Here is a 54,842-nt window from a genome sequence, read left to right as displayed (position 1 = left end):
GCGGGATAACATCAACTCAAATTTTTGACGGCACCATCGCTACGGCGGACATCGCAGACAATAACGTGACACCTGCAAAAATAGCGGTGGGAGCTGACGGACAGGTCCTGACAACCAGTGGAACTAATGTAGTTTGGGCAGCACCAACGGCTGGCCAAAATCTTTTTGATGCTAATTTTACTTTGGTATCAAACCGAACACATAATCTTGGAGGAAATGATTTCATTTTAGGCGGCTCAGGAAATGTTGCAATAGGTACGCTACCTGGCGCACCAACTAGTAAATTAGATGTTGACGGAACAATTAGCGCTAGAAATGGATTTGCTGCAAATATTGGCTCTGTAGGTAATCCAGGTTATGGATTCTATACAGAAACTAATATGGGAATGTATAGAGCCGGTGCTTCTCAATTAGCATTCTCGACAGGTGGGACAGAAGCCTTGCGAATAGATGCCTCTCAAAATGTAGGAATTGGAGAGACCAATCCGACAAGAAAACTTCATGTAGGAGGTGATTTACAAGTGGATACAGAAGTTTGGGTAGGAGCCACACTAGTGCACCCAGATTATGTCTTCGAGAAATACTTTTTAGGCAACTCTAGTCTTAAAAAAGATTATGAATTCTCTACACTAGAGAAGGTAGCGCAATTTGTAGAAAAACACCACCATCTGCCTGGAATTAAATCCGCAGAAGAAGTCAAAAAAGATGGCTTTTGGAATTTAAGTGAGTCCAACTTACAAAACCTCGAAAAAATCGAGGAACTGTTCCTGCATACCATAGAGCAAGAAAAGAAAATACAGAATCTTAAATATGAAAATGAAGTATTGTCCCAAGAATTAAAATCCCTAAGGAAGGACTTGGAAGGAATTAAAGCGTTGATAAAAAAAGAATAGAACCTGCAATCGCTAAAAAAAATGTATCAAGGCTGCTTTTTTCATCATTTGGAGATCCTTGATTTGTCCGATAATTTTAATCCCCAAAAATAAAATGTCGTAAGAATGAAGCAAGAGGCTAATTTTCAACCAGTAGTATTAACAACCATTCAACGAAAAGGTTTTCGTATTATCCCTTAAAAATTAGTTTAATATCCGTAAAATATTATTTTTGTTGCTTACAACTTTTTCAGGATAACCCCCATATCTTATGAATTACAAACATTTTTTTGTTTTTTCTTTTCTTCTATTAAGCTCAATAACCTATAGTCAAATTAAAATTGGAGATAATCCACAAAATATAAGTGCTTCCTCCGTTTTGGAACTGGAAAGTACGTCTAGGGCATTTGTACTCACAAGGGTTAACAACACCCAAATGAATGCCATAACCCCTTTACAAGGTGCATTAATTTACAACACAGACTCCAAATGCGTCCATTATTACGATGGCACCCAGTGGTTGAATCTCTGTGATGCCTTGACCAATTCCGGGAATATAAGCCTAGTGGACAACGGGGATGGCACGTACACTTTTAGTGATGCCAATAGTAACATCACCGAAATCAACAACCTTAACGAAAGTTTAGTGGTAGAAGATGGTAATCTAACCCTAACAGATTCAGCCGGTAACACCGTCAGTGTTGAACTGCAAGATTTAAATTCCCAAACTTTTACTACAGATCCCATCATCAATACGTTCCCAACCATCTTTATCACCCAGGATGCCAGTGGCACCAATTTTAATTTTGAGGTCGGCATCATCGATGGGGAAAATATACAGGACGGCTCCATTAAGCAGGCAGATTTGGCAGGATCTTCAGTAGGATCTGCACAATTGAGGGATAATTCCGTTCGTAACGTGGCCATGGCAGATAATGCTATAGGATCACCAGAAATCATCAATGGCTCTATCCAACCTATTGATATAGGGCCAGGTACAACTAATCAGATCCTTACGACCAATGGTGCCGGCGCTGTGCAATGGATAGATAAAACAGGTCTTGTTGCTGCTGATGACGTGAGTTACGACAATGCCAGCTCCAGTTTATCGGCCACGAATGTCCAAGATGCCTTGGACGAGGTCAATGCTGCCAACGGAACAATCAATTTGGTTGACAATTTAGATGGCACCTATACCTTCACCAAATCTGATGGGACTACAATCACTATTACCGACACGTCCATTTCCACCCTTACTGATAATGGTGATGGCACGTATACCTATACAGATGAAACAGGAGCAGTACAGACCATAGATACCAATGGAATTACCATAACCAATCTTATTTCAGGAAACCGAATTGGAACGATTAGTAAAGCCGACGGTACTTCTTCCGACATTAATGAAACCATAACAACGGTCACAGGAACCGCAGCAACCGGAAAAGCGATAGCTACCTATAGCAATGAGAGCGGAACAGCAGTCATTATCAATGAGACTATAACCAATTTGACCGACACCAATGATGGTTTCATCACCTTTACCAATGAGAATGGAACGGTACAAAAGGTCAGCAAGTCGAACATAATTGATAATGGCAACGGCACATACACCTTTACCAATAATGATGGTAGTGATGTGACCATTGATACCAATGGGGTTACTATCACCGATGTAATTGCAGGGAATTTGATCGCAACGGTAACGGATGCAGCGGGAACTGTAACTGAAATAGATGAAACCATAACCACGGTAACGGGAACAGCAGCAACCGGTAAAGCAATAGCCACTTATAGCAATGAGAACGGAACCGCTGTCATAATCAACGAAACGGTGACCAATTTGACCGACACCAATGATGGATTCATCACCTATACCAATGAGAACGGAACGGTACAAAAGGTCAACAAGTCAGACATAATTGATAATGGCAACGGCACCTACACCTTTACCAATAATGATGGCAGTGATGTGACCATTGATACCAATGGGATTGCTATCACCAATGTAATTGCCGGGAATTTGATCGCAACGGTAACGGATGCAGCGGGAACTGCAACCGAAATAGACGAAACCATAACTACGGTAACTGGAACTGCTGCAACCGGAAAGGCGATAGCCACCTATAGCAATGAGAGTGGCACTTCAGTCATTATCAATGAGACAGTGACCAATTTGACCGATACCAATGATGGATTCATCACCTTTAGCAATGAGAACGGAACGGTACAAAAGGTCAACAAGTCAGACATAATTGATAATGGCAACGGCACCTACACCTTTACCAATAATGATGGCAGCGATGTGACGATTGACACCAATGGGGTTGCTATCACCGATGTAATTGCAGGGAATTTAATCGCAACGGTAACGGATGCAGCGGGAACCGTAACCGAAATAGACGAAACTATAACCACTGTAACGGGAACAGCAGCAACTGGTAAAGCAATAGCCACCTATAGCAATGAGAATGGCACTTCAGTTATCATCAATGAGACAGTGACTAATCTGACCGACACCAATGATGGGTTCATCACCTTTACCAACGAGAACGGAACAGTACAAAAGGTCAACAAGTCGGACTTAATTGATAATGGCAACGGCACATATAACTTTACCAATAATGATGGTAGTGATGTGACCATTGATACAAGGGCTGTTTCTAATCCATTTACATCTTCTTCGGGACTCACCTCTTTAAATGTTCAAGGGGCCATTGACGAGATTAATACGAACCTAAATACCCTGTCCATTGGTAATGTTCTAACCCAGGGCAATGATGCCCAAGCGCAATTAATTAGAAATGTTTTGGATCCGTCTGCCCCCCAGGATGTGGCCACTATGAATTATGTGGACACTAAGGTAGGTGAATTGAGCACCTTGGATGATGGAAAAATATACGTAGGCGACGGCTCCAATAATGCCCAGGATGTATTTATTACTGGAGATGTTTTAATGAATAATAGCGGCTTGGTAACAATTCAACCAAACGTAATTAACTCTAATAAGATTCTAAATGAAACAATCCTATCCGAGGACATTGCAAATGGAACAATAGCAACAGTTGATATTGCAAATGACGCCATTGATAATTCTAAACTTGCTGATGATGCTGTTCAGATTGAGAATATATTGAATGGCGCAGCGAATCAAATATTGAGAACCAACTCAGCTGGGAACGCGGTGGAATGGGGTGCTCAAATAAGTACTGATGCTGGGAACGTCATTACAGCTGGAACCGATGGAGGGGCCTTTTACGATGATTCAACTATACAGTCGAACATTGCCACCAATACAACCAACATCACTTCAAACGATACAGACATTGCGAACAACACCACGGCCATAGCGACCAAAGAGGATGCGGCCAACAAATCTAGCGACGATACCTTCGCCACTGCGGACAATGTCAACTTCCCGACACAGCTTGCCGTGAAAACTTATGTAGACACCCAAGTGGCCACCGTCAACACGGATGACGATATTACTGCTGTCAATTTTGACGGAACCAGCCTGACAGTCGAAGAGGGCACCACTTCTTTCAGTGCAGACCTATCTGCACTTGAAGAGTCGGCGGACATCGCGGCCGTGCAGGCGGATGTGGATGCCAACGAAACAGCGGCCAACAATGCCATTGCGATCGTTCAGGCAGATGTTGACCAGAACGAGGCCGATGCCGACACGGCGATAGCCTTGAAAGAGGATGCGGCCAACAAATCTAGCGACGATACCTTCGTCACTGCGGACAATGTCAACTTCCCGACACAGCTTGCCGTAAAGACTTATGTAGACACCCAAGTGGCCACCGTCAACACGGATGACGATATTACTGCTGTCAATTTTGACGGAACCAGCCTGACAGTCGAAGAGGGCACCACTTCTTTCAGTGCAGACCTATCTGCACTTGAAGAGTCGGCGGACATCGCGGCCGTGCAGGCGGATGTGGATGCCAACGAAACAGCGGCCAACAATGCCATTGCGATCGTGCAGGCAGATGTGGACCAGAACGAGGCCGATGCGGACGCGGCGATAGCCTTGAAAGAGGACGCGGCCAACAAATCAAGTGACGACACCTTCGCCGCTGCCGATAATATCAACTTCCCGACACAGCTTGCCGTAAAGACCTATGTGGACAACCAAGTGGCCACCATCACCACGGATGACGATATCACAGCTGTCTCCTTTGACGGAACCAGCCTGACAGTCGAAGAGGGCACCACTACGTTCAGTGCAGACCTATCGGCACTTGAAGAGTCGGCGGACATCGCGGCCGTGCAGGCAGATGTGGACCAGAACGAGGCCGATGCCGACACGGCAATTGCATTGAAAGAGGACGCGGCCAACAAATCAAGTGACGACACCTTCGCCACTGCGGACAATGTCAACTTCCCGACACAGCTTGCCGTAAAGACCTATGTGGACAATGAAATCACCGCCTCCAACCAGACCATTGTCAGCGGGGATGCGGGCAACGACATCTCCGCAAGCATCACCGATGGAGGGGCATTCTACGATGATAGCGATGCCGATCCTCTCAACGAAATTCAAAATATTAATGAAGTGCTAGCTGATGGTAATAATGCAGGCGGATTACTCATCAAAAACATTGGAACTCCGGTAGATGGCACCGATGCTGTCAATAAGGATTATGTAGACAATGCAATAACAGCATCTAATCCAGTAAAAGCCTATGGTTATATTAATTTCACCATAGCTACTCCAGAAGCATACGGGGCTGGTTATACCCAAGTATTACGGACAGCTTTGGGTAGATACACTATTACTTTTGGAGCTGGAAATGAAAAAAACTCAACGAAATATATTATACAACTAACTCATTTCGGATCTGGATTTGAGAACGTAGATATTTTTGTGAGTAATCAGACAACAACGACTTTCGATATAAATATCACCCAATCTGGTGGTTATGTAGATAGAATTTTCTATTTTACTGTATTAGATTTTTAGTCTATGAAAAATATTTTTTTCATATCGTTTCTATTTATATGCCTGGTTGCCCAAGCCCAAACCGCCTTGTACAATAGCGGGAATATCCGGATCCATGAAGAGGGACAGATTGGCTTTCATACTAACCTCATCAATGATGCCTCCTTTGATCAAAATGTTGGGTTGGCGGGGTTTTATGGCAATTTGCCCATCAGCGTTTCCGGGGCCTTTATGCCCATTTTTTACGACATAGAATTCTTTAACGACAATGGGGTATTTCTGAATACCTCTATGGCCCTCACCAATGATGCCAACTTTGTGAGCGGGGATGTAATCACTCCACGAAACTTAGAGGATATCTACCTTAATTTCATTCAAAATGGGGACTACTTTAGCGTTTCTGACGTCACCAAAGTAGATGGATATGCTGCCATTACCGACAAACAGTTTTTCAGTTTTCCAGTAGGTAGTTCAGAGCAACTCAGGCCTCTGATCCTCAATTCGAACGCCGTGAATTCGCTGGCTAAATGTGCGTATTTTATGGAGGACCCCAATAATCCCAGTGCCTTTGCCACAAGTTTTAATACTTCCCGAAAAACCAGGGATGTGGACGTGGTTAGCACCACTGAATTTTGGCATTTAACTGGAAATGTTCCTTCTACGATCACCATCAGTTGGAACCAGGACAGCAATATCTCTGGCCTTTCCGATGCAGCCTATAAAGTTGGTATTGCAGGATGGTCCAAAGTAGGAAACCAATGGGTAGATCTGGGGAGTGTGGCTCAAGGCGGTGATCTTACCAATGGTTTTGTTTCCTCCAACGAATTTGTCCCGGATGACTATGCCGCCATTACCTTTGCCAGTTTGGCAATTGCAACAGAAGTGGTCAACTTGGACAACTATTACCTTACCCCCAATAATGACGGACTCAACGATGCCCTTGTCATTCCTGAATTGGAACAATCGCCCAACAACCATCTACAGATTTACGACCGCTTTGGGCTAAAAGTGTTCGACAAGGTGAATTACACCAATGAATTCAGAGGATTTTCCAACGTTGGCAATGTAGTGGTCGGTGAGAAAAATGGGTTACCTGCCGGAGTCTACTTCTATCTGGTTACCTTGAATGATTTGGGAACGGAATATCAGGGTTTTCTGTACCTACGTCGGTAAATTTTCAATTCCGTATTACCGTTGAACAGTCAATTTATCGGTTGATTTTCAATTGGATTTGTTTTCACAACATGTTCCATCAGGTACACAACATTTACTTACTAATCCATAGGACTTGCTTTAATTTTATGTGCAATAATTGCGCGCGTCTAAATTTTAGCCCAAAATGGATTTTAAAAAAATATTTTTCCTTCTCTTCATTCTAGGAATTCACTTTACCTCTGCCCAAGTTAAAATTGGAGCAAATCCAAATAGCATTGACGCTGCTTCCATTTTGGAAATGGAGAGCACCACCAAAGCCTTTGTACTTACCAGGGTTACTACCCCACAAATGCAAAACATTGCACCGCTTAGAGGGGCATTGGTCTATAATACAGACACGGAATGCGTGTATTACTACGATGGAAAAAAATGGAGCAATCTATGTTCTTCCTCTGGAAAATCCGATTCTGTGGGTATTGTTTCTACAGTTGACAACCAAAACGGCACATTTACCTTCAATTATTCAGATGGCACAAAATTTACCACTTCCAACTTAACAGGACCAAAGGGTGAAACTGGGGCTCAAGGACCAAAAGGAGACCAAGGAGCCGTTGGGGAGAAAGGAGTAATGGGCGATAAGGGCGCTACTGGAGACAAGGGAGTAACCGGGGACAAAGGTATTCAGGGTGACAAAGGTGCAACAGGTGATAAAGGCTCACAAGGCGACCAAGGAATTCAAGGTGTTCAGGGTGATAAAGGATTAACCGGTGAACAAGGTCCTGAAGGTGACAAAGGCGCAACCGGAGATAAAGGAGCACAAGGCGACAAGGGGGCACAAGGTGATCAAGGAGACAAAGGTCCTGATGGCAACAAAGGAGTTGTTGGTGATAAAGGTATTGACGGAGATAAAGGTCTTGAAGGAGATAAAGGCCCAATAGGCGACCAAGGAATTCAAGGTGAAAAAGGACTTGCCGGAGACCAAGGAGCAACTGGAGATAAAGGTGCCACAGGTGACCAAGGGTTAAAAGGTGAAACAGGTGACAAAGGATTAACTGGAGACAAAGGTGCAATCGGAGATCAAGGTCCTGATGGAAACAAAGGAATTGACGGTGACAAAGGTCCTGAAGGAGACAAAGGAGCATCTGGTGACAAAGGAGCACAAGGCGACCAAGGATTAAAAGGTCTTGATGGTGATAAAGGATTAACTGGCGATCAAGGACCTCAGGGTGACAAAGGTGCCACGGGCGACCAAGGTCCTGACGGCGATAAAGGCCCACAAGGCGACCAAGGAATTCAAGGTGTTCAGGGTGACAAAGGATTAACTGGTGACCAAGGAGCAACTGGAGATAAAGGTGCCACAGGGGACCAAGGGTTAAAAGGTGAAACCGGTGACAAAGGATTAACTGGAGACAAAGGTGCAATCGGAGATCAAGGTCCTGATGGCAACAAAGGAGTTGTTGGTGATAAAGGTATTGACGGAGATAAAGGTGCCACAGGTGACCAAGGGTTAAAAGGTGAAACAGGTGACAAAGGAGCAACCGGAGATCAAGGTCCACAGGGTGATAAAGGTCAAGCTGGTGATAAAGGAGTTGACGGAGATAAAGGACCTGAAGGAGACAAAGGTGCAACCGGTGATCAGGGAATTCAAGGTGTTCAGGGAGATAAAGGTCTTGAAGGAGATAAAGGTGCCACAGGTGACCAAGGGTTAAAAGGTGAAACAGGTGACAAAGGAGCAACCGGTGACCAAGGATTAAAAGGTGAAACCGGTGGCAAAGGATTAACCGGTGATCAGGGTCCTGACGGGAACAAAGGTCCAACAGGTGATCAAGGTTTAAAAGGTCTTGACGGTGACAAAGGTGCACAAGGTGAACAAGGAGATAAAGGAGCAACAGGAGATCAAGGTCCTGATGGAAACAAAGGAATTGACGGAGATAAAGGAGTCAAGGGAGATAAGGGTGAAATCGGTTACAAGGGACCAGATGGAGAAAAAGGTGTTGACGGTGACAAAGGAGCATCAGGTGATAAAGGCCCAACAGGTGACCAAGGATTAAAAGGTGAAACCGGTGGCAAAGGATTAACTGGTGTTCAAGGTCCTCAGGGAGATAAAGGTCAAGCTGGTGACAAAGGTCCTGACGGAAACAAAGGAATTGATGGTGATAAAGGTGCAACAGGAGACAAAGGTGCACAAGGTGACCAAGGTTTAAAAGGTGATACCGGTGACAAAGGTCCTGATGGCAACAAAGGGGCAACAGGAGATAAAGGCCCAACTGGAGACCAGGGAATTCAAGGTGAAAAAGGACTTACCGGAGACCAAGGAGCAACTGGAGATAAGGGTGCCGCAGGTGTCCAAGGGTTAAAAGGTGAAACCGGTGACAAAGGATTAACTGGTGATCAAGGTCCACAGGGTGATAAAGGTATTGAAGGAGATAAAGGCCCACAAGGTGACCAAGGAATACAAGGTGTTCAGGGAGACAAAGGACTTACTGGAGATCAAGGTCCACAGGGTGACAAAGGTCAAGCTGGTGATAAAGGATTAACTGGTGAAAAAGGTCCTCAGGGCGATAAAGGCATTGACGGCAATAAAGGTGCTACAGGCGACCAAGGGTTAAAAGGTGAAACTGGTGACAAAGGTCTAGCTGGAGATAAAGGTCCTCAGGGTGATAAAGGTATTGACGGCAACAAAGGAGTTGATGGTGACAAAGGTCTAACAGGAGATCAGGGATTGCAAGGTCCAGACGGAAACAAAGGTGCAACCGGAGATAAAGGGCCACTAGGCGACCCAGGAATACAAGGTCCTGATGGGAACAAAGGAATAACAGGCGACAAAGGCCCTACTGGTGACCAAGGATTAAAAGGCGAAACCGGTGACAAAGGATTAACTGGTGATAAAGGTCCTCAGGGTGATAAAGGGCCAATTGGAGACCAGGGAATTCAAGGTCCTGATGGTAACCCAGGTAACGCTGGAATCAATTGTTGGGATACCAATGGCAATCGAATAAATGATCCTAGCGAGGATATAAACGGTGATGGTAATTTTGACAGCTTAGATTGTAAAGGAGCCAAAGGAGATCAGGGCGCACAAGGACTAGCAGGAACAAATGGAAATAACGGAGCTGATGGGGCTAAAGGTGACACAGGAGCTACAGGACCAATAGGTGCAACCGGAGCAGCAGGACCCCAAGGCCCCAAAGGAGATAAGGGAGATACTGGCGCCACAGGTGCAACAGGACCGACTGGACCACAAGGAGCCAAAGGTGATACAGGCGCTACAGGACCTGCAGGTCCACAAGGTGCTACCGGTGCTACTGGAGCAACCGGACCTCAAGGCGCTAAAGGGGATATTGGTGCCACTGGACCAATTGGTGCAACCGGAGCAGCAGGACCCCAAGGTCCCAAAGGAGATAAGGGAGATACTGGCGCCACAGGTGCAACAGGACCGCAAGGACCGGTAGGTCCACAAGGTCCAGATAAGGTTACCAACCTTAGTCAGAGTGTAACTACTGGGGTAATTTCCTATGTCAACGAAAGCAGTACCACCCAAACAGCAAGAGTTGTTTCCGCCAATACCAATAATGCAATTAAGGTAGGTACTGACGGGGGAGCTTATTTAAATTTCTATGAAAAAATAGTCATCTGGGCGGAACTGGATGGTACTGTCGATTTAAAAAACGAAGAGAAATGGTCCTTTGGTGCGGGAAGTAGTGGTCAAATAGGAATAACACTACCAGAAGCTTGGGAAGCATATGCTGTGAGTTTAAATGCTGAGGAGAGCTCTATTATATCAGTAGTGGAAATAGCGGTAAAAAATGCCAACACAGGTACCAATCTGTTTTCTATAATCGCACCCTCTGGTGGTAAAACCAGTAATATGGCATACTCTTCTGTGCTACCATTGCCCGTTGCTATTCCTGCCGGTGCCACTATCGGTTTTAAAACAATTCAAGAAGGAGATAAAAAAATTAAAAATGCCAGGATTGCCATCTTTTTAAGACGTAGACCCTAATAAAACAGTGTTCCCATAGAATATGAAGATTCTAAAATACATATTGGTTTGTTCTATGCTCCTTTCCTGCACCTTTGGTATTGGACAGGACGCTGTGCACAACTATGGCAACATCCAAGTCCATGGCGATGCCATGTTAGGCTTCCATATGGATGTGATCAATGATGGGACCTTCGACCAAAATAAGGGCTTGGTCGGTTTTTATAATGAAACTGCTCCGATTAAGGTTTCAGGAGCCTTCCCTCCTATTTTTTACGATACCGAAATTGCGGTCGACAATGGGCTATATATAGAAACCCCAATAGCGGTGACCAATAACAGTAATTTTATTTCTGGCGATCTCTTTACACCCAGGGATCAAACCGATGTGTATTTGAAGTATATGGAAGATGCCTTTTACACAGGGGAAAGTGCCGCATCAAAAATAGATGGATATAGTACCATAGAAAAAAAGCAATCCTTTACCTTTCCTATCGGGGACGACAACAGATTGCGGCCCTTGACCATCACCTCCATTTCCGTGAACACCTTGGCCAAATGCGCCTACTTTTATGAAGATCCCAATTCCCCATCAACCTTTAACAATAGCTTTAATACGGACATCATGGGCAACGGAATTCTCAGTGTGAGTTATGAAGAATTTTGGAGATTGGAAGGCTCGGTGCCTTCCAAAGTGACCCTTACCTGGGACGAGCGCAGTAATGTGGGACTATTAGGGGAACTGTTACGCGACCTAAAAGTTGTTGGATGGAGCAAAGAGGAACAACAATGGGTTAATTTGGGAAATTCCAATGTCCGAGGAGAAATGATACGAGGAGAAATCACTTCCAATAATTTTGTACCCAACGACTATGAGATCTTGACCATAGGTGGAAATACAGATATTTATGAGACGTATAGTGTCCGAGAATTGGACAATTATTACCTAACTCCAAATGGGGATGGAAAAAATGACTATTTGGTTATTGATGGCATGGATGCTTCCCCTAACAATACCTTGGAGATTTTTGATAGAAATGGCATATTGGTCTATTACAAAGCCAACTATACCAATGAGTTTAATGGGATCGCCAATACAAAAAGAGTCATTAAGCTTAACAACGGTTTGCCTACTGGAATTTACTTTTACTTGGCAACCCTCAATGACAAGCAGCAAAAACATCAGGGATATCTCTATATCAACAATTAAAAGTCCATTACCACCTTACCTATTTTCCTTCCAATCCAATAGCAGTTAAATCTTACAATTTGTTATCTCCGTATTTTAAATGGTAGTGAATAGTTTCAAAATACTTCTTAACTTTGAAACAAACGGGGTGCATTCAAATTATTGGCACTTCTATATTGGAGCAAATAATATTTGGCAGCCTTTTTGATATAAGGCACAAAGGAACCAGAAGGTTTCGGACGTTTAATTAGACCCACAGTATGCAAAGAAGATCATTTATAAAAAAAAGTAGTGCTTCAGGTTTGGCTTTGGCCGTAATGCCCACCCTAATGATTACACAGGAAGTAGAGTATTCTATCCTTGAACTTATGGGCAAAGTGGAAATCCCTCTTTATGGGAAAGGCATCAACCTGAGAAAAGAGGCACATGATGCTTTTTTGGAAATGAAAAAAGCTGCATATAGTGAAGGGGTAGATATCAAAGTAGTATCCAGCTACCGTAGTTTTGACAGGCAAACAGCTATTTGGGAACGTAAGTTTCTTCAATATACGGAAGAAGATGGTCTAAAACCCTTGAACGCTATTGATAAGATCATTGAATACTCTACTATTCCGGGAACCAGCAGGCATCATTGGGGAACGGATATTGATATTGTTGATGGGCAACCAAAGGTAGAAGGGGATGTTCTTGTCCCTGAAAAATTTGGAGTTGGTGGTCCGTACGAAAATTTCAAAGCTTGGATGGATGCCAATGCCAACAAATTTGGCTTTTATCTGGTATATACGGACAACCCAAAAAGGAAGGGCTTTAAATATGAGCCTTGGCACTATAGCTATGCCCCTATTTCCATTCCCATGTTAGAAACTTTTAGGCGAAAAAATATCATGCAATTATTGCAAAGAGAAGATTTTTTAGGAGCCGAACATTTTACTTCAGGTTTTGTACGCACGTATATTTTGGATAATATTTTGGACATCAATCCAGAGCTATTGTAAAAAAATCCTACTAGGGTTCTTCAAAATTAATCTAGACTCAAACCTCTAGTTTATGAAAAGGGTGAGTTGGAAAGTGACGGCCTTGTGGGTTTGTTCATGATCCAAGCTGACTATAATCCCATGGAAATGATCAAGGTAATGGAACTATTAAAAGCGGCCGGAGGAACAAACAGGGTTCCAGAATTCCAGAGCATCCATCCAGATCCAGAAAATAGGATTGAAAAGATAAAAGAGACCATTGCTAAACACAAAGGCCAGAAATAGTGTTAATTCCTGAAAAATATAGCTCGTTATAATTCCATTTTATTATATTTGAGTCCTCATCAAATCTTTTTGACGCCTCAGATTTAACCCTTATAGCTTTGATTTATAATCATTTAAACGAGACTATATGGGAACACTATTACATTTTAAAAGTATTTACTTAGAAGCATTCGAGAATTGTAAACCAGAGTTTGTAGTAATTCTCTTAAAGGTTTATTCAGTTTTTTGTGTAATCATGCTTTTTATGGCGCTATATGCATTTACGTATAGAGCCTTTACAGGATTTAAATTTTAAGAAAACTATAGTTTAGTTGCCCTTTTACCTGAACACTATATGGAGCAGATAAACTAAAACAAACAACCCCATGGAAAATTATCCATGGGGTTGTTTAGTATTTAATATGTCACTTTTTAAAATCTAAATTATATCTGTGCGCTATTAACTTGGCAAACTGTAAATTAATAGAAGGTGTCAGATCAAAGATTATTGAAATAAATTTATCATAAACTTAATCTGCATACAAAAGCCACTTTCCCCCCAGATACATGGCCCAGTATAATTAAAATGACACCTTCTTATCAATTACTATTTAATTTTTAAATTTTTCTTCTTTAAACTTAATAATGTAGGTGTCTGTTTCAAATCCGGAACCCTATTGGCTTCCATTTTGAAGTTTGGTAAGAAATGGTGGGATACTTAAATAGACTCGGTAAAGCCGAAATTGTTTCATCAATTTCCATTAAATAACATAATTTTAACAGTTTCGCCCTTAAAAGGTTGCAACCACAACAAGCATCGCCAGGAATGTGAAATTTTTGAAAAAGCTCCCCTATTGCTAGTTATCCATTTGAAATCAGCTTATTTTTGGAATAAGAATAAATAAAAAGCCAATGAACAAGAAAGTAATTTTAATGATTTTAGATGGTTGGGGAAAATCCCCGGACCCTAAGATCTCCGCCATAGAAAATGCAAATACCCCTTTTATAGACTCCCTATATAAAAATTACCCAAATGCCAATCTCCTTACCGATGGTATGAATGTTGGCCTTCCAGAAGGACAAATGGGAAACAGTGAGGTTGGACATATGAACCTGGGAGCTGGAAGAATCGTATATCAAGATCTGGCTAAAATCAATCTTGCCGTAAAGGAAAATACATTAAAGGATGAAAAGGTTTTAAAGGATGCCTTTTTACATGCAAAGGAACACAACAAACCCGTACATTTCCTAGGACTTTTGAGCGATGGAGGGGTACATTCCCACATTACCCACTTAAAGGGACTAATACAAGCTGGAGAAGATCTTGGTGTCAACAATATGTTTGTACATGCATTTACGGATGGCAGGGATGTTGATCCAAAAAGTGGAAAAGGATTTTTAGAGGACCTTTATCGGTTTTGTGAAGGGAAGCACGCTAAAATAGCTTCCGTAATTGGTAGGTATTACGCCATGGATCGAGACAAGCGCTGGGAAAGGGTTAAATTGGCCTATGACCTTTTGGTGCATAACGTAGGTAAAAAATCAGATAATATCCTTAGCGATATGCAGGATAGCTATTATGACGGGATCACGGATGAATTCATCAATCCAATAGTGGCCACCAATGCAGAAGGCACGGCAGTAGCAAAAATAAATGACGGGGATGTTGTCATCTTCTTCAACTTCAGGACAGACCGTGGGAGGGAACTTACACAAATGCTGACCCAGGAGGATTTCCATGAGCAGAATACCCATAAGTTAGACCTGTATTATGTCACCATGACCAATTATGATGATTCCTTTTCAGGGATGAAAGTGGTATATGACAAGGATAATTTAGAGCAGACCTTGGGAGAGACCCTGTCCAAGGCCCATAAAAAACAGATTCGGATCGCAGAAACAGAGAAATATCCGCATGTTACCTTCTTCTTTAATGGAGGTAGGGAAGTGCCTTTTGATGGGGAACAGCGTCTTCTCTGTCCGTCACCAAAAGTGGCCACTTACGATCTGCAACCGGAAATGAGCGCCTTTGATATTAGGGATGCCATTATCCCGGAATTGCAGAAAGGAGAGGTAGATTTTGTATGCCTTAATTTTGCCAACCCAGATATGGTTGGTCATACCGGAGATATGAATGCTGCGATCAAGGCATGCGAAGTGGTGGACTCATGTGCCAATTCCGTAATTACGGCCGGACTCGAGAATGGGTATACCACCATAGTCATAGCTGACCATGGAAATTGCGAGACCATGATCAATCCCGATGGCAGTCCAAACACGGCGCATACCACAAATCCTGTTCCATTGATTTTGGTGGACAAGGATGTAAAAACTATACAAGATGGCGTATTAGGGGATATAGCACCTACCATCTTAAAATTAATGGGTGTTCCACAACCGGCTTTAATGACTCAAAAACCATTGGTTTAAGATCCCTAAGAACAATAAATACCTAGACCTCCATTTATGGGGGTCTTTTTTTGCGTTGGCCTAAATAGCTTTACTGCACCCAATTACCCACTTTTAAGGCCCAATAACACAAATTATAAAGTAAAGTTTTACCTTTGCATCCTATGATAAAGATTAAAACAGCAGAAGAAATAGAATTAATGCGCGAAAGTGCATTGATAGTTTCCAAAACGTTAGGGGTATTGGCAGGAGAAGTTAAACCTGGTGTTACCACATTACATTTAGATAAAATTGCCGAAGAATGCATTAGGGACCACGGAGCAATTCCTGGATTCCTTGGTTTATACGATTTCCCAAACACACTTTGCATGAGTCCCAATGCCCAGGTGGTACATGGGATTCCCAATGATACTCCTTTGCAGGAGGGCGATATCATTTCCATAGATTGCGGGGCACTTAAAAATGATTTTTACGGTGACCATGCCTATACTTTTGAAGTTGGGGAGGTTTCACCTGAGATCAAAAAATTATTAGAGGTTACCAAAGAATCCCTTTATGTAGGTATCCGAGAATTCAAATTGGGCAACCGTGTAGGTGACGTAGGTTATGCCATCCAGAAATTCACAGAAGACCATGGTTATGGTGTTGTACGTGAACTGGTAGGTCACGGCCTTGGACGTAAAATGCACGAGGACCCGGAAATGCCCAACTATGGTAAAAGAGGTAGGGGCAAAAAATTTGTAAACGGGATGGTTGTTGCCATAGAGCCTATGACCAATATGGGAACCCACAAAATAAAACAACTAAAGGATGGTTGGACCATTCTTACCGGCGACGGGCTACCAAGTGCACACTTTGAGCACGACGTTGCCCTAATTAATGGAAAACCGGAATTATTGTCCACCTTCAAATACGTTAATGAGGCCTTAGGCATCATTACCAATGAAGAGGATGAGTTTAGGCAGAAAAAACTTCAATTGTAGTTCTTAGTTATCAAGCCTGGGAGTTACAAGCCGATGAAAAATATCTTTAAATATATTCTGAACACCGTTCCCAGACCTCTTTTGATTCAATTGAGTTATTTGGCGAGGCCTTTATTGGCCCTAACCTTAAGGGGAAATAAGTACCAAGACCCTATTGACGGCAAGAGTTTCAGAAAATTTCTTCCTTATGGATATGAGAATCCCAGGGAAAATGTGCTCTCCCCCTCTACCCTTTCTTTGGAAAGGCATAGGTTGTTGTGGCTGTATTTAAAAAATGAGACCAACTTCTTTACAAGTAGGCACAAAGTCCTACATTTTGCGCCAGAACAGGCATTCTACAAGCGTTTTCGTCAATTAGACAACTTAGACTATACAACAACGGATCTTAATTCGCCCTTGGCCGATATAAAGGCGGATATTTGCAGCCTTCCCTTTACGGACAATTCGTTTGATATTATTTTATGTAATCACGTACTTGAGCATATTCCCGATGATACCAAGGCCATGGAGGAATTGTTCAGGATATTAAAACCTGGAGGGTGGGGCGTTCTTCAAATACCCCAAGATTTAAATAGGGAAACCACTTTTGAGGATAACTCCATTACCGACAAACAGGAGCGCGCCAAAATATTTGGTCAGTACGACCATGTACGTATCTATGGCAAGGATTTTTTTGCCAAGCTACGGCACATAGGTTTTGAGGTGGAAGAGGTTGATTACACGTCTTCCCTAGAACCAGAAGCTGTGGAAACCTACAGATTGGCACAAGGGGAAATTATACCTTTGGTCCGCAAAACTATTCCAAAAGCCTAGCTTTAAATCCTTTGGTCACATAACTTTGGGTCTTGCCCTGATTGTCCAGAAAGATGATATAAGCCTCTAAATTAGGATCATTTTCCAGTACTTTTTTTGAAGCTTCAAGATCCATTGCCATAAGCCCAGTGGCATAACCATCAGCTTTTGCGCATGAATTGGCAATAACACTTGCTGCCAGGATATTGGAATTTTTGGTATACCCGGTTTTGGGATCTATAGTGTGTACAAATTTGTTTCCCGTAATGGAATCTATCCTAAATTTTCTATAATTACCCGAAGAAGCCAAAGCTGTATTTTTTAAATTGATCAGGATTTTTGGTTGGTCATCCCCTGCTGGATTATCAATTCCGACCACCCATTCCTTTTCCTTTACTTTATTAACTCCCTTCGCCACAATCTCTCCCCCAACTTCAACCAAATAATCGGTGATATCATGTTTTTCTAGCATTAGCGCCAATCTGTCAATGGCATAACCCTTTGCTATGGCATTAAAATCAAAATAGATATTCGCATCAGCCTTATTGATCCGGTTATTGACAGTAATCCCCACTTTATCGAAACCTACATATTGCAATATGCTGTCCACTTTTAGGGAGTCGAGCTGCACTTGCTTGCCTGGACCAAAACCCCATGCATTTACCAAGGAACCTACCGTAGGATCAAAATACCCGTTGGTCCTAGCATGAATTTCTTTTGAGAGTTCAAATACGTCCCTGAACATATGATCTACCACTACGGTAGTATCCCCCATGTTGATTTTAGAGATGTCCGAAGTTGGCATGTAGGTGGACATGGATTTATTGATGACCTCAAAAACGGAATCGATCTCCCTTTGGAAATCCAGTTTCTCCTTGCTTATATAAGTAATATGATAGGATGTGCCCAAAGCCGAACCGCTATTGAAATTTTTTACCCATTCAGATTTTGGGGCACAACTGCTGAGCACCACTACAACCGCAAGTATTGAAAGTAAATTTTTCATTATTCTATTGCTATTAAACCATCGTAATCCACGATGTAATCTTCATTTAAAAATACAGGAAGTTTATATTCCTTTGCATTGACCAAACCTACCCCTGCGTAGAAAACCTGGGCATTGGATTTTTCTGCATGCGCTTTTATTTTCCCCAACAATACTGTATCGTACTCTTTGGGATCTTCCGGGTATGGAATACTGCGAACCACCACAAAGGAAAGTTGTTTTTCCTTGGTACATACAAATTGGGGATTTTTTCCCATAGTGCTGTTGATGGCCACAAACTCAAAACCGTTTTCCTCGAGGTGCTTTCCAACAATATTCATGGCCAAATTATGTAATTCCTGTCTCGTCAGCTCTTTCATAATTCTTTAGGTATAAAAAAACCGATATCAGAAATATCGGTTTTTAAAATTTTAATCATTAGTACTCTGAAGATTTTATCCTCCGAAATCATCAAACCTGATATGCTCATCCGGAATTCCGAAATCCTCACCCATTTTTTGAACTGCTTTGTTCATCAATGGAGGTCCACAGAAATACAATTCGATGTCCTCAGGAGTTTCGTGATGGGCTAAATAGTTATCAATAACACAATTGTGTATAAATCCTACAAAACCGTCTCCAGGAGCATCTATATTCTCTTTAACCTTCCAATTATCTTCTGGTAATGGCTCAGAAAGTGCCAAATAGAATTTAAAGTTTGGAAACTCTTTTTCCAATCTATAGAAGTGATCCAAGTAGAACAATTCCCTCTTGGAACGTCCACCGTACCAATACGTAACTTTACGGTTGGTCTTTAAGGTTTTGAACAAATGGTACAAATGCGAACGCATTGGCGCCATTCCTGCTCCACCACCTACATACAACATCTCAGAATCTGATTCATTGATGAAGAATTCCCCGTAAGGACCAGAAATTACAACCTTATCCCCAGGTTTCTGAGCAAAGATATACGAAGAAGCAATCCCTGGATTGACATCCATCCATCCGTTCTTAGACCTGTCCCATGGTGGGGTGGCGATACGGACGTTCAACATGATCTCTCTTCCTTCAGCAGGATAGGAAGCCATAGAATAGGCTCTTTCCACTGTTTCGTTATTTTTCATGGTCAACGGCCAAAGATTAAACTTATCCCATTCTGCCTGAAACTTATCTGGAGTTTCATGCTCTTCTGGGTGAGCTGTAATATCTATGTCCGCGTATTTTATTTCACATTCTGGAATTTCAATTTGGATATACCCTCCAGCTTTGTAAGGCATGTCCTCAGGAATTTCCACAACGAATTCTTTAATGAAAGAGGCCACATTGTAGTTTCTTACCACAGTAGCATCCCATTTCTTAATCCCGAAAACTTCTTCAGGAATGGTAATATCCATATCCTGTTTTACTTTCACCTGGCAAGCCAAACGTGCTCCTGCATTCAATTCCCTTTTAGAGAAGTGTGGAGTTTCTGTAGGCAAAGCCTCTCCACCACCGGATAGCACATGACATTCGCACTGAATACAGGTACCCCCACCTCCACAGGCGGAAGGAAGGAAGATCTTTTGGTTCCCCAAAGTAGACAACAAGGAGTTACCTGATCCTACCTCTATTTTCTTTTCACCGTTGATGGTAATGGTCACAGGTCCTGAAGGAGACAATTTCTCCTTTGTGAACAACAAAAGTGCAACCAACAATAACAATAGTACCATAAAGGCCACCACGGTTATTAAAATTGTCCCAACTGTACTTGTAGCTAAAATCATTCTTATTTGTTTATAGCATTGTTGTAAGAAACCGTATTTTCTTTGGCTTCCTTTTCTATTTTAATTTCTTCCACTTTTTGGGCAGTGGTCTCCGCTGCCTCTTTTGGCGCATCTCCTCCCCCGGTAAGCATACCACCAAAGCTCATAAAACCAATTGCCATAAGACCAGTGATAATAAAGGTTATTCCAAGACCTCTTAACGGTGCAGGAACATTGGAGTATCTAATTTTTTCACGGATTGCAGCAATGGCCAAAATTGCCAAGAACCAACCAATCCCAGAAGCAACTCCGTAATTGAATGCAAGACCCAAGGTTTGAATATCCCTAGACTGCATAAATAGAGAACCTCCCAAGATAGCACAGTTTACTGCGATCAATGGTAGAAATATACCAAGCGAGTTGTAAAGTGCCGGTGAAAACTTTTCTACCACTATCTCTACCAATTGCACCATTGTTGCTATCGTGGCAATAAAAAGAATAAATGATAAAAAGCTCAGGTTATAGTCCGCATATTCCGGTCCCAACCAAGCCAGGGCACCATCCCTCAATAAATATTGGTCCAACAACCAGTTCATTGGAACTGTTACCGCCAATACAAAGATTACAGCAGCTCCAAGACCCACAGCAGTAGTCACTTTTTTGGACACCGCTAGGTAGGAACACATCCCAAGGAATGTGGCAAATACCATATTATCTATAAATATGGATTTAAAGAATAATTCTACATGTTCTAACATAACATTGTTCTTTTTAAGTAACTACTAGTTTTCTTCGATTAAGGCTTTGTTCCTGGAACGTTGTACCCATATGATAATACCAACAACGATCAAGGCCATTGGTGACAATAGCATAAATCCATTGTTTTCATACCCTATGGCATAAATTCCTGTTTTTGAGATTGGATCCCCAAGAACCTTAAATCCTAGAAGTGTACCAGAACCCAACAATTCTCTGAAGAAACCAACAATTACAAGTATCAAACCATATCCAGCGGCATTACCAATACCATCTAAAAACGATTTCCATGGTCCGTTCCCCAAAGCAAATGCTTCAAAACGACCCATAATAATACAGTTGGTAATAATCAATCCGACGAAAACTGATAATGTCTTACTCAATTCATAGGCGAAAGCTTTTAGCACTTGGTCCACAATAATAACCAAGGCGGCAACGACCACCAATTGCACGATAATTCTAATTTTTGAAGGAATAATGTTCCTCATTAGGGAAATAACAACATTCCCCAACCCAAGTACGAACAATACAGAAATGGCCATCACTATGGACGCTTTAAGTTCTGCCGTAATTGCCAAAGCAGAACAAATACCCAATACCTGTATGGTAATAGGGTTGTTATCCGCTAATGGATCCAATATAAGACCCGTATCTTTTTTTGAAAGTAGTGCCATAGTTTAATTTTTAGCTCTTATGGTTTCCAAATAACTTTTGTAAAGATTTACGCTTTCCTTGATCATGGCACTTACCCCGTTACCGGTAATAGTGGCACCAGCAAGAGCATCAACCTCGTTATCATCTTTAGTATTGTTCAAAGGGTCATTATTACCCTTGGCGACCTCGATACCTGCGTATTCGGTGCCTGCTAGAATAGATTCCCCTTCGAAATCATCCATGAAATAACGCTGCTTGATATTGGCACCCAAACCAGGAGTTTCTGCTTTATGATCAAAATAAACCCCTTGTACCACCAAATTCTCATCCAGGGAAACAAATCCCCAAATGGCATCCCACAATCCTTTTCCGTACATAGGAATGATGTAGAATTTCTTACCGTCCTTCTCCCCAATAAATAAAGGAAGTTTTCTTGTATTTCCCTTTTTGGCAGCAGTTTCCTGTTGCTTTAAATTGATCAAATAAGCTTCATCATTCTCAGTGATTTTATCACCTTCAATTACAAGTTGCTGTTTGATATACTTTGAAAACTCATCTGCTACTTTATCCGTAGGAACAAAGTTCACGCTACCTTCATCCTCATTTTCGTTAATGCCCATGGCGTACAAAATGTTCTGTTGCTTTTCCAACTTCTCATTCTGTTTGATTTTTTCACTAAGGGCAGAGGCCAAAAATGCCAACACCGACCCAACGACAATCACCATAATAGCGGCAAAGGCAACGGTATAAACGTTTTTATCTGTATTAATTGCCATAATTATACTGTTTCAACTTTTAGTTTCTTTTCTTCACCATGTGCATCCTTTGGAAGAATGTTGGCGTTCTTTAATCTCTTAAGACGTTTGTTGATGTTTCCTCGTACCACATAATGATCAATGGTAGGAGCAAATACGTTCATTAACAAAATAGCCAAGAAAACTCCTTCTGGATATGCTGGGTTGAATACCCTGATCATTACCGAAATAAATCCGATGAAAAATCCGTAGTACCATTTCCCTTTATCAGTTTGCGAACCAGTTACCGGATCCGTCGCCATGTATACAATACCAAAAGCCAAACCTCCTACAATAAGGTGTTGCCAGAAATCGAAGCTCATCAACCCGTAAAACTTACTGGTTTCAGTAATCCATCCTGCTTCCACGACACCGTTAAAGATTAGTCCCATTGCCAAGGCTCCAATTACGGCACTTACCATAATCCTCCAGCTTGCTATTTTTGTGAAGATCAAGAAAAGACCTCCCAATAAAATCAAGATTGTAGATGTTTCCCCTACAGATCCCGGAATAAAACCAAGGAACATATCGGAGACACTGTAAGTGATCTCACTGCCCTTGCCCTGAGCCAAATAGCCCAAAACAGTTTCTCCAGAAATAGCATCTGCGGTTCCTGCCCTTTCTACAGCTTCATGAACCCATACTTTATCACCACTCATCCAAGTAGGATAGGCAAAGAACAAGAAAGCTCTAATGGTCAATGCTGGATTCAAGATGTTCATCCCTGTTCCACCAAATACTTCTTTTCCAATTACAACTCCGAAGACAACGGCAACAGCCAACATCCACAACGGAGTATCTATAGGTACGATCAAAGGAACGAGCATCCCCGTAACCAGGTATCCTTCTTCTACTTCATGACCTTTGATTACTGCAAAGACAAACTCCACAGCCAATCCAACCACATAAGAAACTATCACCAACGGCAATACCGTCCAAGCTCCCATGATAAAGTTGTCCCAAGTCAAGAAGTTCCCAAGCAGTGATGCTTGACGAATTACCCCATTGGCAGCATCTACCGCCGCATAATGTTGGTATCCTGCATTAAAAATTCCGAAAATCAACACTGGAACCAAAGCCATGATCACCGTATTCATGGTCCTTTTTAAATCATCCGCTGAGCGAACATGGGAACCAGAATGTGTTGTTTCATTTGGAGTGTACAAGAAGGTGTGCAATGCGTTGAACGCAGGAGCCATTTTCTTGCCCTTGTACTTCTCCTTTAATTTGTGCAAATTATTTTTTAAACTCATCTCTTATCCTATTTCTTTATACAATAAGTCCAATCCTTCCCTGATGATCTGCTGGTGGGGTTGTTTGGATATACAAATAAACTCTGTCAATGAAAAATCTTCCGGAGCTACCTCATATAATCCCAATTGTTCCATTTCGTCCAAATCTCCTATCATACAAGCCTTAAGCAATTGTAAAGGATAGATATCCAAAGGAAAAACCTCCTCATATTTACCGGTCACAACAAAAGCACGGTGTTCACCATTGGTATTTGTTGTAAGGTCGTATTTTTTATTTGGAAACATCCAAGAGAATGTCAAGGCCCTAGTAGAAGAAATTTTATCAAAAACAGGCTTGTTCCAACCAAAAAGTTCGTAATCGTCACCTTCTGGAATAACACTCACTGTATTGTTGTAGTACCCTAAATAACCATCTGGTTTGGTCTTGGAACCCGTAAGCACGTCTCCGTTGATCACTCTAATGTTTTCGTTATTTACACCACTGGCGTAAAGGAAGGTAGAGATTTCAGCTCCAATTTTGGTAGCGTAGTACTTAGGTGCTTTTACTGATGACCCTGCCAAAGCAACAACGCGCTCGGCATTGAATTTTCCGGTCAACAACAACTCGCCCATGATCACCAAATCCTGGGGAGCAATAGTCCAAACTACTTCTCCTTTGTTGATAGGATCTACCCTATTGATCAATGTACCGACCAAACCTGCTGGGTGCGGTCCGGACATTTTATGTATCTCAACACCCTTTAATCCGGCCAATGGAGAGTTGGAAGACTGTCCAACCGACACATGCACCTTTCCGGGAGTCAATTTGCCCAAGGCAGTGATAGCCGCCTGTAATTCTTTTTCTTTTCCTTGCAGCACATAATCCAAATCAGCGGCCAAAGGAGCCGTAACATAACCTGAAATGAATATACCTTTTGGAGTTGATTCTGCATCGGCAATAACATCATAAGGTCTTTGTTTCACGAATGGCCAAAAACCACCGTCCAACAAAAACGTTTTAATATCCTGCGGAGATGCCCCTTCCAAATTCAAAGGTTTGTGTGCCACATGTTCCTGCGTTTTATCGGCAAGAATTTTAAGCGTTAGGATTTTCCTACGCTCACCTCTAATAACCTCCACCAATTCTCCGCTTACTGGAGAAACAAATTTTACCGCTTCTTGATTCTTATCAAAGAAAAGTGGTTCGCCAGCTTTTACCTCAGCGCCTTGTTTAACTAATAGTTTTGGAGTAACCCCGTGAAAATCATGAAGATTGATTGCATAAACATTACTTAAAACGGCTTTAGAAGTTGCGAGTTCCGCTGCACCGACAAGATTAATGTTTAAGCCTTTTTTAATTCGAATGTCTTTAGACATATATTGTAGACCTTAGGTTAACAAAATTTGGTTGCAAATTTAGTATTTAAAAGAAAGTTTTCATAATTATTGCCCATAAATTTAGGGATTGTCCCATTGTTAATTTTTTAGGCATCCTTTTTGTTTACTTTTACCTAAAAAATACAATAGAAATGCGCCTTAATCTTAAACAGATCATTCTTCTTTTGGCAACCCCTATGCTCTTCGGACAGGCTTTGGAAGAGGTAAATCCGCCAGAAAATATAAAAACGATCATTTTCAAAGGAAATACAGACGATCAATTCCCCGTTGTAAAATTGGGTGAGCCCATCTTCTTGGAATTTGACGACCTTACTGCCCGTGAAGCTGATTATTACTATAAAATAACCCTTTGCAATTATGACTGGACCCCCTCTACCCTATTAAAATCACAATATTTAAGCGGCGTGGACAACCAACGGATCATCAATTACGAGAACAGCTACAACACCCTTCAGGCCTACTCCAACTACAAGCTCACCATTCCCAATCAGAATGTAAGACCAACCGTTAGCGGCAATTACATGCTGGAGATCTACAACAACTCCTATGAGCTGGTCTTTTCAAGAAAATTTGTCATTTACCAGGACCTGGTCACAGTGGCGGCTACTGTAAAACGCTCCAGAGACTTTAATTATATCAACGAAAAGCAAGTTGTACAATTCAACATTAAAGCCTCCGGCATACAATTGGTCAACCCAAAACAGGAAGTAAAAGTGGCCATCCTGCAAAACAATTATTGGCCAACGGCGCTTTATAACATACCCCCTCAGTTTACCATCGGCAATGAACTGGTCTATAAATACGATACCGAAACCAGTTTTTATGGCAGCAATGAATATTTAAATTTTGACACCAAAGACCTCAGGGCGCCAAGCGCAGTGATCTCCCATATTGAAATGGACGGACTTTATAACCATTACCTCTTCCCAGATATCTTTAGGGACGAGCGCCCTTATACCTATTACCCTGATATTAATGGGGATTTTGCAATCAGAACCCTTCAAGGTGACGATTCTTCCAGAGAAGCGGAATATACCAATGTCCACTTCTTCTTGCCCTATACTCCCGAAATTGGTCTGGACGATGTTTATGTCTTCGGCAAATTCAACAATTACGAATTGTCAAACGAGAACAAAATGACCTACAATGACGAAAGTGGGTATATGGAGGGCGTCATTAAAATGAAACAAGGCTTCCACAATTACAAATATGTAATCAAAAGAGCAGACGGCACCGTTGACCTCAATACCGTTTCCGGAAATTTTCATTTTACCGAAAACAATTATCTGATATTGGTATACTACAGAAATTTTGGAGATTTATACGATAGCATTATTGGCATCGGCTCTGCCAATTCGAGAAATATCAGCAACTAAAATTTGATTGCAATCAACCAAAAGGCAGAATGGAACAGTTACCAACCAAACCCTCTAAAGGCAAATACCCATTAAAATTTAGGGGAACGGAATGTCTTAATTGTGGCCATGCCCTGGACATAAGCGATAAATACTGCCCCAATTGTTCCCAAATCAATAGTACCAAAAAACCTTCCCTGAAGGATTTTATTAGTGAGTTTTTTGGGAGCATCATCTCTTACGACTCCAGATTGCTGAAGACGCTAACCGCAATGCTGCTGCATCCCGGTAGGATCACCAAAGAGTACCTAAAGGGAAAGAGGGTATCCTACACGAATCCCTTTCGCTTTTTATTGAGTTTGGCCATCATTTATTTTTTGGCGATCAGCTATACCCAAGATTTTTCCTCTATAGATGATATGGATAGCTACAGCGAGTTCGAGGCACTGCAGAATAAAAACATAGTTACCGACCAAGATCAGGTAGAAGCATCGAAAGAAGCGGACTCCCTAAAAAAAGCCTTGGCACGGACATGGCTCTACGAATCCAAGGATTCAATTATCCTCAACAATCCGGAGAAGTATTTTGATTCCCTAAGCAGGCACTCCTATTTTGAACGCTTCTATCTCAAGACCGATTTCTTTATGACCCTTATAAAGAACGAGCGCTTAAAAAGATTCAATACCGCAAAGGAAGAGTTTAACATCCCAGATAATTACCAGAACAGAAAATCCTTTGATCTTGCGCGGAACCTACTTAAGGCGATTGATAGACCGGGGACCTTTTTAAATTTCCTCATTTCGAAAATTCCTTTTCTCATATTTTTCTTTTTACCTGTATTCGCATTGTTCATTTGGCTGATGTATGTCAGAAAAAAGCATAATTACATCGAACATCTCATCTTTAGCTTTCACATTCAGTCATTGTTGTTTATCTTGCTCCTCATTAGTTTCACCATAGACGCTATTTTTGAGACAGATACAGGTTGGATTTTCCTTCTTATTTTTTCTGTCTACTTATATAAGGCTATGCGAAACTTTTACGGGCAGGGAAGAATTAAAACTTTTGTTAAATATCTGATACTTAACACAGTTTTCTTTATTTTAGCTGCGTTTTCGGTATTAATCCTGTTTACGGGAACCATTTATACATATTAAAAGATTATGATCACCCAGGTAACAAAAGGCATTAAGATTTCAGTATCCACTAGTTTTGAGGGGACCTTCTTCAAAAACTATAAGATGCATTTTGCCTTTGGTTATACCATAACCATTGAAAACCAAAGTAAGGATTCAGTTCAATTGACTTCTCGCCATTGGAGAATTTACGACGCTCTTAACGAGTTGGAAATTCTTGACGGGGAAGGGGTTATTGGCAAAAAGCCGGTCATTAAACCCGGAGAGTCCCACACCTACAGTTCTGGATGTCTTTTGGCCTCCCCAATAGGCGCTATGAAAGGGCATTACAACATGGTAAATTTTACTTCTACAGAAAAATTCAGGGTATACGTACCCACTTTTAAATTCAGCGCTCCTTTTGCCTTGAATTAAATTCCTGATTTACTCCATTTTAGTTTTTAGTAGATTTTTCATTTAGTATCTTTGATGCGATTTTTAACTTAAAATAAAAGCACCATGGGTAAAGGATTTTTTCAAGTCCCCACAGCAATTAACGAGCCGATAAAAAGTTATGCTCCAGGAACCCCAGAGAGGGAAGCCGTTCTAAAACAATACAAGACCTATTTCGACGGAAATGTGGACGTACCACTATATATTGGTAGTGAGGAAATAAAAACTGGCAATACCAGACCGATGTCCCCACCACACGATCACAAGCATGTTGTTGGCCAATACCATTTGGCAGAAAAAAAGCATGTTTCCAAAGCCATTGAAAATGCGTTGGAAGCTAGAGAGGCTTGGGCCAATCTTACTTGGGAACAACGTTCTGCCATCTTTTTGAAGGCCGCTGACCTTATTGCTGGACCTTACCGTGCAAAAATGAATGCTGCTACCATGATAGCGCAATCCAAGAATATCTTTCAAGCTGAAATTGACGCTGCCTGTGAACTAATAGATTTTCTTCGTTTTAACGTGGAGTACATGACGCAGATTTACGAAGAGCAGCCAGATTCTGCCGAAGGCATCTGGAACCGGGTAGAATACAGACCCTTGGAAGGATTCGTATACGCCATTACCCCTTTTAACTTTACCGCTATTGCCGGTAACTTACCTGCCAGTGCAGCCATGATGGGGAATGTGGTTTTATGGAAACCTAGTGACAGTCAAATTTTTTCTGCTAAGGTAATCGTTGATATTTTCAAGGAAGCAGGTCTTCCTGACGGAGTGATCAACGTTGTTTACGGAGATCCCGTAATGATTACAGAAACTGCCTTGGCAAGTTCTGATTTTGCAGGGTTGCACTTTACAGGTTCTACCCATGTCTTTAAAGAAATTTGGAAACAGATTGGAAATAATATTCACACCTATAAGACCTACCCAAGAATTGTAGGTGAAACTGGAGGTAAGGATTTTATCCTAGCACATCCTACTGCCAAACCAAAACAAGTGGCCACAGCAATCGTGAGAGGTGCCTTTGAATTCCAAGGACAGAAATGTAGTGCCGCATCCAGGGTGTATCTACCTAAATCTACTTCCAAAGAAATATTGGATTTTGTGAAGGAAGATTTGGCATCTATGAAAAAGCCGGGAACTCCAGAGGATATGAGTAATTTTATCACCGCTGTTATCCATGAAGGATCTTTTGACAAATTGGCCAAATATATCGACCAGGCGAAAGCAGATAAAAATGCTGAAATAATAGCTGGTGGAGGTTATGACAAATCCAAAGGATATTTTATAGAGCCAACGGTTATCTTGACCACTGATCCTAAATACACGACCATGGAAACGGAATTGTTCGGCCCTGTGGTTACTATTTATGTTTATGAGGACAAAGATTGGTCCGAAACGTTAAAACTAGTGGATTCTACCTCTGAATATGCCCTTACAGGGGCCGTATTGTCCAGAGATCGTTACGCCATTGATGAGGCTACCAAAGCATTACAAAATTGTGCCGGGAACTTCTATATCAATGACAAACCAACAGGTGCAGTTGTAGGACAGCAGCCATTTGGTGGAGCAAGAGCATCGGGAACCAATGACAAAGCAGGTTCACCACAGAACCTTCTAAGATGGGTTTCCCCAAGATTGATCAAAGAGACTTTTGTAACTCCAGAAGATTATAGATACCCATTCTTGGGAGAATAAATAATCTGATATTTTAATATATAGATCCGCTAGGTGTTTTTTCTCCTAGCGGATTTTTTTTATATCCAGTCTTCACTTCACCGAACATCAACAGACCTTAACCCCAATGGCATTTCGCGAAAAAACGCTCCAATTAGGACAATTTTCTGAAGTATTTTACGTTACTTAAGTAACCTAAAACCACCAAAACCCTAAAAATCATGGAAGAAATGCGCAGAGTAAGTATCGTACACAAGATCATCAATTTCTTTAGTCAAATTGGTGACTTTATTAGAACATATGCCAAAAATTGTAGGGAATCCTATTACAATTTACTAAGCCTGTAAGTCTTAGCCCTTAAATTTCATAGGTAGATATACCACTTTCTTGGTATCGAAAAATTCCTCTTCGTAGAAGTCGGGCAAATCTATTATTTCTACTGTTTTGTAGTCCATTAATTCCTCCGTTAAATCCCCGCCTTTTAGATAAAGAATACCGTTTCTGCGTTCGTGGACAGAGTTCTTTTTGACCTTTCCTTTTACCCAATGCACAAAAGTGGGCATGGCAGCAACAGCTCTACTTACGATAAAATCGAACTGCTCCTTTAATTCCTCCACCCTCATATTTTTAGCGGTGACATTGGTGATTCCCAAGCCTTCTACCACTTCCTCTACCACCTTAATTTTTTTGCCGATGGCATCTACCAGCGTAAAATGCGTTTCCGGAAAGAGAATGGCCAGGGGAATACCCGGAAATCCGCCTCCCGTGCCCACATCCAATACGGTAGTTCCCGGATTAAATTGCTGCACCTTGGCAATGGCCAAAGAATGAAGCACATGGCGTAGGTACAACTCATCAATATCCTTTCTGGACACCACATTTATCTTTTGATTCCAATCCTGATACAACTCCTGTAGTTTGGCAAACTGTTCTTTCTGTTCGTCGGTAAGGGTGGGGAAATATTTATAAATGAGATCAACAGCCATAATTTCGGGTTAAATTTTTGGTAAAAATAGCATAATACATGGGTTGTAAAATACCATTTTGTCAATTTTAGTTCGTATTTATGTTATCTTTACAAAAATTTATACTTCATGGATAAAGAAACCATTCGCTTTTCAAGGAAGGATTCTACCCAATTTTTCAGAACCTTGAATAAGCGTGTAAACGACTACTTCAAAGAGAACAATATCAAAAAAACCGGAAATTGGCGGTTACATATTAAGACAGCGGTAATGTTTGCCATGTTTCTTGCACCTTACTTTCTAATTTTAACCTTGGGCTTGCCGAATTGGGCAAATCTATTGCTGACCATCATCATGGGTGTTGGAATGGCAGGGGTTGGAATGAACGTAATGCATGATGGAAACCACGGATCATATTCCACCAAAAAGTGGGTGAACAAGATCATGGGGAGCAGCATCTATATCTTGGCAGGCAACGTTTATAACTGGCAGGTACAGCATAATGTTTTGCACCATACCTACACCAATATCCATGAACACGATGAGGATTTGGAAGCAGGACGCATCCTTAGATTTTCCAAACACGCCGAATGGCGCAAATACCATAGGTTCCAACATTTCTATTCTGTATTGCTTTATGGTCTTCTTACTTTCAATTGGGCCATCACTACAGATTTCCAACAAATGTACCGCTACATGAAGCGCAAATTATCCTATGGCAAATTACCAAGTCCGGCAACCAATTGGAGCACCTTAGTGATCACAAAGATTATTTATGCAACCATCTGGATCGTTTTACCGATGTTGGTATTGGATATTGCCTGGTGGAAAATTTTATTGGGATTCTTTGTTATGCACTATGTGGCAGGGGTTGTTTTGAGCGTAGTATTCCAGTTGGCACATATTGTCAATGATGCACAGACGCCGTTACCAGACAAGAGTGGTACCATGAAAAATACGTGGGCCATCCACCAATTGTTCACTACCGTGAATTTCGGGACTAAAAACCGACTTGTCAACTGGTTTACAGGGGGCTTGAACCATCAGGTTGAGCACCATATTTTTCCAAACATCAGCCACGTACATTACACAAAAATCTCCAAAATTGTTAAACAGACAGCAAAAGAGTTTAATTTACCGTACAACGAATATAAAACTACAAGAAAAGCTATAATTTCGCACTTCAAACATTTAAAAGAATTGGGTAAAAAACCTAATCTACAGTACCAGTAAATTTAATCTACGAATGACGAATCATTTATCCGAAAGGATTACAAACATGGCTACATCGGCCACCCTGGCGATGGCTGCCAAAACAAGGGAACTTAGAAGTGAAGGCAAGGACATCATTGGACTAAGTTTAGGAGAACCAGATTTCAATATACCTGATTTTATCAAGGAAGCTGCCAAACAGGCGATAGATGACAATTACAGCAGCTATTCCCCTGTAGATGGATACGCAGATCTTAAACAGGCAATTGCCAATAAGTTCAAAAGGGACAATGGTTTAGATTACAACCTCAACCAGATTGTGGTTTCCACGGGAGCCAAGCAGTCCCTGGCCAATGTTGCCATGGTGATGTTGAACCAAGGAGACGAGGTGTTGCTACCTGCCCCGTATTGGGTAAGCTATAGCGATATTGTAAAGATTGCCGAAGGTGTGCCCGTAGAAGTTCCTACGACCATTGAAAGTGATTTTAAAATGACTCCGGCGCAGCTGGAAGCAGCTATTACCCCAAAGACCAAAATGATTTGGTTCAGCTCTCCTTGTAACCCAAGTGGATCTGTATATAGCAAGGAAGAATTGGAGGGACTTGCGGTAGTTTTGAGAAAACACCCGAACATTTTTATCGTTTCCGATGAAATTTACGAACATATCAACTTTATAGGTGGTCACGCCAGTATTGCCTCCATAGATGGTATGTACGAAAGAACAATAACCGTTAACGGGGTATCCAAAGCTTTTGCGATGACCGGATGGCGTATTGGTTATATTGGTGCAGCAGATTGGATTGCCAAGGCATGTACCAAATTCCAAGGACAGATTACCAGTGGTGCCAATGCTATTGCACAACGCGCAACCATTGCTGCCCTAGAAGCTCCTGTGAGCAAGATACAATACATGATTGATGAGTTCCACAAAAGGCGCGATTTGGTTTTGGAACTTTTGGGTGAAATTGAAGGGTTTAAGTTAAATGTCCCTGAAGGTGCATTTTATGTGTTCCCTAATATTTCCAGCTTCTTTGGAAAGACCTTAAAAGGCACTACCATTAACAATGCTTCGGATTTTGCACTATACCTGTTGGAACATGCCAACGTGGCCACAGTGACAGGAGAGGCCTTCGGGAACCCAGACTGTATCCGTATTTCTTATGCGGCATCAGAGAAGGAACTTAAAGATGCCATGGCCAGAATAAAAGCTGTGGTTTAATAAGATAAAATACATTAATACTAAAAAAGCCTGCTGTTGCAGGCTTTTTTTATGTTATATCTTTTTCCAAAAATAGGGGGTAAACAGAATGAGAACTGTAAAGAGTTCCAACCTCCCCAACAACATCAAAAATGAGCACCACCATTTACCAATTGCTGGCAAAGAATTAAAGTTGCTCAGTGGGTTTAGGCTCCCCAACGCTGGCCCTACATTCCCCAAGGAAGATGCAGCACCCCCAATGGCCGACTCAAAATCGAGTCCCATGAACCCCAAGCCCAAAGCCCCAATAATAAAGGAGAGCATGTACAGCACAAAAAAGGCGATGATGTTGTAAACGATATGTTCCTTTACGGTTTTGTTATTGTAACGCACCGGAATAATGGCATTGACATGTAGGGTCCTCTTAAATTCGAGGAGTCCGTTCTTGATGATCAATAAATGTCGCATCACTTTAATACCACCGGCTGTTGAGCCTGCCGATCCTCCCAAGAAAAATAAACCAAAAAAGAAGATGGTCAAAAAGGGTGTCCAACTCGTAAAATCGGCGGAAACAAATCCCGTGGTCGTGATAACGGTGACCACTGCAAAAAGAGCCTGCCTAAAAGCTGCCTCAGCATGTCCAAAGACCATTGGTTCGTAATCCGATTCAGGCACATTAGCCCTATAATAAATAACCAAGGCAGATACGATGGTAAAACTTATGACAAAGATGGTGTAGTACTTAAATTCTTCATCCTTCAATACTTTTTGCACCTTTCCTTTAAAGGCATAATAACTGAGTACAAAATTGCTCCCTGCCAAAAACATGAACAGGATTACAATATATTGTATAAGAGGTTGATCGTTCCAATACGCCAAACTGGCATTTTTTGTGGAGAACCCTCCAGTGGACAAGGTGGCCAAAGAATGGTTGATGGCATCAAAAAAAGACATCCCTGCCAGCTTCAATAGAATAGTTTCAGCAACGGTATAGCCAAAATAGATGAGCCACAATCTTTTGGCCGTATCGGTAATCCGCGGATGGAGCTTATCTGCACTTGGCCCTGGCGCTTCAGCAGCAAATAGCTGCATTCCCCCAATCCCCAACAAAGGTAAGATAGCTATGGCAAGGACAATGATCCCCATCCCTCCTATCCAATGGGTAAGACTACGCCAGAACAAGATCCCCTCGGGCATAATCTCTATGTCGTCCATAATGGATGCTCCCGTAGTAGTGTAGCCAGACATGGTTTCAAAGAAGGCATTGGTAACGTCTGGTATTGCCCCGGAAAACATATAGGGCAACATGCCGGAGACGGACATCACCAACCAGCCAAAGGTTACAATGATATACCCCTCCTTGCGCTTTACTTCCTTTTTATGGGCCCTGGTAAAAAACATGGACACGACCCCTACCAACATGGTCACTATGGCCGCCAAGGTAATATCCAAGGTCACCCCATCCTCATAAATACCACTAACCAAAGCGGCCATGAGCATAAAGAAGCCATTGCAGAGCAACAGCAGTCCCATAAGGTGGATGATTATTTTGGAATTTAAAGCCATCCTATAAAAATAGCTTTTCTATTTTGGGAATAGCGCTTGGCAAACAACATACCACTACCCTGTCCCCATGCACTATTTTAAAATCTCCCAACGCGATAACTCCCTTTCCTTCCCTGATAACCCCACCAATGGTGGCTTCTCTAGGGAAATCGAGATCCTTAATATTCTTACCATTAACCTGGGATGTTGGTTTTACAATAAATTCCAGAATCTCTGCATTGAGGTTATTAAGTCTGGTAAGCGCCACGACCTCACCTTTTCGTATGTGTCTGAATATATTGTTTGCCGCTAGCAGCTTTTTATTTAAAAGGGTGTCTATCCCAATGGAATGTGACAACTGGAAGTAATCCATATTTTCCACCAAGGCGATGGTTTTTTTGACATTCTTGGATTTGGCCACCAAACAGGACATGATATTGGTTTCCGAATTCCCCGTTACCGCTACAAAGGCATCCATGGCTTCCAGATTCTCCTCTTCCAACAATTCCACGTTCCTTCCATCCCCATTAATAATTAGGGCATTTGGCAGGTCATCGGCAAGATCGAAAGCTTTTTCCTTATCCTTTTCTATCAATTTTACGTTGAACTTATTGATGCATAGGTCCCTAGCGGTCTTATAGCCCACCTTGCTCCCACCTAGAATCATTACGTTCTTAATTTCGGTCTTTGTCTTACCAGTCAACTTGTACAGCTCATCTACCCCTTCCCTAGAAGTAATAAAATACACCTGATCTTCCGATTTAAATTCGGTATCCCCCCTGGGAATCAGAGTGTATTGAGTACCCGTACGCTGAATGGCAATGGGCATAAAATGCAGCTCTGGGAATATATTTGCCGCATCCTTTACCATTTTACCAATAAAAGGAGCCTGTTTGGGCAAGGAGACCCCCACCATTATTAAAGCACCATTCTCAAATTCATAGGTATTGTTAAAAGCAGATTGGTTCAACAACAGTTGTATTTCCGTCGCCGCCAGGGCTTCAGGGGAAATTAGTTCATCAATCCCCAGCTCGGAGAATTTTATTTCATCTTTATTGTGAATAAATTCCGCATTGGAAATTCTTGCGATGGTCCTTTTACAACCCAGCTGCTTTGCCAATAGGCACAAGGTTAGGTTTGTGGTTTCAGATGCCGTTACCCCAATGACAAGGTCAGAACGATCTACTTGTGCATCCTTTAGAACCGAAATGGAAGTGGCATCGCCTTTAAGAACACGAATATCCAAATGGCTATCCGCATAGGCCAAGCTTTCCTTGTTAGTATCTATCAGGGTGATGTCTTGAGATTCGTATGAGAGCAACTTTGCCAAATGAAAACCTACTTCACCTGCTCCCGCAATTATAATTTTCATTCGCTAAATAACTTGTTTTTTCATAAATCTGGGTAAACGCCGACGATAAACCCGAACAAAAGATAATTTTCCAAGAGCGACACATTCGCTGTCAATCGGCTTTTTTGATGAAAAATTTTTACATATTCTGCACTGCAAAATTACATAAATTTATACTCATCCTATTTAATTAACAAAGTAATTAGCAACAGGATATCGGTTTATTGGATAAACTAAACGATCTACCCCCAAGATTGCGTCTTTATAGTATCTTTGCCAAAAATTGTTGTTATGAGTAAAAAGGTAACCCCATACAAGGATTCTTCCCTCGGGAAAAAAGAACAGGTTACAAAAATGTTTGATACGATTTCTACGAATTATGACGGCCTTAATAGGGTCATCTCCTTCGGGATCGACATAAAATGGAGAAAACGCGTCGTTGCCATTTTAAAGAAAAAACAACCTCAGAGCATTTTGGATATTGCCACTGGTACAGGAGACCTGGCCATCAACCTAGTGGAGACCGGCGCTAAAAAAATAGTAGGCCTGGACATTTCTGCGGGCATGTTGGAAGTTGGCAAAAAGAAGATCAATGAAAAGAAGTTGGCCAGCACCATTGAAATGGTGGTTGGGGACAGTGAAGACTTACCTTTTAAGGAAAATTCCTTTGATGCCGTTACCGTAGCCTTTGGGGTAAGAAATTTTGACAATCTGGAAAAGGGATTGGCAGAGATCTACCGTGTTTTAAAACCCGGAGGCACTTTTGTGGTCTTGGAGACATCCGTACCCACAAAAACTCCTTTTAAACAGGGATATCACTTTTACACAAAAAACATCCTTCCCAAAATAGGACGATTGTTCTCCAAGGACGACTCTGCCTATGCTTATTTATCCGAATCGGCCGCTGTTTTTCCACATGGTCAAGAGTTCAACAATATTTTACAAAAAATTGGGTTTATAGGAGTAGCGAACAAACCCCAAACCTTTGGGGTCGCATCCATATATGTTGCTACAAAATAGGCGTATGAAGATTAAATTTTTTCTCTTGCTCGGAGTAATGCTATGCAGCTTTGCCTCTAGGGCACAGTTCAACGAGAAACCAGTAATGAACCTGGAAAACGAGGATAAACACCCGTTAAATTGGGGATACTATCTTGGTTTTAACCAATATGATTTTAAGTTTGACTATAAGAACGACCTTGGGGATGTCTTGGTACAAAAATCCATGGGCTTTAATGTTGGGCTCATCGGAGAGTTGCGGTTCAACGAGTTCTTAGACCTGAGATTCGAACCAGGGCTTACCTATACGTCGCGCACCCTAGGATTTCCAGGATTCACCAGTGAAAACGAAGCAATCAGGGAGGTAAAATCTACCTATGTGAATTTTCCGCTCCTATTAAAGGTCAGTACCCGAAGATTGGGGAACTGGAAACCATTTTTAATTGGCGGGCTTTCTACCTCCTTAAATTTAGGGAGCAATGAAGAAAGTCTGGATGACAACAGCAGTGGAACTTTCAGGATGAAGAAAAATACCTATGCCTATGAAATGGGTTTTGGAATCGATTTTTATACGGAGTACTTTAAATTCACACCATCCATTAGAGGCGTATTTGGCCTCACAGATGAACTTATTAGGGACAATGACCCCAATAGCGCTTGGACAGGCAATATAGAATCCATGAAAACAAGAGGGCTTTTTGTGAATTTCACCTTTGAATAAGAGGAAGTCTACCCCCTTCTTATTTCATTTAAAAGTATTGCCGTAGCCGTAGCAACATTTAAACTTTCCGTATTACTTTTCCCGAACTGAGGAATGGCAATTTTTTTAGCGATCAAGGCTTCCACCTCAGCACTTACGCCATTGGCTTCATTCCCCATGACCAGTACCCCATTTTTAGGGAATTCTTCTTTATAAACAGTATTTCCGTCCATGAAAGCTCCATAAACGGGCATTTCCGTTCTTTTAAGAAAACGGACCACATCGGTATAAATAATATTCACCCTGCTTACAGAACCCATGGTGGCCTGAAGTGTTTTTGGATTAAAACAATCTACCGTATTCAGGGAACAGACCAACTGATCAATTCCAAACCAATCGCACAAACGAATGATGGTCCCCAAATTACCGGGATCCCTAACATCATCAAGCACCACGACCCAATCCGTAACCTTAAGCTCCCTTTCGGTTGGAAAATGAAAAACTGCTAAAATCTTATTGGGTGACTTAAGGCCGCTCATTTTCTGAAGTTCGGATTCCGAAATGTGCTCCACACCCTCCGTATCCTGCAACAAACCAAGATCTGTTGTGTAAATTCCATAGACCTCAAAATCTGAAGCCAACAGTTCCCGGACCAACTTTATACCCTCTGCAACAAACAACTTATGTTCATTTCGGTACTTTTTTTGCTGTAGGTTTTTTATAAATTTTATTTGGCTTTTAACAACCATACAAATAATGTATTTTTGATCTCTATGAGGACCCCTTTTAGTTTAAAAAATCACACTGCAAAAATAGGTTTATTATTGCTAGGTATCGCAATCACCTCTTGCAATGCGCTTAAAAGGGTGGAAGATGATGAGCTTTTACTTACCAAAAACACCATTTATGCCGATGGGGAAAAAGTTACCAGTGAGGACGCCCAGAGTCTTATCTTTCAAAAACCGAACAGCGCACTCTTGGGATATCCCTTGCGATTGCACCTTTACAATCTAGCAAAAAAGGATCCAGATTCCTCCTATCAGGCTTGGCTCCACAAAAATGACAAAAGAGAAGAGCGCCTCAACAACCTTTTATCCAAAAAACAAGTGGCCAGACTTGGGGAATCCTTTATGGTGAAAGGGTATAGTGAGTGGTTAAAACAAATTGGGGAGGCCCCGGTGATCATTGACACCTCCAGAACAAGAAAATCCTTGGAGCGCCTTAAGGCCTTTTATGGGGGCAAAGGTTATTTTAACGCCAATGCAACCTATGAATTGGACAGCAGCAAAAGAAAGCAGCGCGCGGCCATTGACTACCAGTTAACTTTGGGCGATCCCTTTATTATTGACAGTTTTTCTAAAAAAATATCATCTCCGGCCGTTGATTCCATCTACCAACTAAATGCCAAGAACTCCTTGGTAAAAAGAGGCCGACAGTTCAATATTGCAGATTTCAACAATGAGCGGGAGCGACTTACCAATATTTTCAGAAATACCGGGATTTATGGTTTTCAGGAAAGCTCCATTTCCTATGAGATACTCAGGGACACCACAAAGGCCAGCGATGACCAGAAATTAGATGTGGAAATGAGTATTCAAGATCTTAGAAAACGTGATGAGAACACGGTGACCACTTCCAAATATTACGTGCACCGGTTCAAGAAGGTAAATATATATGCGGATTACCTTTTTGATACAAATGAGGACTCCCTACAATCCATTGATTACAACAATTACACTATCTATTACAAAGGAAAGTTGCGCTACAAACCAAAAGCGCTCACAGACGCCATATTTATCAAAAAAGACAGTATTTACAGGGAGCTGGACAGAATACGCACCTATAGGCAAATTGCCAACCTGAATACATTTAAATACCCGAATATTGATTTTATTGTGGACAGCACCCAGAGTAAGATAGATGCCAATATCTATCTCTCTGCAAGGCCCAAATACTCCCTGCAATTGGATACGGATGTCACCCATTCCAACATACAATATGCCGGGCTCGCATTTAGCTCTTCCTTGGTGACCAGAAACGTTTTTGGAGGTGCGGAAACCTTGAGTTTGTCAGCAAGGGGATCCGTGGGACTCTTAAGTGATGCTTCCCTCTCCGATGAAAAGTACGTTACCGAAATAGGTGGGGACATCAATCTAAATTTCCCCAGGTTGTGGCTCCCTTTTATTAGCACCAACAAGATCATCCCCTATTATATGTTGCCCCAGACCAAAATATCTATAGGAACAAGCTTTCAAAAAAATATAGGCTTGGATAAAAATGCCCTGAACACTATTTATGGGTATAACTGGTCCCCTACAGAAACCAAAAGACACAACATTGAACTGATCAATATCCAGTATGTTCGAAACTTAAACCAGGATCGGTTTTACAATGTTTACAACAACAGCTTTGACCGTCTCAACAATATAGCCCTTGATGCCTTTGAATCTGACCCTACCGTCTCCGAATTTTTTGAAGAAGACAATCTTCAATTGAGCATCCCGGATGGGACCAAAGGATTCACCGAAGCGGTTCTGGAGGAGGGACGTTTTAATTTATCGCCTGACAATTTTAGTGACGTTCGCAGCCTGGAAGAGCGTAGGGTGAGGCTTACAGAAAACAACCTGATCTTTGCCGGTAACTACACCTTCACCAAAAACAACAAACAGGGCATCACCGATAACGAATTTTATCAATTTAGAATGAAAATTGAGAGTGCCGGTGCGCTCTTGTCAGCCCTGAAAAATGTGATCCCGTTCAGTCAGAATGACAATGGCAAAAATCTGGTGTTCGGGGTACCCTACTCCGAATATTTCAAAACAGAATTCGATTATATCAAACACTGGGACCTCGCCCGATCCAATGTAATTGCCTTTAGAAGCTTTTTTGGATTGGCCGTCCCATATGGCAATTCTGACAACGTGCCCTTTGTCCGCAGTTATTTTGCCGGTGGCTCCAATGATAACCGGGCTTGGAACGCATATTCCCTTGGCCCTGGTACGACAGAAAATTTAAATGACTTTAACGAGGCCAACCTTAAACTTGCCTTTAACCTAGAATACAGATTCCCTATTGCAGGGGACATTAAGGGGGCCCTTTTCGCGGATGCCGGCAACATATGGAACGTTTTTGATGATGTGGAAAACCCCGAGGCCACATTTAACAATTTAAGTTCTTTTGGTGATATTGCCCTTGGTACCGGTTTTGGCCTGCGTTATGACTTCACTTACTTCGTTTTTCGCTTAGACACTGGTTTTAAAACGTATAATCCGGCAGAAGAACCCGCCAAAAGATGGTTCAGGGACTACAATTTTGGCAACGCCGTGTTTAACATAGGTATAAATTATCCTTTTTAGACCTAATAATTTTATTACTTTTGTGCATTCCAATCATAGAAACAAATACATAAAAAAATTATGGCGCATAATATTAAACCAGGAGTTGCTACAGGTGATGAAGTCCAAGCAATCTTTAACTACGCAAAAGAAAAAGGGTTTGCATTACCCGCAGTTAACGTAATTGGTTCTGACACTATCAATGGTGTTCTAGAAACTGCTGCCAGTTTAAATGCCCCAGTTATCATACAATTCTCTAACGGAGGAGCCCAGTTCAACGCTGGTAAAGGTTTGTCCAATGACGGACAACAAGCAGCCATATTAGGTGCTGTTGCCGGAGCCAAGCACGTACATGAATTGGCAGCAGCTTATGGCGCTACCGTAATATTGCATACAGACCACTGTGCCAAGAAATTATTACCTTGGATAGACGGTCTTTTGGATGCCAGTGAAAAACATTTCGCTGAAACAGGCAAGCCATTGTACAGCTCACATATGATAGATCTTTCCGAAGAGCCTCTTGAAGAGAATATTGAAATCTGTAAAAAATATCTTGCGAGAATGAGCAAGATGGGAATGACCTTGGAAATAGAATTGGGAATCACCGGTGGTGAGGAAGATGGTGTTGACAACACGGATGTGGATGATTCTAAATTGTACACCCAACCAGAAGAGGTGGCCTACGCTTATGAGGAGCTTTCCAAAATTAGCCCAAGATTTACTATTGCAGCTGCTTTTGGTAACGTGCATGGTGTTTACAAGCCAGGTAACGTAAAACTGACCCCAAAAATATTAAAGAACTCTCAGGAGTATATCTCTAAAAAATACAACGTGGAGCACAATCACATCGATTTTGTATTCCATGGTGGTTCCGGATCTTCGGTTGAAGAAATTCGTGAAGGTATCAGCTACGGTGTTATCAAAATGAACATTGATACAGATCTACAATACGCTTTCCTTACAGGGATCAGAGATTACATCCAAGGGAAAAAAGACTATTTACAATCACAGATCGGAAATCCAAACGGAGCGGACGAGCCCAACAAAAAGTATTACGATCCTAGAGTATGGTTACGCGAAGGTGAAAAAACATTTGTTGAAAGATTGAAAAAAGCTTTTGAAGATTTAAATAACGTTAATACATTATAAGATCCGGTAACGGTCTAAATTAAATATTCAGCCTATGTCGTCTTGGTTTAAAAGAAAGGAAAAAGGAATACAGACTGCCACTGATCAGAAAAAGGACACCCCAAAAGGATTATGGTACAAATCTCCTACAGGTAAAATTGTAGAGGCAGATGAACTGGCCAAAAACTTTTATGTAAGTCCCGAAGATGATTATCACGTAAGGATTGGGAGCAAGGAATATTTTCAAATCTTGTTTGATGACAATAAGTTCAAGGAATTGGACGCAAAATTGACATCCAAGGATCCATTACAATTTGAGGATACCAAAAAATATGTTGAAAGATTGAAAGCTGCACAAGCCAAAACAGGTTTACAGGATGCCGTAAGAACGGCGGTAGGTAAATCTATGGGCAAGGATGTTGTGATCTGCTGTATGGATTTTGCCTTTATTGGTGGTTCCATGGGGAGTGTTGTGGGAGAGAAAATAGCAAGGGGAATTGATTATTCAATCAAAAAGAAATTACCTTTTGTCATGATTTCCAAGTCTGGTGGTGCCCGTATGATGGAAGCCGCCCTGTCTTTGATGCAATTGGCCAAAACATCGGCTAAACTGGCTCAATTGGCAGAAGCCGGACTACCTTATATTTCCTTATGTACAGATCCTACCACAGGAGGTACTACTGCGTCCTATGCGATGTTGGGTGATATCAACATTTCAGAACCAGGTGCCTTGATTGGTTTTGCTGGCCCTAGAGTAGTAAAGGAAGCTACTGGAAAAGAATTGCCAGAAGATTTCCAAACTGCAGAATTCCTGAAGGAACACGGATTTTTAGATTTCATTGTACATAGAAGGGATCTTAAAAGAAAGATCAATCAATATATAGATTTGATACAAAACAATCCCATTAGAAAACAAGCATAATAGAAAAGCCCTGATGAAACCATCAGGGCTTTTTTTATACACTTTACTTGTTGAACCTTCTTAGAAAGATTTCCTCTTCATCCCCATTGGGATAGGTAAGCAGACCTTTGGCATCACAACTACCATCACCAAAATCCAGACTGGCGGTAGCATCATTCTTAGAAAACTGCAATACCCCACTCACAATAAATCTACAGGACAGTTCTCGTCTCAAAGGGGCTACAGTTTCCTTGGAGAACACGTTCCCCATTTTTCCGGTAAATGTACCCTGGCCAGAAATAAGGAACACATTATCTCCCCAAAAACCAGAACCATAACCTTCTATCCATTCCCTGGTCCTATTTCCCGTAAAGCTGGCGGTGCTGCCATCGGGCCATTCCCCGCTGTAATTTGCCACGGCATCGGACTGTGGATTACCGTTATCATTAGAGCGCATCCTTACAAGACTGGAGCTTCCTTCCACAGCAACCCCGTTAAAGGTGAAGTTTTCAAGGGAGAGTGCAATGGTCTTGGTGGCCATGTCCATATCCTTCGCATAGCTCATAAAGATAATGCCACTTAGCAGATTTCCATTGGGCAGTTCACAGCCCTCCCCAAAATCGATAGTGGTTTCCTTGGAGTTACTGGTCACCACAGTGGTAATGGTAACACAATCTGGTAGGTAATTGGAGGCATAATCGGCCTTAGAGGTTGCCTTAATTTCCTCGGTCGCATAAACATCTTCCCCGATATTGGATATTTCTTCCGAAATCAATTCCGCTTCATCGCTGGTCTTAAGTTCGGCCACATCAAAGGTTGCTTCTTCTGAAAAGACCGGAGATTCATCTTTGGCACAGGAGGCCAATACCAATAATGCCATAAGCACTACACCTGTTAAATTCGAGATTTTGAGACTATTTTTCATTTTATTATATTTAATTGATTTACGTATGTCAAGTGCAATTCGCGATTCCTCTGCTAGCTAACGGGTACGATCGTTTATCGCTCCTTCCACTATAACATTTTCTTAACGTTTGGTATTAGGACGCCAGTTTTTTGAAAAAGTTTAATCTGTGCCCTAAAAAATATATTGGATGCGGACAGATTCTAAAAAAAAGTCTATCTTTGCGCCCTGGTTGAAAATCAATCACATACATAAAAATCATTAAATAATATTGGAATGTATTTAACTAAGGAAGTAAAGGCAGAGATCTTTAAAAAACACGGCGAATCTGAGAAGAACACAGGTTCAGCAGAAGGACAAATCGCTTTGTTCACACACAGAATCAACCACTTAACTGAGCACTTAAAAAGAAACCGTAAGGATTTCAACACTGAGCGTTCCCTAGTTATGTTGGTAGGTAAAAGAAGAAGCCTATTAGATTATTTGATCAAAAAGGATATCACAAGATATCGTGCTATTATCAAAGAATTGAACATCAGAAAATAATTTTAAAAGGGGAAGCTAAGCTTCCCTTTTTTTTATAGGTTGACTTCAATACTGAAGAAAGCCCAATACAATATCCTCAAAATCAACAATTTGAGGCGAAACAAAAAGCTTGCAAATAGTTTTTCATTGGTCCAACACACAACAACAACACAACAACACAGTCCGTCTAGGTAAGACGAAAAGACCATTGTTTAACTAATCTGTAATTCGCAGGTTCTAATTAAAATTTATGATTCCAAAAGTTTTTAAAGAGGTCATTGACCTTGGGGACGGTAGGGAAATTTCTATCGAAACCGGAAAATTGGCAAAACAGGCCCATGGTTCTGTTGTTGTCCAGTCAGGAAAATGTATGTTATTATGTACAGTTGTTTCCAACTACAAACAAAGCGATGTTGACTTTCTACCTTTAACCGTAGATTATCGTGAAAAATTCGCAGCTTCTGGTCGTTATCCAGGAGGTTTCTTCAAAAGAGAAGCAAGACCAAGTGATGGAGAGGTATTGACCATGAGATTGGTTGACCGTGTTCTTCGTCCTTTGTTCCCAAAAGATTACCACGCTGAAACCCAGGTGATGATCCAATTAATGTCTCATGATGATGACGTTATGCCAGAAGCAATGGCCGGTTTGGCAGCTTCAGCGGCAATACAACTTTCAGATTTTCCTTTTGAATGTGCTATCTCTGAAGCAAGAGTTGGTCGTATCAATGGAGAATTCGTCATCAACCCTACAAGAGCACAGTTAAAAGAATCTGATATCGATATGATGATCGGAGCTTCTGCTGACTCTGTAATGATGGTAGAAGGTGAGATGAAAGAAATTAGTGAAGAAGAAATGGTGGAAGCCATTAAATTCGCTCATGACCACATCAAAATACAATGTGCTGCCCAATTGAGACTTGCCGAAGCATTTGGCAAGAAAGAAGTACGTGAGTACGAAACTGAAAGGGAAGACGAAGAATTGGCTAAGAAAATTCATGATATGGCCTATGATAAGGTGTATGCAGTAGCAAAAGCCGGATCTGCCAAGCATGAACGTAGCGCTTCTTTTCAAGAGATCAAGGAAGAAATAAAAGCCACTTTTTCTGAAGAGGAAATGGCCGATTTTGGAGCTTTGGTTTCTAAATATTATTCAAAAGCAGAGAAAGCCGCCATCCGTGACCTTACCTTAAATGAAGGTCTTCGTTTGGACGGAAGAAAGACTGACGAGATCAGACCAATCTGGTGTGAGGTAGATTACCTACCTTCTACCCATGGTTCTGCCATCTTTACAAGAGGTGAGACCCAGGCTTTGGCCACGGTAACTTTAGGTACTTCTAGAGAAGCCAACAAAATAGATATGCCATCTTACGAAGGTGAGGAGACATTCTACCTACATTATAACTTCCCTCCTTTCTGTACAGGTGAGGCAAGACCTTTACGTGGTACTTCAAGAAGAGAAGTAGGACATGGTAACTTGGCCCAACGCGCTTTAAAAGGAATGATCCCTGCGGATTGTCCTTATACTGTACGTGTTGTTTCCGAGGTATTGGAATCTAACGGTTCTTCTTCCATGGCAACGGTTTGTGCCGGAACAATGGCGTTAATGGATGCCGGGGTACAATTGACAAAACCAGTATCTGGTATTGCCATGGGATTGATTTCTGGTGGTGACACAGGTAAATATGCTGTTCTATCCGATATCTTGGGTGATGAAGATCACTTGGGGGATATGGACTTTAAAGTAACCGGAACTGCAGACGGGATCACCGCTTGCCAGATGGATATTAAAGTAAAAGGATTGTCTTACGAAATTCTTGTAAATGCATTAAAGCAGGCACAAGCAGGTCGTATCCATATCCTTGGAAAGCTTACGGAAACTATTGCTGCACCAAACGAAGATGTGAAACCACATTCTCCAAAAATGGTAACGCGTACTATTCCTAATGAATTCATTGGTGCCTTGATCGGACCTGGTGGAAAAGTGATCCAAGAACTTCAAAAAGAAACAGGTTGTACCATTGTTATCAATGAAGATCCTGTTACCGAAGAAGGTATTGTTGAAATTTTGGGAACAAATCAGGATGGTATTGATGCTGTATTGGCAAAAATAGATTCCTTGATGTTCAAGCCAGCTGTAGGTAGCGTTTACGAAGTGAAGGTTATTAAGATGCTCGACTTTGGTGCTGTTGTAGAATATATGGATGCCCCAGGGAATGAAGTATTGTTGCACGTATCAGAATTGGCTTGGGAACGCACAGAAAATGTATCCGATGTAGTAAACATGGGTGACGTTTTTGATGTGAAATATTTTGGAGTGGATCCTAGGACCAGAAAAGATAAGGTTTCCCGTAAGGCGTTATTGCCAAAACCAGAAGGTTTCAAAGAAAGACCACCACGTGAAGATCGTGGAAATGATAGAAGAGGAAGTGACCGACGTGGTAGCGATAGAGATCGCAAGCCAAGAAGGGACTAAGACTCAATCTATTGCTATAAATATAAAGCCCCAACGGAATCCGTTGGGGCTTTTTACTGTTAAAAGGGGGTATTTTGACCGAAATTTGAAATTAATATCAATTAATTGTAACATTTCTAGTTTTTCAACGTATAACCTTATGCAGTCTTTGTATTGCGCATCTAATTTTTAGAAAGGAAAAACCTAAATGAGACAGCTTAAGATTACAAAACAGGTTACCAACAGGGAAACCGCCTCCTTGGACAAATACTTGCAAGAAATTGGCAAAGTAGACCTTATTACAGCAGATGAAGAAGTAGAATTGGCACAACGTATCAAGGCCGGCGACCAAGCCGCACTTGAGAAATTGACCAAGGCAAACCTTCGTTTTGTCGTTTCTGTTGCCAAGCAATATCAAAACCAAGGACTTACCCTACCCGATTTGATCAATGAAGGTAATTTGGGATTGATCAAGGCTGCACAGCGTTTTGACGAAACAAGGGGTTTTAAATTTATCTCTTATGCCGTATGGTGGATTCGTCAGTCCATATTACAGGCATTGGCAGAACAGTCGCGTATAGTGCGTTTGCCATTGAACAAAATTGGTTCCATCAACAAGATCAACAAAACCTTTGCTTTCTTGGAGCAGGCTCACGAAAGACAGCCTTCTGCAGAAGAGATCGCAAAAGAATTGGATATGACCGTTGAGGACGTAAAACAATCTTTAAAGAATTCTGGGCGTCACGTATCCATGGATGCTCCTTTGATTGATGGGGAAGATTCTAACCTTTACGATGTATTGCGTAGTGGGGAGTCTCCAAATCCTGACAGGGAATTGTTGCATGAATCGTTACGTACGGAAATAGAGCGTGCTTTGGAAACCTTAACACCAAGGGAAGCGGATGTGATCCGTTTGTACTTTGGTCTTGCGGGACAGCATTCTATGACCTTGGAAGAAATTGGAGAAACTTTTGACCTTACAAGGGAACGAGTTCGCCAAATTAAGGAAAAGGCGATTAGAAGGTTAAAACACACTTCTAGAAGTAAGATATTAAAAACATATTTGGGCTAGCCCAAGGCAACGTTACAATCTTGCCCTGCCCTATTGGTGTCTTGGTAATTTAGTTGTAATTTGCATACCATAACAACAGTTATCATGACTGTTCGTTTTTTGATTGATGAATAAACTCCGGCTGATTACCGGAGTTTTTTTTTGTTTAGGACTTTCTATTAGGCCATGATTTACTCAGTTAATCGGCCTTTTTACCGATAATTTATCAACTGATACATACTTCTTGAATTTTCAGGGAGTTGCTTTGGTTTTAGGGGGTTTCATATATTCCTGCCAAAGCACCAGCACATATTTATCGCTTCCCCTCTCGTTTCTTTTTAGAAATCCGTATTCGTACACAAACAAATACACATCCCCCTTTTGATTTTTCCAGTAATGGGTGAAAAAATTGGGATCGAACCCTTCCTTCAACAACACTTCGGATCGTACTTTGGCCATACCAGATTTGTTGTAGCCTTTTAGTATGGCCCTGTTCTTTTTCAATTGGCTATCGATCTGCCTGAACAACGTACCCCCTGTAGTTTTGGTCACTTGGTATTGGTGGGCACTTTTGCAATAAACATCACAATAGCGCTTATCCTTCCTTCCGGTCAATTCCTTTTGGCAACTTTTGCACCGCCTGACATTTTCCATTAAAAGTATATTATTCGAATAATATACGCATAATATACCGTAACAACCTCTCAATCAGCTACTTTTTCATAAAAGATCATTAATGGACCGATTAAAAAACATCACCCTAAAACATCTTGTCATTGCCGAACAGCGCCGGATTGGACTTCAGTTCTACTCGGACAAGGTATTGAATGCCATGGCCCAGAGCTTACCGGACATTTCTTTCAGCAATGAATATCAACTGTTCCATATCCCCCATACCAAGGACCACCTCGGCCAGATCTTTAAAACCTTCAGAGGGGTGGCCTGGTTGAATTGCGCCCATTTTTTCGAGAAATTACCTACGGGGAAACAGGAACAAAAAGCGACATCCCACCAAATAGACAGAATAAGGGTACATACTATTTGTCCGCCTGAATATTTACAGAAACTGGAACTAAAAATGTACGCGGAAAACACCATATGCACCTATATCTCCTGTTTTGAACAGTTCCTCAAGGCCCATGCAGGAACGGATCCCCAACTATTGCACGAAGGGGACATACGCTCCTACCTTCACACCCTGGTCAGGGATGGCAAATCCCATTCCTATGTCAACCAGGCCATCAACAGCATTAAATTCTACTACGAAATTGTCCTGGGGCTGCCCAATAGATTCTACAGTATTGAGCGGCCACGCAAAAAACGGAAACTGCCTTCGGTCCTATCAAAACAAGAGGTGGCGGACATGATAAAAGCTACCAAAAACATGAAACACAGGGCCATTTTGGGCCTTTTATACGCCTCTGGTCTGAGAAGGGGCGAAGTCCTGAACCTTAAGATAAAGGATATAGACAGTGACCGCATGATGATAAAGGTGACCCAGGGCAAAGGGAACAAGGATAGATATACGGTATTGAGCAAAAGTGTGCTCGGGGACCTGAGATCCTATTATTCCTACACCAAGCCGCTGCATTATCTGTTTGAAGGTCCTAATGGCAGACCCTATAGCGGTTCCAGTATTTTACAAATAGTGTACCAGGCTGCGTCCAGAGCAGGGATCCAAAGAAAAGTAACCCCACATATGCTAAGGCATAGTTTTGCCACCCACCTCTTGGAAAATGGCACTGACCTGCGTTATATTCAGTTGTTATTGGGACACGGCTCTACCAAGACAACAGAAATTTACACCTATGTAGCCACAAATTCTTTCAAAGATATCGAGGATTTACTACCTTAGGGCAAAATAGACATAAAGTGAATAGACTCACTTTACCCAAACGTTAGCGCCAATGGTGCAATTAAAAACAAAGCATTACGGAGGGGCACTTTGAATAAAATAGTAGACAGTGGCTCGGGCAAAGCTGAACCTTTTTAAATTGCCTTGCCAATCTGTTCGTAAGCAGTACGCAATGCTCCGCTTGTCTGACCTTAAAAAGGCAATTTATAAAAGGCTACAAGCATAATTAGAATCTAGTTGGCCTTCACCTTGGCCTGGGCGTCACCACAGGCGCTAACATGGCCTATAATCCATTGTTTAGTGTATTTACTACAATTCAAAACTTTTCGTACTTTAGACCGGCATGATCCCAAGCTCGATTTGATTAACATCAAATCTCAACAACGGAATCATAGCCTAAACGTTGTGCTCAATTTCTAAAATGTCCAAAACAGACAAGCTTTTAAAACGAATAATTCCACCTCCAACCAGAGAAGAAAGGGAAGGATTCTCTAATCAAAAATTACTTGCCGAATTGAGTCCACAGGAATTGGAAAATGTTGAAAAAGGACTAATTGAAATGCTTGCCGACCAAGATGATTTTTTAATTGGGGAAACTTTGGTCTTCTTGAACTCTGAGTGGTCAATTCCTGGGCTGAGAGACAGACTTAAAAAGGCTTCGTCGACATTTGAAAAAATCAAATGGGTAAGCTTAGTAAATGACCTAAGGAATGGCAATTCAGAGATGGAAAAAATTGCATATGAGGAATTTCAGAAATTGGAATTCTTATATGAGATTGACGGAATCGTATTTATGGATTTAATAAAATTTGATAGTGAAAGGATCAATAAAAAAATTGAACAATTTGTAGACCATAAATATTTTTTGGTTGCCCATCATGCCAAGATGGTATTGAATTATAAGGGCTATGCAGATAACTACGATAAAGAAACCGTAACTAAAAAGTGGTGGGAAGTTTGGAAATAAAAACTGAGCACAACAAGGCCTATAATCCATTGTTTAGCATATTTATTACAATTCAAAAGTTTTCGTACTTTAGTCCGGCATGATCCCAAGCTCGATTTAATTAACATCAAATCTCAACAACGGAATCATAGCCTAACCGTTAGGCACAATTTGAGCAACCAATGAAAACGAGATTAATATTTATCAATTTGACTTTATTAGTTGTACTGAATTCTTGCTGTTTCGGAACAAAAGAAAATCACCTTGGAAACAACATTTATCTATCGGAATTTGATAATGTGGACAGACGAATTCTATATAAAAAAGAAAAATGCGCGAATACAGGTTCGGAAATAGTTCCGATGACTGTTTTGGAAATATCTCATAATACATACTGGATTATAGCCAAATCAGGAAATAAAAGAGCGAAATCGGATTTTAAATATTGGGTAATTAAGAACAATTATGACCAAATACCTAATCCTGAAATTATAATAAAAAATACGACTGAATTTAATGACTTTGATTTATTTAAATCGTTTTTGACTGAAAATAAGATAAACTTGGAATTGAAAAAAGTCGACTGAAAATAAAAAACTGTGCCTAACAATGGCTATAATTAATACGGGTTTTAGTGCTTAACACAAAGGTTAGTGTTTAAACCCAAGTCCGCCAAATCTTTTGATTTGGCTTTAGGACAAAAAAGATAAAACAAAATAAAAAGTTTTGGCTAAGTGCTTATTCGGAAAATAATTACTTTTAATTCCCGTACTAACCATAGCCGAGACGTTACCTGCAATATTGAATAAAATATTTGTCATATTAATACTTGTTCTTGGCTCTTGTAAGGCAACCCATGAGAATATCATGTTCGATCAAAAGTTGGACATGTGCTACAATGCAAAGCTTGAGCAAAGAGTAAAATTGTTGTCTGTGCCCAAAGACCAGCAATTTGAATATAAAAACGCCCTAATGGGATTTGAAAACGGCTTACTCCAAATTGGACTGTTAGAAAATGTAGACAAAGCTTCTTATCTCAAATTGACACACACTTTAATATCTAAAAACCAGATAAAGAATAACGAACTTAAATTTGTTAAAGGAGATCGACTTGAAAGAGAATTTGTGGACAGCATATATCAAGACCTAGGATGTTATTCCGCTCTTGTGGAATTATACAAATTGGTTGACAAAAATGACTTTCGATATAAAATTTATAATATAGGAGGCCATCTACAAAGTGACCCTAACAATACCGATTTACTCATTAGCCTTATTGAATTAATTCCGGAAAGTGAGTTTCAGAAAATTGAATATCGGAGAATTGTCTTAAGGTCTATATATGTTCTTATAAATAAATAAAATACTGCAGGTAACAAGGCCTATAATCCATTGTTTAGCATATTTACTACAATTCAAAACTTTTCGTACTTTAGTCCGGCATGAACCCTAGCTCGATTTGATTAACATCAAATCTCAACAACGGAATCATAGCCTAAACGTTGGGCACAATATGAAAATGACCGATAAGACAAGTAACATTTTATATTACAGCGGACTGATTTTACTCGCAATCGGAGCTTTCGGATTGACATTCGCTGCGTTCTTTGCAATAATCGGACTACCAGTTTTTGTAATAGGAGTTATTTTGGTTTTAATTTCTTTAAAAAAGACTTGGAAACAAAGATTAATCCCAATCGGAATTTTTATTGTTTCTATTATCGCCTTTTGGCCAATTTGGAGAGGAATAAATACTGTTGGACCAGAAGTCTTTTTAATCCCAGAAAATTATCGTGGTCGTGTAAATATTATTCACAAAGAAAGTTCAGGAATAAAACTTGAGAAAACCAAAGAAGGACTAGTTTACGAAATACCCAATGACGGAATATTGATACTTGATAAAGAGCAGAAATATGGTTTTATCGACCACAAATATTACCTAGTTAATCAAAGTGGCGAACGGACTGAATTACCAAAATTGGATGTTCGAGATTTTAATGAAGAATGGACTTTGGAGAAAAATCCTAACGAACCACCAAGAGACAAACTTGGCGTTTTCCATTGGGGAAGAACAGGAAGTATGGGCAAAATGATAGACGAAAACGGAGAAGTGTCTAATGAAGATGACCTTTATACTTACAGCGAATTTTACGTTTCGACCTACAACGATTTAACAGAAAAGTTCAACTTTAAGTACGAGCGAAAATTTGACTCAATAAGGGATAATAAAATAGAAAAAAGTAAAATAAATACTGTGCCCAACAGGGTGTATAGCCAATAGGGCATTTGGTGATAATTTGAAAGTCCTGTTCTTTGAGCAGTCAACGCCAAAACAAAGTTTTGACGTTTAACAAAAAAGAAAATTAAAAGTAAAAACGTTTGTTTTGGCTTAGTGGTAAACCGAAAGTGAAGTACTTCGAATCTGCCCTACTGTCCATACACAGAACGTTGTGCATAATATGAAAAAAACGACATTATTACTTTTTACAGCATTATTAATCGGACTTAACATAAGTGCTCAGGAATTGACTTGTACAGATTTTAAAATCGGAAAATTTTATATTCCAAAGATTAAAGAAGCAGCAAAATATAAAGTTGTTTCAAATGACAGTATATCGGAATTTGCAGCTGAAAGAGATTCGACAATAAAAAAATATATTGTTATTCGAGAAAAGGGCACTCAAACCGAATGGAAAAATGGAATTGAGAATGGGAATCCTGAATATGAAATAATTGAATGGATTGATGATTGTACATATCGACTCACTTTTGACTCATCAAAAATGGTGTTGGATGAAACAAAAAAGTGGGTAAATGAAAATAACGGAATTATTGTTTCGAAAACTAAACTTGAAGGTAAATGCCTATTTTACAACTCAACAATGACAACGAATGACGGACAAAAAATCTCAGGAAACGGTGTGATTTGTAAAGAATAAATACTATGCACAACAACGGCTATAATTCATTGCGGCGGAATTTTTCAATGAAAATTCCTACCTTTCAATCATCGCTTGGTTCTCTCGGAATAGTCCTCGCGGACGATTCCGCAACGAAACCATAGCCCAACCGTTAGCAAATATTTAAATAAAAAAATTGGCAGGAGGAGGAAGTATTCAGGGAATGATAATAAGTCTGAGAAATAATAAAAAACTTCTCAGACCAAAACGTTCTTTCCTAAACCAAAGAAAAGAATTTCTGAAAGCGGCAAAGGGCGAGCTTAACCTGAGAAAAGCTTCCAAGGAAGAACTTGAGTTATTTAGAAATAAAATATATCAGGAACGCAAAAGACATCGGAAAATAGACATTACTATTTGGTCAGGAATTGGGACAATACTTTTATTTGCTTGTATTTTTTTAGCCAAAACTTTAACTGACCAGGTAACTGTTTCAGAAAAGAACAATTTTAATACTAAAGCAGATTCCTATTTAGAACTAATAGAGGATGGAGACCAATGGTTAACGAAAAGAAAATGGCACAATGCTATCTTTCAATATGAAAAAGCTTTAGAAATTTTTCCAAAAGAATATGATATAAATTATAGATTAACGTATGCACTTTGTCTGCGTTGTGAAGCGGATTTCACAAATTGTAAAGAGGCTAAGAGTAAATTAGACAAACTACTTTTACAATACCCAAATAAAAGTGAACTAATGGAATTACGGAAAATGCTGGAGTATGAGTACGAATAAAAACATTTGCTAACAAAACCTAAACGTAATGCGGACTTTAGGGCGAAACCGAAAGGTCTGTGTATATTTATAATGTCGCTAAATCTTATGGATTTAGCTTTGGACAAGAAAAAAATAAAACTAAACAATAAGCTTTAGCTTCGTGCACAGACGGAAACGAAATGTTTCCTTGCCTCCGCACTACGCTTAGCTGAAGCGTTATGTATTATTTAAAAAAATGATTATTCAAATTATTTTATGATTACCACAAAATATTAAAAAGGATTGAGCAGGAATATTAAAATAGTTGGACTTTATTTTATTGGCATTCTCTGCATCCTTTTTTTCTTTTACATGGACGACTCAAATTCCTT

The 54,842-nt window shown here is 40.9% G+C and carries 43 protein-coding genes and 2 pseudogenes; 31 read left to right on the top strand and 14 right to left on the bottom strand.

Going from position 1 to position 54,842, the window contains the following annotated elements:
• The 11 genes and pseudogenes from ABXZ32_RS15690 to ABXZ32_RS15640 form a co-directional block, all read left to right on the top strand.
• Nucleotides 1-893: pseudogene (locus tag ABXZ32_RS15690) on the top strand (hypothetical protein); the annotation flags it as partial.
• Nucleotides 894-1,143: 250 nt separating this feature from the next.
• Entirely contained in the window at nucleotides 1,144-5,841 is a 4,698-nt protein-coding gene (locus tag ABXZ32_RS15685; RefSeq protein ID WP_354619630.1) for a beta strand repeat-containing protein, read from the top strand.
• A 3-nt stretch (nucleotides 5,842-5,844) separates the two neighbouring features.
• Complete coding sequence (locus ABXZ32_RS15680; protein ID WP_354619629.1) at nucleotides 5,845-6,993, top strand: gliding motility-associated C-terminal domain-containing protein; 1,149 nt, start codon at nucleotides 5,845-5,847, stop codon at nucleotides 6,991-6,993.
• 166 nt (nucleotides 6,994-7,159) lie between these two features.
• Entirely contained in the window at nucleotides 7,160-10,978 is a 3,819-nt protein-coding gene (locus tag ABXZ32_RS15675) for a collagen-like domain-containing protein (RefSeq protein ID WP_354619628.1), read from the top strand.
• A 22-nt stretch (nucleotides 10,979-11,000) separates the two neighbouring features.
• Nucleotides 11,001-12,167, top strand: a complete 1,167-nt coding sequence (locus tag ABXZ32_RS15670) for a gliding motility-associated C-terminal domain-containing protein (protein WP_354619627.1) — start codon at nucleotides 11,001-11,003, stop codon at nucleotides 12,165-12,167.
• 239 nt (nucleotides 12,168-12,406) lie between these two features.
• On the top strand, nucleotides 12,407-13,141 hold the full coding sequence (locus ABXZ32_RS15665; protein ID WP_354619626.1) for a M15 family metallopeptidase: 735 nt from the start codon (nucleotides 12,407-12,409) through the stop codon (nucleotides 13,139-13,141).
• 63 nt (nucleotides 13,142-13,204) lie between these two features.
• Nucleotides 13,205-13,405: pseudogene (locus ABXZ32_RS15660) on the top strand (M48 family metalloprotease); the annotation flags it as partial.
• A gap of 127 nt (nucleotides 13,406-13,532) precedes the next feature.
• Complete coding sequence (locus ABXZ32_RS15655; protein ID WP_354619625.1) at nucleotides 13,533-13,700, top strand: DUF6747 family protein; 168 nt, start codon at nucleotides 13,533-13,535, stop codon at nucleotides 13,698-13,700.
• A gap of 596 nt (nucleotides 13,701-14,296) precedes the next feature.
• Nucleotides 14,297-15,814: a 2,3-bisphosphoglycerate-independent phosphoglycerate mutase gene (gene gpmI, locus ABXZ32_RS15650; RefSeq protein ID WP_354619624.1), complete on the top strand. Its 1,518-nt coding sequence runs from the start codon at nucleotides 14,297-14,299 to the stop codon at nucleotides 15,812-15,814.
• Between the two features lie 143 nt (nucleotides 15,815-15,957).
• Nucleotides 15,958-16,776 (top strand): type I methionyl aminopeptidase, encoded by an 819-nt coding sequence (map, locus tag ABXZ32_RS15645; RefSeq protein WP_062052838.1) that lies wholly within the window; start codon nucleotides 15,958-15,960, stop codon nucleotides 16,774-16,776.
• Nucleotides 16,777-16,809: 33 nt separating this feature from the next.
• Nucleotides 16,810-17,589: a class I SAM-dependent methyltransferase gene (locus ABXZ32_RS15640; protein ID WP_354619623.1), complete on the top strand. Its 780-nt coding sequence runs from the start codon at nucleotides 16,810-16,812 to the stop codon at nucleotides 17,587-17,589.
• Here the strand turns inward: ABXZ32_RS15640 and ABXZ32_RS15635 are convergent.
• The 8 genes from ABXZ32_RS15635 to ABXZ32_RS15600 form a co-directional block, all read right to left on the bottom strand.
• Complete coding sequence (locus tag ABXZ32_RS15635) at nucleotides 17,573-18,574, bottom strand: FAD:protein FMN transferase (RefSeq protein WP_354619622.1); 1,002 nt, start codon at nucleotides 18,572-18,574, stop codon at nucleotides 17,573-17,575. The genes ABXZ32_RS15640 and ABXZ32_RS15635 overlap by 17 nt on opposite strands.
• A complete protein-coding gene (locus ABXZ32_RS15630; protein ID WP_354619621.1) occupies nucleotides 18,574-18,933 on the bottom strand; it encodes a Na(+)-translocating NADH-quinone reductase subunit F in 360 nt (119 codons plus the stop codon). The genes ABXZ32_RS15635 and ABXZ32_RS15630 overlap by 1 nt, the downstream gene beginning before the upstream one ends.
• A gap of 75 nt (nucleotides 18,934-19,008) precedes the next feature.
• A complete protein-coding gene (gene nqrF / locus ABXZ32_RS15625; RefSeq protein ID WP_354619619.1) occupies nucleotides 19,009-20,316 on the bottom strand; it encodes an NADH:ubiquinone reductase (Na(+)-transporting) subunit F in 1,308 nt (435 codons plus the stop codon).
• A gap of 2 nt (nucleotides 20,317-20,318) precedes the next feature.
• A complete protein-coding gene (nqrE, locus tag ABXZ32_RS15620) occupies nucleotides 20,319-21,053 on the bottom strand; it encodes an NADH:ubiquinone reductase (Na(+)-transporting) subunit E (protein WP_354619618.1) in 735 nt (244 codons plus the stop codon).
• A gap of 24 nt (nucleotides 21,054-21,077) precedes the next feature.
• Complete coding sequence (locus ABXZ32_RS15615) at nucleotides 21,078-21,725, bottom strand: NADH:ubiquinone reductase (Na(+)-transporting) subunit D (RefSeq protein WP_354619617.1); 648 nt, start codon at nucleotides 21,723-21,725, stop codon at nucleotides 21,078-21,080.
• Between the two features lie 3 nt (nucleotides 21,726-21,728).
• Nucleotides 21,729-22,481: a Na(+)-translocating NADH-quinone reductase subunit C gene (locus ABXZ32_RS15610; protein ID WP_354619616.1), complete on the bottom strand. Its 753-nt coding sequence runs from the start codon at nucleotides 22,479-22,481 to the stop codon at nucleotides 21,729-21,731.
• Between the two features lie 2 nt (nucleotides 22,482-22,483).
• Nucleotides 22,484-23,752: an NADH:ubiquinone reductase (Na(+)-transporting) subunit B gene (locus ABXZ32_RS15605; RefSeq protein WP_354619615.1), complete on the bottom strand. Its 1,269-nt coding sequence runs from the start codon at nucleotides 23,750-23,752 to the stop codon at nucleotides 22,484-22,486.
• 3 nt (nucleotides 23,753-23,755) lie between these two features.
• Nucleotides 23,756-25,108, bottom strand: a complete 1,353-nt coding sequence (locus tag ABXZ32_RS15600; protein ID WP_354619614.1) for a Na(+)-translocating NADH-quinone reductase subunit A — start codon at nucleotides 25,106-25,108, stop codon at nucleotides 23,756-23,758.
• Between the two features lie 152 nt (nucleotides 25,109-25,260).
• Here ABXZ32_RS15600 and ABXZ32_RS15595 point away from each other — a divergent pair, with 152 nt between their 5' ends.
• The 4 genes from ABXZ32_RS15595 to pruA all read left to right on the top strand — a co-directional run bounded on the left by ABXZ32_RS15595 (nucleotide 25,261) and on the right by pruA (nucleotide 29,750).
• Nucleotides 25,261-26,505, top strand: a complete 1,245-nt coding sequence (locus tag ABXZ32_RS15595) for a type IX secretion system plug protein (RefSeq protein WP_354619613.1) — start codon at nucleotides 25,261-25,263, stop codon at nucleotides 26,503-26,505.
• A 29-nt stretch (nucleotides 26,506-26,534) separates the two neighbouring features.
• A complete protein-coding gene (locus ABXZ32_RS15590) occupies nucleotides 26,535-27,641 on the top strand; it encodes a DUF3667 domain-containing protein (protein WP_354619612.1) in 1,107 nt (368 codons plus the stop codon).
• A gap of 6 nt (nucleotides 27,642-27,647) precedes the next feature.
• Entirely contained in the window at nucleotides 27,648-28,034 is a 387-nt protein-coding gene (gene apaG, locus ABXZ32_RS15585) for a Co2+/Mg2+ efflux protein ApaG (RefSeq protein ID WP_354616151.1), read from the top strand.
• Nucleotides 28,035-28,118: 84 nt separating this feature from the next.
• Nucleotides 28,119-29,750 carry an L-glutamate gamma-semialdehyde dehydrogenase gene (gene pruA / locus ABXZ32_RS15580; protein ID WP_354619611.1) on the top strand — a complete coding sequence of 544 codons (1,632 nt, stop codon included), beginning with the start codon at nucleotides 28,119-28,121 and terminating at the stop codon, nucleotides 29,748-29,750.
• 329 nt (nucleotides 29,751-30,079) lie between these two features.
• Here pruA and rsmG read toward each other — a convergent pair whose 3' ends face one another.
• Entirely contained in the window at nucleotides 30,080-30,715 is a 636-nt protein-coding gene (gene rsmG / locus ABXZ32_RS15575) for a 16S rRNA (guanine(527)-N(7))-methyltransferase RsmG (protein WP_354619610.1), read from the bottom strand.
• 108 nt (nucleotides 30,716-30,823) lie between these two features.
• Between rsmG and ABXZ32_RS15570 the strand changes: the two genes are divergently transcribed.
• Together ABXZ32_RS15570 and ABXZ32_RS15565 are read left to right on the top strand one after the other, a co-directional pair.
• Nucleotides 30,824-31,927 carry a fatty acid desaturase family protein gene (locus ABXZ32_RS15570; RefSeq protein ID WP_354619609.1) on the top strand — a complete coding sequence of 368 codons (1,104 nt, stop codon included), beginning with the start codon at nucleotides 30,824-30,826 and terminating at the stop codon, nucleotides 31,925-31,927.
• Between the two features lie 13 nt (nucleotides 31,928-31,940).
• Nucleotides 31,941-33,125 carry a pyridoxal phosphate-dependent aminotransferase gene (locus ABXZ32_RS15565; protein ID WP_354619608.1) on the top strand — a complete coding sequence of 395 codons (1,185 nt, stop codon included), beginning with the start codon at nucleotides 31,941-31,943 and terminating at the stop codon, nucleotides 33,123-33,125.
• 54 nt (nucleotides 33,126-33,179) lie between these two features.
• On the opposite strand, the gene ABXZ32_RS15560 is transcribed toward ABXZ32_RS15565, so the two are convergent.
• Together ABXZ32_RS15560 and trkA are read right to left on the bottom strand one after the other, a co-directional pair.
• Nucleotides 33,180-34,670, bottom strand: a complete 1,491-nt coding sequence (locus tag ABXZ32_RS15560; protein WP_354619607.1) for a TrkH family potassium uptake protein — start codon at nucleotides 34,668-34,670, stop codon at nucleotides 33,180-33,182.
• Between the two features lies 1 nt (nucleotide 34,671).
• On the bottom strand, nucleotides 34,672-36,021 hold the full coding sequence (gene trkA / locus ABXZ32_RS15555; protein WP_354619606.1) for a Trk system potassium transporter TrkA: 1,350 nt from the start codon (nucleotides 36,019-36,021) through the stop codon (nucleotides 34,672-34,674).
• A gap of 270 nt (nucleotides 36,022-36,291) precedes the next feature.
• Here trkA and ubiE point away from each other — a divergent pair, with 270 nt between their 5' ends.
• Both ubiE and porT read left to right on the top strand, forming a co-directional pair.
• Entirely contained in the window at nucleotides 36,292-37,020 is a 729-nt protein-coding gene (gene ubiE, locus ABXZ32_RS15550) for a bifunctional demethylmenaquinone methyltransferase/2-methoxy-6-polyprenyl-1,4-benzoquinol methylase UbiE (RefSeq protein WP_354619605.1), read from the top strand.
• A 4-nt stretch (nucleotides 37,021-37,024) separates the two neighbouring features.
• Nucleotides 37,025-37,720, top strand: coding sequence for a type IX secretion/gliding motility protein PorT/SprT (gene porT, locus ABXZ32_RS15545; RefSeq protein ID WP_354619604.1), 696 nt, complete (start codon nucleotides 37,025-37,027; stop codon nucleotides 37,718-37,720).
• Nucleotides 37,721-37,728: 8 nt separating this feature from the next.
• Here the strand turns inward: porT and ABXZ32_RS15540 are convergent, their stop codons facing one another.
• A complete protein-coding gene (locus tag ABXZ32_RS15540; RefSeq protein ID WP_354619603.1) occupies nucleotides 37,729-38,448 on the bottom strand; it encodes a TrmH family RNA methyltransferase in 720 nt (239 codons plus the stop codon).
• 24 nt (nucleotides 38,449-38,472) lie between these two features.
• On the opposite strand from ABXZ32_RS15540, the gene tamL reads away from it, so the two are divergent.
• The 3 genes from tamL to accD are packed head-to-tail and all read left to right on the top strand — an operon-like array spanning nucleotide 38,473 to nucleotide 43,084.
• The gene (gene tamL, locus ABXZ32_RS15535) at nucleotides 38,473-41,055 is read left to right on the top strand and encodes a translocation and assembly module lipoprotein TamL (RefSeq protein ID WP_354619602.1); all 2,583 of its coding nucleotides are present in this window, start codon (nucleotides 38,473-38,475) and stop codon (nucleotides 41,053-41,055) included.
• Between the two features lie 60 nt (nucleotides 41,056-41,115).
• A complete protein-coding gene (gene fbaA, locus ABXZ32_RS15530; protein WP_354619601.1) occupies nucleotides 41,116-42,183 on the top strand; it encodes a class II fructose-bisphosphate aldolase in 1,068 nt (355 codons plus the stop codon).
• 34 nt (nucleotides 42,184-42,217) lie between these two features.
• Nucleotides 42,218-43,084: an acetyl-CoA carboxylase, carboxyltransferase subunit beta gene (gene accD, locus ABXZ32_RS15525; RefSeq protein WP_354619600.1), complete on the top strand. Its 867-nt coding sequence runs from the start codon at nucleotides 42,218-42,220 to the stop codon at nucleotides 43,082-43,084.
• A 43-nt stretch (nucleotides 43,085-43,127) separates the two neighbouring features.
• On the opposite strand, the gene ABXZ32_RS15520 is transcribed toward accD, so the two are convergent.
• On the bottom strand, nucleotides 43,128-43,988 hold the full coding sequence (locus ABXZ32_RS15520) for a hypothetical protein (RefSeq protein ID WP_354619599.1): 861 nt from the start codon (nucleotides 43,986-43,988) through the stop codon (nucleotides 43,128-43,130).
• Between the two features lie 255 nt (nucleotides 43,989-44,243).
• On the opposite strand from ABXZ32_RS15520, the gene rpsO reads away from it, so the two are divergent.
• From rpsO to ABXZ32_RS15505, 3 genes are all read left to right on the top strand, one after another.
• A complete protein-coding gene (gene rpsO / locus ABXZ32_RS15515; protein WP_062052796.1) occupies nucleotides 44,244-44,513 on the top strand; it encodes a 30S ribosomal protein S15 in 270 nt (89 codons plus the stop codon).
• Nucleotides 44,514-44,742: 229 nt separating this feature from the next.
• A complete protein-coding gene (locus ABXZ32_RS15510; RefSeq protein ID WP_354619598.1) occupies nucleotides 44,743-46,965 on the top strand; it encodes a polyribonucleotide nucleotidyltransferase in 2,223 nt (740 codons plus the stop codon).
• Nucleotides 46,966-47,152: 187 nt separating this feature from the next.
• On the top strand, nucleotides 47,153-48,016 hold the full coding sequence (locus tag ABXZ32_RS15505) for a sigma-70 family RNA polymerase sigma factor (RefSeq protein WP_062052792.1): 864 nt from the start codon (nucleotides 47,153-47,155) through the stop codon (nucleotides 48,014-48,016).
• A gap of 231 nt (nucleotides 48,017-48,247) precedes the next feature.
• Here ABXZ32_RS15505 and ABXZ32_RS15500 read toward each other — a convergent pair whose 3' ends face one another.
• Nucleotides 48,248-48,610 carry a hypothetical protein gene (locus tag ABXZ32_RS15500; protein ID WP_354619597.1) on the bottom strand — a complete coding sequence of 121 codons (363 nt, stop codon included), beginning with the start codon at nucleotides 48,608-48,610 and terminating at the stop codon, nucleotides 48,248-48,250.
• A 121-nt stretch (nucleotides 48,611-48,731) separates the two neighbouring features.
• Here ABXZ32_RS15500 and xerA point away from each other — a divergent pair, with 121 nt between their 5' ends.
• The 6 genes from xerA (at nucleotide 48,732) to ABXZ32_RS15470 (ending at nucleotide 54,489) form a co-directional block, all read left to right on the top strand.
• Nucleotides 48,732-49,850: a site-specific tyrosine recombinase/integron integrase gene (xerA, locus tag ABXZ32_RS15495; protein ID WP_354619596.1), complete on the top strand. Its 1,119-nt coding sequence runs from the start codon at nucleotides 48,732-48,734 to the stop codon at nucleotides 49,848-49,850.
• 421 nt (nucleotides 49,851-50,271) lie between these two features.
• Nucleotides 50,272-50,817, top strand: coding sequence for a hypothetical protein (locus ABXZ32_RS15490; protein ID WP_354619595.1), 546 nt, complete (start codon nucleotides 50,272-50,274; stop codon nucleotides 50,815-50,817).
• 780 nt (nucleotides 50,818-51,597) lie between these two features.
• On the top strand, nucleotides 51,598-52,158 hold the full coding sequence (locus ABXZ32_RS15485) for a hypothetical protein (RefSeq protein WP_354619594.1): 561 nt from the start codon (nucleotides 51,598-51,600) through the stop codon (nucleotides 52,156-52,158).
• A gap of 151 nt (nucleotides 52,159-52,309) precedes the next feature.
• Nucleotides 52,310-53,077, top strand: a complete 768-nt coding sequence (locus ABXZ32_RS15480; protein ID WP_354619593.1) for a DUF6843 domain-containing protein — start codon at nucleotides 52,310-52,312, stop codon at nucleotides 53,075-53,077.
• A gap of 178 nt (nucleotides 53,078-53,255) precedes the next feature.
• Nucleotides 53,256-53,735, top strand: a complete 480-nt coding sequence (locus tag ABXZ32_RS15475; RefSeq protein ID WP_354619592.1) for a hypothetical protein — start codon at nucleotides 53,256-53,258, stop codon at nucleotides 53,733-53,735.
• Nucleotides 53,736-53,892: 157 nt separating this feature from the next.
• On the top strand, nucleotides 53,893-54,489 hold the full coding sequence (locus ABXZ32_RS15470; RefSeq protein ID WP_354619591.1) for a hypothetical protein: 597 nt from the start codon (nucleotides 53,893-53,895) through the stop codon (nucleotides 54,487-54,489).
• Nucleotides 54,490-54,842 lie beyond the last annotated feature (353 nt).

The sequence above is a fragment of the Sediminicola luteus genome, from assembly GCF_040566555.1.
Taxonomy (GTDB): Bacteria; Bacteroidota; Bacteroidia; order Flavobacteriales; family Flavobacteriaceae; genus Sediminicola.
Note: the sequence above shows the minus strand (reverse complement) of the source record. Positions and strands in the feature narration are given on the sequence as shown.

Bases quoted from the DNA above. Each gene is read 5' to 3' on its own strand.
- rpsO (WP_062052796.1), top strand. From the start codon at position 44,244: ATGTATTTAACTAAGGAAGTAAAGGCAGAGATCTTTAAAAAACACGGC.
- ABXZ32_RS15610 (WP_354619616.1), bottom strand. From the start codon at position 22,481: ATGGCAATTAATACAGATAAAAACGTTTATACCGTTGCCTTTGCCGCT.
- nqrF (WP_354619619.1), bottom strand. From the start codon at position 20,316: ATGATTTTAGCTACAAGTACAGTTGGGACAATTTTAATAACCGTGGTG.
- trkA (WP_354619606.1), bottom strand. From the start codon at position 36,021: ATGAAAATTATAATTGCGGGAGCAGGTGAAGTAGGTTTTCATTTGGCA.
- rsmG (WP_354619610.1), bottom strand. From the start codon at position 30,715: ATGGCTGTTGATCTCATTTATAAATATTTCCCCACCCTTACCGACGAA.
- ABXZ32_RS15655 (WP_354619625.1), top strand. From the start codon at position 13,533: ATGGGAACACTATTACATTTTAAAAGTATTTACTTAGAAGCATTCGAG.
- ABXZ32_RS15510 (WP_354619598.1), top strand. From the start codon at position 44,743: ATGATTCCAAAAGTTTTTAAAGAGGTCATTGACCTTGGGGACGGTAGG.
- ABXZ32_RS15560 (WP_354619607.1), bottom strand. From the start codon at position 34,670: ATGGCTTTAAATTCCAAAATAATCATCCACCTTATGGGACTGCTGTTG.
- ABXZ32_RS15680 (WP_354619629.1), top strand. From the start codon at position 5,845: ATGAAAAATATTTTTTTCATATCGTTTCTATTTATATGCCTGGTTGCC.
- nqrE (WP_354619618.1), bottom strand. From the start codon at position 21,053: ATGTTAGAACATGTAGAATTATTCTTTAAATCCATATTTATAGATAAT.
- map (WP_062052838.1), top strand. From the start codon at position 15,958: ATGATAAAGATTAAAACAGCAGAAGAAATAGAATTAATGCGCGAAAGT.
- pruA (WP_354619611.1), top strand. From the start codon at position 28,119: ATGGGTAAAGGATTTTTTCAAGTCCCCACAGCAATTAACGAGCCGATA.
- ABXZ32_RS15540 (WP_354619603.1), bottom strand. From the start codon at position 38,448: ATGGTTGTTAAAAGCCAAATAAAATTTATAAAAAACCTACAGCAAAAA.
- porT (WP_354619604.1), top strand. From the start codon at position 37,025: ATGAAGATTAAATTTTTTCTCTTGCTCGGAGTAATGCTATGCAGCTTT.
- ABXZ32_RS15505 (WP_062052792.1), top strand. From the start codon at position 47,153: ATGAGACAGCTTAAGATTACAAAACAGGTTACCAACAGGGAAACCGCC.
- accD (WP_354619600.1), top strand. From the start codon at position 42,218: ATGTCGTCTTGGTTTAAAAGAAAGGAAAAAGGAATACAGACTGCCACT.
- ABXZ32_RS15595 (WP_354619613.1), top strand. From the start codon at position 25,261: ATGCGCCTTAATCTTAAACAGATCATTCTTCTTTTGGCAACCCCTATG.
- xerA (WP_354619596.1), top strand. From the start codon at position 48,732: ATGGACCGATTAAAAAACATCACCCTAAAACATCTTGTCATTGCCGAA.
- ABXZ32_RS15605 (WP_354619615.1), bottom strand. From the start codon at position 23,752: ATGAGTTTAAAAAATAATTTGCACAAATTAAAGGAGAAGTACAAGGGC.
- gpmI (WP_354619624.1), top strand. From the start codon at position 14,297: ATGAACAAGAAAGTAATTTTAATGATTTTAGATGGTTGGGGAAAATCC.
- ABXZ32_RS15615 (WP_354619617.1), bottom strand. From the start codon at position 21,725: ATGGCACTACTTTCAAAAAAAGATACGGGTCTTATATTGGATCCATTA.
- ABXZ32_RS15570 (WP_354619609.1), top strand. From the start codon at position 30,824: ATGGATAAAGAAACCATTCGCTTTTCAAGGAAGGATTCTACCCAATTT.
- ABXZ32_RS15565 (WP_354619608.1), top strand. From the start codon at position 31,941: ATGACGAATCATTTATCCGAAAGGATTACAAACATGGCTACATCGGCC.
- ABXZ32_RS15670 (WP_354619627.1), top strand. From the start codon at position 11,001: ATGAAGATTCTAAAATACATATTGGTTTGTTCTATGCTCCTTTCCTGC.
- ubiE (WP_354619605.1), top strand. From the start codon at position 36,292: ATGAGTAAAAAGGTAACCCCATACAAGGATTCTTCCCTCGGGAAAAAA.
- fbaA (WP_354619601.1), top strand. From the start codon at position 41,116: ATGGCGCATAATATTAAACCAGGAGTTGCTACAGGTGATGAAGTCCAA.
- ABXZ32_RS15520 (WP_354619599.1), bottom strand. From the start codon at position 43,988: ATGAAAAATAGTCTCAAAATCTCGAATTTAACAGGTGTAGTGCTTATG.
- apaG (WP_354616151.1), top strand. From the start codon at position 27,648: ATGATCACCCAGGTAACAAAAGGCATTAAGATTTCAGTATCCACTAGT.
- ABXZ32_RS15475 (WP_354619592.1), top strand. From the start codon at position 53,256: ATGAAAAAAACGACATTATTACTTTTTACAGCATTATTAATCGGACTT.
- ABXZ32_RS15480 (WP_354619593.1), top strand. From the start codon at position 52,310: ATGAAAATGACCGATAAGACAAGTAACATTTTATATTACAGCGGACTG.
- ABXZ32_RS15640 (WP_354619623.1), top strand. From the start codon at position 16,810: ATGAAAAATATCTTTAAATATATTCTGAACACCGTTCCCAGACCTCTT.
- ABXZ32_RS15665 (WP_354619626.1), top strand. From the start codon at position 12,407: ATGCAAAGAAGATCATTTATAAAAAAAAGTAGTGCTTCAGGTTTGGCT.
- ABXZ32_RS15490 (WP_354619595.1), top strand. From the start codon at position 50,272: ATGTCCAAAACAGACAAGCTTTTAAAACGAATAATTCCACCTCCAACC.
- ABXZ32_RS15630 (WP_354619621.1), bottom strand. From the start codon at position 18,933: ATGAAAGAGCTGACGAGACAGGAATTACATAATTTGGCCATGAATATT.
- ABXZ32_RS15685 (WP_354619630.1), top strand. From the start codon at position 1,144: ATGAATTACAAACATTTTTTTGTTTTTTCTTTTCTTCTATTAAGCTCA.
- tamL (WP_354619602.1), top strand. From the start codon at position 38,473: ATGAGGACCCCTTTTAGTTTAAAAAATCACACTGCAAAAATAGGTTTA.
- ABXZ32_RS15635 (WP_354619622.1), bottom strand. From the start codon at position 18,574: ATGAAAAATTTACTTTCAATACTTGCGGTTGTAGTGGTGCTCAGCAGT.
- ABXZ32_RS15600 (WP_354619614.1), bottom strand. From the start codon at position 25,108: ATGTCTAAAGACATTCGAATTAAAAAAGGCTTAAACATTAATCTTGTC.
- ABXZ32_RS15590 (WP_354619612.1), top strand. From the start codon at position 26,535: ATGGAACAGTTACCAACCAAACCCTCTAAAGGCAAATACCCATTAAAA.
- ABXZ32_RS15675 (WP_354619628.1), top strand. From the start codon at position 7,160: ATGGATTTTAAAAAAATATTTTTCCTTCTCTTCATTCTAGGAATTCAC.